57 protein-coding genes and 6 pseudogenes (2 of these 63 cut by a window edge) are annotated in these 57,062 nt (G+C 53.1%); 23 read left to right on the top strand and 40 right to left on the bottom strand.

Translation table 11 applies throughout. The features are described from left to right. Positions 1-1,164: the 5' portion of an NnrS family protein gene (locus HO274_RS11910; RefSeq protein WP_273119904.1), read on the bottom strand. Its footprint begins 36 nt before the window's first position; 1,164 of the gene's 1,200 nt are visible here — the first part of the coding sequence; the start codon lies at positions 1,162-1,164; its stop codon lies beyond the left edge, outside the window. Positions 1,165-1,373: 209 nt separating this feature from the next. Between HO274_RS11910 and HO274_RS11905 the strand changes: the two genes are divergently transcribed. From HO274_RS11905 to HO274_RS11890, 4 genes are all read left to right on the top strand, one after another. After that, positions 1,374-2,096 (top strand): ferredoxin--NADP reductase, encoded by a 723-nt coding sequence (locus tag HO274_RS11905; RefSeq protein ID WP_273119903.1) that lies wholly within the window; start codon positions 1,374-1,376, stop codon positions 2,094-2,096. 20 nt (positions 2,097-2,116) lie between these two features. Beyond that, on the top strand, positions 2,117-2,467 hold the full coding sequence (locus tag HO274_RS11900) for a DUF488 domain-containing protein (RefSeq protein WP_062188351.1): 351 nt from the start codon (positions 2,117-2,119) through the stop codon (positions 2,465-2,467). Positions 2,468-2,667: 200 nt separating this feature from the next. Then, complete coding sequence (locus tag HO274_RS11895) at positions 2,668-3,249, top strand: uracil-DNA glycosylase family protein (protein ID WP_273119901.1); 582 nt, start codon at positions 2,668-2,670, stop codon at positions 3,247-3,249. A 90-nt stretch (positions 3,250-3,339) separates the two neighbouring features. Next, positions 3,340-4,494, top strand: coding sequence for a cytochrome P450 (locus HO274_RS11890; protein ID WP_062188349.1), 1,155 nt, complete (start codon positions 3,340-3,342; stop codon positions 4,492-4,494). A 252-nt stretch (positions 4,495-4,746) separates the two neighbouring features. On the opposite strand, the gene HO274_RS11885 is transcribed toward HO274_RS11890, so the two are convergent. Further along, positions 4,747-4,998: a hypothetical protein gene (locus HO274_RS11885; protein ID WP_273119900.1), complete on the bottom strand. Its 252-nt coding sequence runs from the start codon at positions 4,996-4,998 to the stop codon at positions 4,747-4,749. A gap of 119 nt (positions 4,999-5,117) precedes the next feature. Here HO274_RS11885 and HO274_RS11880 point away from each other — a divergent pair, with 119 nt between their 5' ends. The 3 genes and pseudogenes from HO274_RS11880 (at position 5,118) to HO274_RS11870 (ending at position 8,470) form a co-directional block, all read left to right on the top strand. Continuing rightward, positions 5,118-6,116, top strand: a complete 999-nt coding sequence (locus HO274_RS11880) for a Druantia anti-phage system protein DruA (protein WP_273119899.1) — start codon at positions 5,118-5,120, stop codon at positions 6,114-6,116. Positions 6,117-6,235: 119 nt separating this feature from the next. Next, a pseudogene (locus tag HO274_RS11875) lies at positions 6,236-6,874 on the top strand (ISAs1 family transposase); the annotation flags it as partial. A gap of 531 nt (positions 6,875-7,405) precedes the next feature. Beyond that, positions 7,406-8,470 (top strand): virulence RhuM family protein, encoded by a 1,065-nt coding sequence (locus HO274_RS11870; protein ID WP_273119898.1) that lies wholly within the window; start codon positions 7,406-7,408, stop codon positions 8,468-8,470. 314 nt (positions 8,471-8,784) lie between these two features. Here the strand turns inward: HO274_RS11870 and HO274_RS11865 are convergent, their stop codons facing one another. Beyond that, positions 8,785-9,234, bottom strand: coding sequence for a hypothetical protein (locus tag HO274_RS11865; RefSeq protein ID WP_273119897.1), 450 nt, complete (start codon positions 9,232-9,234; stop codon positions 8,785-8,787). Between the two features lie 452 nt (positions 9,235-9,686). Between HO274_RS11865 and HO274_RS11860 the strand changes: the two genes are divergently transcribed. Next, the gene (locus tag HO274_RS11860) at positions 9,687-10,025 is read left to right on the top strand and encodes a hypothetical protein (RefSeq protein WP_273119896.1); all 339 of its coding nucleotides are present in this window, start codon (positions 9,687-9,689) and stop codon (positions 10,023-10,025) included. 102 nt (positions 10,026-10,127) lie between these two features. Continuing rightward, a pseudogene (locus HO274_RS11855) lies at positions 10,128-11,237 on the top strand (DDE-type integrase/transposase/recombinase); the annotation flags it as partial. A 114-nt stretch (positions 11,238-11,351) separates the two neighbouring features. Here the strand turns inward: HO274_RS11855 and HO274_RS13630 are convergent. The 3 genes and pseudogenes from HO274_RS13630 to HO274_RS13620 all read right to left on the bottom strand — a co-directional run. Next, positions 11,352-11,441: pseudogene (locus HO274_RS13630) on the bottom strand (recombinase family protein); the annotation flags it as partial. Positions 11,442-11,714: 273 nt separating this feature from the next. Beyond that, positions 11,715-11,984, bottom strand: a pseudogene (locus tag HO274_RS13625) (ATP-binding protein); the annotation flags it as partial. 2 nt (positions 11,985-11,986) lie between these two features. Beyond that, a complete protein-coding gene (locus HO274_RS13620) occupies positions 11,987-12,589 on the bottom strand; it encodes a Mu transposase domain-containing protein (RefSeq protein WP_420537410.1) in 603 nt (200 codons plus the stop codon). 198 nt (positions 12,590-12,787) lie between these two features. Here HO274_RS13620 and HO274_RS11845 point away from each other — a divergent pair. After that, positions 12,788-13,840: pseudogene (locus HO274_RS11845) on the top strand (IS1634 family transposase); the annotation flags it as partial. A gap of 283 nt (positions 13,841-14,123) precedes the next feature. On the opposite strand, the gene HO274_RS11840 reads toward HO274_RS11845, so the two are convergent. The 12 genes from HO274_RS11840 to HO274_RS11785 form a co-directional block, all read right to left on the bottom strand. Next, on the bottom strand, positions 14,124-14,336 hold the full coding sequence (locus tag HO274_RS11840) for a helix-turn-helix transcriptional regulator (protein WP_031598911.1): 213 nt from the start codon (positions 14,334-14,336) through the stop codon (positions 14,124-14,126). Between the two features lie 64 nt (positions 14,337-14,400). Then, positions 14,401-15,531: a Fic family protein gene (locus HO274_RS11835; RefSeq protein WP_031598909.1), complete on the bottom strand. Its 1,131-nt coding sequence runs from the start codon at positions 15,529-15,531 to the stop codon at positions 14,401-14,403. A gap of 431 nt (positions 15,532-15,962) precedes the next feature. Beyond that, a complete protein-coding gene (locus tag HO274_RS11830; protein WP_062188499.1) occupies positions 15,963-16,409 on the bottom strand; it encodes a cupin domain-containing protein in 447 nt (148 codons plus the stop codon). A 152-nt stretch (positions 16,410-16,561) separates the two neighbouring features. Then, positions 16,562-16,888: a type II toxin-antitoxin system PemK/MazF family toxin gene (locus HO274_RS11825; protein ID WP_031598903.1), complete on the bottom strand. Its 327-nt coding sequence runs from the start codon at positions 16,886-16,888 to the stop codon at positions 16,562-16,564. Further along, positions 16,885-17,142, bottom strand: coding sequence for an AbrB/MazE/SpoVT family DNA-binding domain-containing protein (locus tag HO274_RS11820; RefSeq protein ID WP_062188497.1), 258 nt, complete (start codon positions 17,140-17,142; stop codon positions 16,885-16,887). The genes HO274_RS11825 and HO274_RS11820 overlap by 4 nt, the downstream gene beginning before the upstream one ends. Before the next feature lie 475 nt (positions 17,143-17,617). Continuing rightward, a complete protein-coding gene (locus tag HO274_RS11815; protein WP_273119891.1) occupies positions 17,618-17,869 on the bottom strand; it encodes a hypothetical protein in 252 nt (83 codons plus the stop codon). Beyond that, positions 17,850-18,284 (bottom strand): saccharopine dehydrogenase NADP-binding domain-containing protein, encoded by a 435-nt coding sequence (locus tag HO274_RS11810; protein WP_273119889.1) that lies wholly within the window; start codon positions 18,282-18,284, stop codon positions 17,850-17,852. The genes HO274_RS11815 and HO274_RS11810 overlap by 20 nt, the downstream gene beginning before the upstream one ends. Further along, positions 18,274-19,191 carry an alpha/beta fold hydrolase gene (locus tag HO274_RS11805; RefSeq protein ID WP_273119888.1) on the bottom strand — a complete coding sequence of 306 codons (918 nt, stop codon included), beginning with the start codon at positions 19,189-19,191 and terminating at the stop codon, positions 18,274-18,276. Before HO274_RS11805 ends, HO274_RS11810 begins: the two co-directional genes overlap by 11 nt. Before the next feature lie 2 nt (positions 19,192-19,193). Next, on the bottom strand, positions 19,194-20,720 hold the full coding sequence (locus HO274_RS11800) for a transposase (RefSeq protein ID WP_273119886.1): 1,527 nt from the start codon (positions 20,718-20,720) through the stop codon (positions 19,194-19,196). After that, complete coding sequence (tnpA, locus tag HO274_RS11795) at positions 20,717-21,124, bottom strand: IS200/IS605 family transposase (RefSeq protein ID WP_031598455.1); 408 nt, start codon at positions 21,122-21,124, stop codon at positions 20,717-20,719. The genes HO274_RS11800 and tnpA overlap by 4 nt, the downstream gene beginning before the upstream one ends. Before the next feature lie 42 nt (positions 21,125-21,166). Beyond that, a complete protein-coding gene (locus tag HO274_RS11790) occupies positions 21,167-21,478 on the bottom strand; it encodes a DUF2269 family protein (protein WP_273119882.1) in 312 nt (103 codons plus the stop codon). A gap of 3 nt (positions 21,479-21,481) precedes the next feature. Then, entirely contained in the window at positions 21,482-21,880 is a 399-nt protein-coding gene (locus HO274_RS11785; RefSeq protein WP_273119880.1) for a DUF4345 family protein, read from the bottom strand. A gap of 67 nt (positions 21,881-21,947) precedes the next feature. Between HO274_RS11785 and HO274_RS11780 the strand changes: the two genes are divergently transcribed. Genes HO274_RS11780 through HO274_RS13615 form a run of 3 tightly spaced genes read left to right on the top strand, consistent with a single transcriptional unit; the run spans position 21,948 to position 23,681 of the window. Beyond that, positions 21,948-22,634, top strand: coding sequence for a TetR/AcrR family transcriptional regulator (locus HO274_RS11780; RefSeq protein WP_273119878.1), 687 nt, complete (start codon positions 21,948-21,950; stop codon positions 22,632-22,634). Between the two features lie 34 nt (positions 22,635-22,668). After that, complete coding sequence (locus tag HO274_RS11775) at positions 22,669-23,205, top strand: DUF2867 domain-containing protein (protein ID WP_273119876.1); 537 nt, start codon at positions 22,669-22,671, stop codon at positions 23,203-23,205. A 56-nt stretch (positions 23,206-23,261) separates the two neighbouring features. After that, entirely contained in the window at positions 23,262-23,681 is a 420-nt protein-coding gene (locus HO274_RS13615; protein ID WP_273180116.1) for a GFA family protein, read from the top strand. A 510-nt stretch (positions 23,682-24,191) separates the two neighbouring features. On the opposite strand, the gene HO274_RS11770 is transcribed toward HO274_RS13615, so the two are convergent. Beyond that, a complete protein-coding gene (locus HO274_RS11770; protein WP_227509515.1) occupies positions 24,192-24,353 on the bottom strand; it encodes a hypothetical protein in 162 nt (53 codons plus the stop codon). Between HO274_RS11770 and HO274_RS13610 the strand changes: the two genes are divergently transcribed. Both HO274_RS13610 and HO274_RS11765 read left to right on the top strand, forming a co-directional pair. Beyond that, on the top strand, positions 24,291-24,536 hold the full coding sequence (locus tag HO274_RS13610; RefSeq protein WP_411463995.1) for a hypothetical protein: 246 nt from the start codon (positions 24,291-24,293) through the stop codon (positions 24,534-24,536). The two genes, HO274_RS11770 and HO274_RS13610, sit on opposite strands and share 63 nt — an antisense overlap. After that, positions 24,478-24,756: an HU family DNA-binding protein gene (locus tag HO274_RS11765; protein WP_031598538.1), complete on the top strand. Its 279-nt coding sequence runs from the start codon at positions 24,478-24,480 to the stop codon at positions 24,754-24,756. The genes HO274_RS13610 and HO274_RS11765 overlap by 59 nt, the downstream gene beginning before the upstream one ends. A 7-nt stretch (positions 24,757-24,763) precedes the next feature. Here the strand turns inward: HO274_RS11765 and HO274_RS11760 are convergent, their stop codons facing one another. Together HO274_RS11760 and HO274_RS11755 are read right to left on the bottom strand one after the other, a co-directional pair. Continuing rightward, the gene (locus HO274_RS11760; RefSeq protein WP_031598539.1) at positions 24,764-25,033 is read right to left on the bottom strand and encodes a type II toxin-antitoxin system RelE/ParE family toxin; all 270 of its coding nucleotides are present in this window, start codon (positions 25,031-25,033) and stop codon (positions 24,764-24,766) included. Further along, a complete protein-coding gene (locus HO274_RS11755) occupies positions 25,033-25,242 on the bottom strand; it encodes a TA system antitoxin ParD family protein (RefSeq protein ID WP_031598540.1) in 210 nt (69 codons plus the stop codon). Before HO274_RS11755 ends, HO274_RS11760 begins: the two co-directional genes overlap by 1 nt. A gap of 371 nt (positions 25,243-25,613) precedes the next feature. Between HO274_RS11755 and HO274_RS11750 the strand changes: the two genes are divergently transcribed. From HO274_RS11750 to HO274_RS11740, 3 genes are all read left to right on the top strand, one after another. Beyond that, positions 25,614-26,192 (top strand): NAD(P)/FAD-dependent oxidoreductase, encoded by a 579-nt coding sequence (locus tag HO274_RS11750; protein ID WP_273119872.1) that lies wholly within the window; start codon positions 25,614-25,616, stop codon positions 26,190-26,192. 220 nt (positions 26,193-26,412) lie between these two features. Beyond that, a complete protein-coding gene (locus HO274_RS11745) occupies positions 26,413-27,210 on the top strand; it encodes a transglutaminase family protein (protein WP_273119870.1) in 798 nt (265 codons plus the stop codon). A gap of 5 nt (positions 27,211-27,215) precedes the next feature. Continuing rightward, positions 27,216-28,070: a transglutaminase family protein gene (locus HO274_RS11740; protein WP_031598549.1), complete on the top strand. Its 855-nt coding sequence runs from the start codon at positions 27,216-27,218 to the stop codon at positions 28,068-28,070. A 69-nt stretch (positions 28,071-28,139) separates the two neighbouring features. Here HO274_RS11740 and HO274_RS11735 read toward each other — a convergent pair whose 3' ends face one another. The 7 genes and pseudogenes from HO274_RS11735 to HO274_RS11705 all read right to left on the bottom strand — a co-directional run. After that, positions 28,140-31,505: a transglutaminase family protein gene (locus HO274_RS11735; protein WP_273119867.1), complete on the bottom strand. Its 3,366-nt coding sequence runs from the start codon at positions 31,503-31,505 to the stop codon at positions 28,140-28,142. Positions 31,506-31,775: 270 nt separating this feature from the next. Then, entirely contained in the window at positions 31,776-32,723 is a 948-nt protein-coding gene (locus tag HO274_RS11730; protein WP_031597433.1) for an alpha-E domain-containing protein, read from the bottom strand. Between the two features lies 1 nt (position 32,724). Further along, a complete protein-coding gene (locus HO274_RS11725; RefSeq protein WP_031597435.1) occupies positions 32,725-34,155 on the bottom strand; it encodes a circularly permuted type 2 ATP-grasp protein in 1,431 nt (476 codons plus the stop codon). A gap of 230 nt (positions 34,156-34,385) precedes the next feature. After that, a complete protein-coding gene (locus HO274_RS11720) occupies positions 34,386-35,171 on the bottom strand; it encodes a proteasome-type protease (protein WP_051862343.1) in 786 nt (261 codons plus the stop codon). A gap of 217 nt (positions 35,172-35,388) precedes the next feature. Continuing rightward, entirely contained in the window at positions 35,389-37,878 is a 2,490-nt protein-coding gene (locus tag HO274_RS11715; RefSeq protein ID WP_273119863.1) for an HAD-IC family P-type ATPase, read from the bottom strand. Between the two features lie 178 nt (positions 37,879-38,056). Beyond that, entirely contained in the window at positions 38,057-38,752 is a 696-nt protein-coding gene (locus HO274_RS11710; RefSeq protein ID WP_273119861.1) for a VIT1/CCC1 transporter family protein, read from the bottom strand. Positions 38,753-38,897: 145 nt separating this feature from the next. Then, a pseudogene (locus HO274_RS11705) lies at positions 38,898-39,344 on the bottom strand (Crp/Fnr family transcriptional regulator); the annotation flags it as partial. Positions 39,345-39,506: 162 nt separating this feature from the next. On the opposite strand from HO274_RS11705, the gene HO274_RS11700 reads away from it, so the two are divergent. Then, positions 39,507-40,589 (top strand): AbrB family transcriptional regulator, encoded by a 1,083-nt coding sequence (locus tag HO274_RS11700; RefSeq protein WP_273119857.1) that lies wholly within the window; start codon positions 39,507-39,509, stop codon positions 40,587-40,589. A 33-nt stretch (positions 40,590-40,622) separates the two neighbouring features. On the opposite strand, the gene HO274_RS11695 is transcribed toward HO274_RS11700, so the two are convergent. The 5 genes from HO274_RS11695 to HO274_RS11675 form a co-directional block, all read right to left on the bottom strand. Further along, complete coding sequence (locus tag HO274_RS11695; RefSeq protein ID WP_273119856.1) at positions 40,623-41,483, bottom strand: slipin family protein; 861 nt, start codon at positions 41,481-41,483, stop codon at positions 40,623-40,625. 77 nt (positions 41,484-41,560) lie between these two features. After that, positions 41,561-42,499 carry a putative bifunctional diguanylate cyclase/phosphodiesterase gene (locus tag HO274_RS11690; RefSeq protein WP_273119854.1) on the bottom strand — a complete coding sequence of 313 codons (939 nt, stop codon included), beginning with the start codon at positions 42,497-42,499 and terminating at the stop codon, positions 41,561-41,563. Then, the gene (locus HO274_RS11685; RefSeq protein ID WP_273119852.1) at positions 42,496-43,248 is read right to left on the bottom strand and encodes a diguanylate cyclase; all 753 of its coding nucleotides are present in this window, start codon (positions 43,246-43,248) and stop codon (positions 42,496-42,498) included. The genes HO274_RS11690 and HO274_RS11685 overlap by 4 nt, the downstream gene beginning before the upstream one ends. A gap of 16 nt (positions 43,249-43,264) precedes the next feature. Continuing rightward, positions 43,265-44,731, bottom strand: coding sequence for an ATPase domain-containing protein (locus HO274_RS11680; RefSeq protein WP_273119851.1), 1,467 nt, complete (start codon positions 44,729-44,731; stop codon positions 43,265-43,267). Beyond that, a complete protein-coding gene (locus tag HO274_RS11675; protein WP_273119850.1) occupies positions 44,724-45,146 on the bottom strand; it encodes a hypothetical protein in 423 nt (140 codons plus the stop codon). Before HO274_RS11675 ends, HO274_RS11680 begins: the two co-directional genes overlap by 8 nt. Positions 45,147-45,572: 426 nt before the next feature. On the opposite strand from HO274_RS11675, the gene HO274_RS11670 reads away from it, so the two are divergent. Genes HO274_RS11670 through HO274_RS11660 form a run of 3 tightly spaced genes read left to right on the top strand, consistent with a single transcriptional unit; the run spans position 45,573 to position 47,711 of the window. After that, positions 45,573-46,052 carry a DUF2844 domain-containing protein gene (locus HO274_RS11670; RefSeq protein WP_273119848.1) on the top strand — a complete coding sequence of 160 codons (480 nt, stop codon included), beginning with the start codon at positions 45,573-45,575 and terminating at the stop codon, positions 46,050-46,052. After that, positions 46,049-47,341 (top strand): DUF3443 family protein, encoded by a 1,293-nt coding sequence (locus HO274_RS11665; protein ID WP_273119846.1) that lies wholly within the window; start codon positions 46,049-46,051, stop codon positions 47,339-47,341. Before HO274_RS11670 ends, HO274_RS11665 begins: the two co-directional genes overlap by 4 nt. A gap of 13 nt (positions 47,342-47,354) precedes the next feature. After that, a complete protein-coding gene (locus HO274_RS11660; RefSeq protein WP_273119844.1) occupies positions 47,355-47,711 on the top strand; it encodes a DUF423 domain-containing protein in 357 nt (118 codons plus the stop codon). Between the two features lie 41 nt (positions 47,712-47,752). Here HO274_RS11660 and HO274_RS11655 read toward each other — a convergent pair whose 3' ends face one another. The 7 genes from HO274_RS11655 to HO274_RS11620 are packed head-to-tail and all read right to left on the bottom strand — an operon-like array spanning position 47,753 to position 56,103. Then, the gene (locus HO274_RS11655) at positions 47,753-48,817 is read right to left on the bottom strand and encodes a protein-glutamate methylesterase/protein-glutamine glutaminase (protein ID WP_273119842.1); all 1,065 of its coding nucleotides are present in this window, start codon (positions 48,815-48,817) and stop codon (positions 47,753-47,755) included. A gap of 18 nt (positions 48,818-48,835) precedes the next feature. Then, positions 48,836-49,447, bottom strand: a complete 612-nt coding sequence (gene cheD / locus HO274_RS11650; RefSeq protein ID WP_031596239.1) for a chemoreceptor glutamine deamidase CheD — start codon at positions 49,445-49,447, stop codon at positions 48,836-48,838. Beyond that, positions 49,444-50,301: a CheR family methyltransferase gene (locus HO274_RS11645; protein ID WP_273122310.1), complete on the bottom strand. Its 858-nt coding sequence runs from the start codon at positions 50,299-50,301 to the stop codon at positions 49,444-49,446. Before HO274_RS11645 ends, cheD begins: the two co-directional genes overlap by 4 nt. A 10-nt stretch (positions 50,302-50,311) precedes the next feature. Further along, the gene (locus HO274_RS13415) at positions 50,312-53,236 is read right to left on the bottom strand and encodes a methyl-accepting chemotaxis protein (RefSeq protein WP_337954664.1); all 2,925 of its coding nucleotides are present in this window, start codon (positions 53,234-53,236) and stop codon (positions 50,312-50,314) included. A 37-nt stretch (positions 53,237-53,273) separates the two neighbouring features. Next, on the bottom strand, positions 53,274-53,762 hold the full coding sequence (locus HO274_RS11630; RefSeq protein ID WP_031596242.1) for a chemotaxis protein CheW: 489 nt from the start codon (positions 53,760-53,762) through the stop codon (positions 53,274-53,276). Positions 53,763-53,783: 21 nt separating this feature from the next. Then, a complete protein-coding gene (locus tag HO274_RS11625; protein ID WP_273119838.1) occupies positions 53,784-55,700 on the bottom strand; it encodes a chemotaxis protein CheA in 1,917 nt (638 codons plus the stop codon). 37 nt (positions 55,701-55,737) lie between these two features. Then, complete coding sequence (locus HO274_RS11620) at positions 55,738-56,103, bottom strand: response regulator (protein ID WP_031596245.1); 366 nt, start codon at positions 56,101-56,103, stop codon at positions 55,738-55,740. A gap of 311 nt (positions 56,104-56,414) precedes the next feature. Between HO274_RS11620 and HO274_RS11615 the strand changes: the two genes are divergently transcribed. Beyond that, positions 56,415-57,062, top strand: the 5' portion of a protein-coding gene (locus HO274_RS11615; RefSeq protein ID WP_273119836.1) for a helix-turn-helix transcriptional regulator. The gene runs 15 nt beyond the window's last position; only the first 648 of its 663 coding nucleotides appear in the window; the start codon lies at positions 56,415-56,417; its stop codon lies beyond the right edge, outside the window.

Below are 57,062 nucleotides of genomic sequence, written 5' to 3'. Positions count from 1 at the left end.
TATGGACCAGTAGCGTACTGCGTAGAGGCTAAATGCTGTAGCCCACAGCAGCGCCGATAACTGGATACTCACCATATACAATCGAGGCGACGCGATGCCACCAAAGACGCGAACAACCGCCGCAACTTGTATCAGCAGAAACATTGTAAGCTCGAAGCCATCCGCTATCAGAGGCCGACCGGTATGACCGCGGGCGGTCCGGGTCATCATACCTAAGGTCAATCCGCCGATCGCGCCTACGGTGAGCGCATGGGTGGCATACGATCCCGCCAGCAGTTCCAAGGCAAACAGACCACGCAGTAAGAGGTGCACGACTATCCATGCATATGCTGCATGAAGGATCCACACCAGCGGCGTAGCAAGCGTGCGCCACGGCTTCCACAGATACAAGCGCATACCATGCGCCAGTCCACTTGTCAGTGCAACCATGGCGATGACGATCTGGGGCAATTGCAGTAGGTCTGCTACGAACAACAGTATTACAGTACCAAGCGCAAATATTTCTACCAGCGCGTGGCGCGTTGCATTAGCGCCCGGCACGCCGTTATTGGTAAACATCGGTATCAAGCGACCACCCATGACCGCCATGATGAACAGCACCACGTCCAGCGCGAGCTGCAGGCCCAAATGTGGCGACAGTTCGAAGCGTCCCTGCACCGCCAAGTGCACCGCAAGGACCAGCACGCCCATCATCACCAGCAGTCCGACAAAGAAATAGTTTCGGACATTGTGCGATCGCAGCAACGGAATACCAATCGCCGATGCGACTGCGATAGGAAAAGCAGCATTTACTACGGCTGCCGTCATGGCGAATGGTGTTAGCACTAAAACCCTGCCACAGACCCAGAGCGCCGCCAACGCCATCAACGGCACGCCGCTCGGTGTCGGCTGATTCGTCCACACGCGCACGGCAGTCAGCAGAAAGCCCGCGATGACCGCAGTCGTGTATCCGAACAGCATTTCATGACCGTGCCATACCGGCCCCTGCAGGTACGAGAAAGGAAGGTAGCCTGAGAACTGCGCCGCCCAGAGCAGTACGCTGAAGGCACTGAAAAGGCTTGCCAGCAGGTAAAATGGGCGGAAACCTAAATTCCATACCACGAAGCCGGCAGTAGCAGGCGGATCCTTGGGTTGTAGTGGTCGAGCAAGCGGCAGTTCGTTCATGTGAGTTCCTGGCAGTCCAACATGTCGGGCGCGTTGCAACGCGCCAGGTTAGCGGTAGCGGCGATCGCCATTTCGAATAATAGTCTCATTCTTTGCGACTCGTGCACAGATATAATCCGTACAGATTTATTTAACCACTACATAATGACACTGTGCACGGCGTTGTTGCGTGCGCTATATTCTCAACAAAAGTTAAGGAGAATTGCGCCATGCCATTCTACAAAGTCAGATTAAAACGCAAGCGGGAGATCGCTGTCGAAACGATGGCGTTCTATTTTGAAAAACCGCAGGGGTTTGCCTACAAAGCGGGGCAATCTGCGGACTGCACACTGATCAACCCCGCCGAAACTGACGCAGAAGGCGACACACGAGCGTTATCTTTGGCGAGCGCCCCATACGAAAGCGATCTTATGCTGGCGACACGGATGCGCGACACTGCGTTCAAGCGGGTATTAAAAACCATGGAGCCTGGCACGGAACTCACTCTGGATGCTCCTCATGGATCGTTCACTCTCCATAATAATGTGAACATTCCAGCCGTTTTTCTCACCGGCGGTATTGGTGTCACGCCTGTCAGAAGTATTGTTCTTCAAGCGATACACGACAGGGTTCCTCACCGAATTCTTGTTTTCTATTCCAATAAAAGGCCGGAAGATGCGGCATTTCTCGGCGAGTTGATGAAATCTCGCGAGACAAATCCAAACTACACCTTTATCGGCACAATGACACAGATGAAAGAGTCCAGCCGCGAGTGGCATGGAGAAACCGGGTTTATCAGCAAGGCCATGCTCCTGAAATTCATTGATGATCTGACGCTCCCCATCTACTACATCGACGGCCCACCTGCAATGGTGAATGCGATGCGAGAAATACTGAGCGCAGCGGGAGTCGATGATGACAATATCCGCACGGAAGAGTTTTCAGGTTACTGATAGCGGCTTAAGAATAAGTCATGAAAATCAGGATTAAAAGGGTATATGAACCGCCGGATAAGCATGATGGCCGGCGTATCCTCGTGGACAGGCTGTGGCCGCGAGGTTTAACAAAGGAAAAAGCAAGCGTTGATCTGTGGCTCAAAGATATCGCCCCCAGCACGGAACTCCGGAAATGGTTTGGTCATGACCAGGGCAGGTGGGAACAATTCAAGGAACGATATCTCGCTGAACTAAGAGGCAATAGCGAGCAAATCCAACTTTTAAAACAAGAGTTGAACAAGGGCATCGTGACGCTCGTCTATGGATCGAGGGATGAAGAACATAACCAAGCGGTAGTGATCCAGGAAAACAGCGGGTTATTCCATTAGTTGGAGGGAGAAAGCAATGTACAATAGACGGGCGATGGTCACTCTTAACTCGACAGAAGATGTCGAAAGAGACCAACAGCACCGAACAAGGTGCCGCGCCCCACGGCCGTCTATAGTCCGCACTTGGTCGCAACCCACTTCGCTCTGCCTTCCAGCCGTGGTTGAACCTGGTTATTCTCCTGTCACGATAAAATCACCTCATGACTTCATTTGCATCTCTACTTGCTGAGGCCCGCGCCTGCAACATATGCGAGACACATTTGCCACATGGAACTCGGCCCGTTCTACAGATTCACCCGCAGGCTCGGGTATTAATTGCAGGTCAGGCACCAGGAAAAAGAGTTCATGAATCCGGTGTGCCTTTTGATGATGCCAGCGGAGATCGTTTGCGTGACTGGATGGGGGTGACGCGCGAAGTCTTTTACAACTCGAAGCAGATAGCCATTTTGCCAATGGGTCTCTGTTTCCCCGGCACCGGTAAATCCGGCGACCTTCCGCCACGGTCTGAATGTGTGCGTACATGGCGAGATCAGCTTCTCGATCACCTGCGCCATCTTGAGGTTACGCTGGTTATTGGACAGTATGCGCAGGCATATCACATGAACGTAAAGCGATCGTCACTTACCGAGACGGTCCGGGATTGGCGATCCTATTGGCCCGAGATTATCCCTCTTCCGCACCCAAGTCCGCGGAATAATATTTGGCTTGACCGAAATCCATGGTTCGAGAAAGAACTGATCCCCATGCTTCGACGGCGAATGTCCGAAGTACTTAAGGTATGATACGAACTAATTTGGTCGTTATGTAACATAAAAAATTCAGCGTCACGAACAGGGTAAGCCAAGACCACAATAGATGAGGCAGGAATGATCATGAACGACATGCCACAGCAGGATTGGGATCCGAAATCCGCTACGGTCCTGTGCGATCAGCATAAAGCCTATGATGAGATGCGCGAACGGTGCCCGGTTGCTTACAGTGACTTTCTGGGATGGTCCTTGTTTGCGCACGAAGATATTGTTCGAGTCCTGAACGACCCCGATACGTTTAGCAACGTCGTATCCAGGCATCTCTCCGTTCCGAACGGAATGGATCCACCGGAGCACACCGAGTTTCGCGGTATTATCGAACCCTATTTTCGTCCGGAACGCATGGAGGCGTTCGAACCGCAATGTCGCAAGATCGCCGCAAACCTTATTCAGTCGCTGCTGGAGCGTGACAAGGTAGAGTTCATCAGCGAGTTTGCTCAGGAGTTCGCCGTGCGAGTTCAGTGCACCTTTCTCGGTTGGCCGGCGGACATGTACGAACCGCTACGTCTCTGGGCCCTGAAGAATCAGCAGGCGACACTTGCTGAGGACCGGGCTGCCATGACAAAGATCGCCGTCGAGTTCGAGAGTTACGTCGACGAAATGCTGGAGGTTCGGCGCGCAGCCGGCACACAGGCAAGCAATGATGTCACCACCAGCCTGCTGCACCAACGGGTATGGGACAGGTTATTGCGAAAGGAAGAGATCGTCAGCGTCCTGCGCAACTGGACCGTCGGTGAGATCGGCACGATTTCGGCAGCGGTCGGAATACTGGTTCACTACATCTCGGAACGCGCTGATCTTCAGCAACGGCTACGCGCTCAACCATCGTTACTGTCCGGTGCAATCGAAGAAATCCTCCGGATCCACGGACCGCTGGTGGCCAACAGACGCATCACGCTCCGACCTGTGGAAATCGGGGGCCAGAAGATCGGTGCCGGCGAACGGATCTCGCTGATCTGGATATCTGCCAACCGTGATGATCGCGTTTTCGCGAACTCGGGGACGTTTCAGCTGGAGCGTGATCAGTCCTCGAATCTTCTGTATGGTGCGGGCATCCACGTCTGCCCGGGCGCTCCCCTGGCTCGTTTGGAGATGCGAGTGGTTATGGAGGAGTTGCTTGCTCGCACCACCCGGATCGAACCGGTCCCGGACAGTCCACCTACCGGCGCAGTGTACCCAGCCAGTGGTTTTGCCACCTTGCCCCTGCGCCTTCGGTAAGTGTTATGAACAAGGTTGACATAGAAATGGTAGTAACCGCTGGCCTGAGCAGCCGCTCCCAGACGTCCGAATTGCACGCAAGACTCTTCTGCAGATGAAGCCACGACAGTGTTTATAAACATTCCAGATTTAGCCACTTGGCATTAATTTTGCAAGTCCGGTCCTTAAATAAAAGCCAGATGAGACCAGGTAACCAACTGATAATAAAGCGCCGGGCGTCAGTTTGTTTAAGGGCTTTCTTAAGAATTTAGCTTATGACGCGTTTTCAGTAACCATCTGCCGTTGAAGTTCCCAGTCCAGCGGCAGACTTTTACGCACCAGGAACTCAAGCGACAAGGTGCGGGGTTGCCTCCCCTCAAAAATTGCGCTGGCTGTTTGAGGGTCGATGATCACGAGCCTCAGAATTTCCCTGACCCGCGTTACATCCATTCGCTCCCGCCGCGCAATCTCGCCAGCATCTGTCACCACGCCGTCATCGATCTGCTTGCCCCAATAGTGCGCCAACGCAAGAGCCTTCAGTAGCGTAGGCAGGGTGAATTTGCCCTCCTGTAAATGGCAACTAAAACCAGCTGGTTACCATGTAGGGCTGGACATTGCCGAAGACTTCCGGTATAAATCACCGAATGGAACCAACGAACCTCGCCAGCAAAGTGCTATCAGAGATCCAGGTACGCCCTGTGGAACGGGGCGAGGAGACGCGCTATCAAGAGCAGATGGTGCGCCACCATTACCTTGGAGGACTACCGAAGATCGGTGAAACGGTGTGGTACGTTGCGACTTGGCGGGAAGAATGGGTAGCGCAACTGAGTATATCGGCGGCGGCGCTGAAATGCGGCGTTCGTGACCGGTGGATCGGCTGGGACTTTCGCTCGCAGTATGGACGGCTCAAACTGATCGCCAACAATAGTCGCTTCTTGATTCTTCCCGACTGGCACCGGCCGAATATTGGCTCACGCGTTCTGTCGCTGACCGAACGGGTCGTCACTGATTGGCAGACGCGCTTTGGTCATCCGTTACTGCTGCTGGAGACCTTTGTCGATCCCCGGCGCTTCCATGGTGGCGTGTATCGCGCAGCCAACTGGATCGAGTTGGGACTGACCCAGGGATATCGACGTACCCGAGAAGGCTACAGCGCGGAAGCCGATGCCCCCAAGCGGGTCTTTGTTCGCCCCCTGTGTCGCAATCCTCAGGGGCAATTGACCCATCCCAACCGAGCACACCTTCAACTCACAGGAGCCCCCAAGATCATGCTCAATGCCGAACAGATGCGCATGCTGCCGCAGTGTTTCACGATGGTTTCCGATCCGCGCCGCGCTCATGGGATACGTCATCGCCTGCCTGTCGTACTGGGCATTGCGGCGGGAGCAACGCTGTGCGGCATGCGCGGCTATAAAGCCATCTCTGATTGGGCCGATGCCTTGGGACAGAAAGCCCGCGAGCGGTTCGGTTGTCGGCGTGAGAAGGGAAGTTATGTCGTCCCTAGTGAATTCGTCATTCGCGACTGCCTGGTTCGCATCGAACCGGACGCGCTGGATCGGGCACTCAATGCCTGGAACGCGGCGTGGGGGGAAGAAAGACGATGCGTTGGCACTCGATGGCAAGACCATGAAGAATGCCATTGACGAGGCGGGACATCAGGCTCATATCATGAGCGTTGTCGGGCATCAATCCAAAAATCTGTCACGCCCAAAAAAAGTCGGTACCTTGCCCGTAAAGCGGCAGTGATGAGCAGAAGCGCACGAACGAAATCGGCATGGCGATTCCGTTGCTCGACACCTGTGACCTCGCAGGTGTCGATATCACGGGCGACGCTCTGCTGACCCAGCGCGCACTGGCAAACTATATCGTTGAGCAGCAGGCGCATTATCACTTCACCGCCAAGGGCAACCAACCCGGGCTGCAACGCGATATCGCGTTGCTGTTCGAGAAGCGCGGGCCCGCCGACTTCGTCGAGATGAGTTCTGCCGATCATGGTCGCATCGAGACGCGGCGTATTTGGTGCAGCACGGCGCTCAATGCCTACCTCGATTTCCCCCATGTTGGTCAGGTTTTTCTGATCGAGCGTGAATCCATCCGGAAAAAAACCGGGGATTATTCGCGTGAAATTGCACTGGGGTTGACGAGCCGCACTCCGCAAGAAGCCTCACCGCAACGGGTGCTGGCCGTCAACCGAGGGCATTGGAGCATCGAAAGCGTTCATTACATCATCGACTGGAACTATGATGAGGATCGCAGCCGTATCCATACCGGTTTTGGCCCGGAAAACATTTCCCGTCTGCGCCGCTTCGCGGTCGGGATACTCAAGTCATTCCAGAAGTGGGGTATCCAGCTTGATGCTGTGATGTTAAAATTATGCAATGGAATCAAATTGATATCATGACGGGTTTGCACAAAGCGGGCAGCGTGTTGCTGCGCTCGTTACGCGTTGATATTTCAGTGTTTTCGCACCCATGGAAAGGATAGTCACAGCATCAAGCTGGATACCCCACTTCCAGAAACCCAATCAATCCATCGCCGAGTTGATGCGCAAACTCAGCTTCCGCACACGCCTCGTCTTCGACTACCTGCGGATGACAAACAATTCGGCAACTGTGTCGCTCAGAAATTGAGAACAAATTTACCGTGGCTGGAACCCATCGGCTACATACCGCCGGCCGAAGCTGAGGTAAACTACTATCGGCAACTCGACCGATGAGGCTACTGCGGTGGCTTGACTTAAACCAATCAGCCTCCACGAAACTCGGGGCGATTCAGTTTTCGAGTTTCCGAAATCCGATGGCTTGAAATTGTGGGTTTTGCCGTTTTGCTTGAGGACCAGGAAGTTGTCGGTTCCGTCTGTCGAAAACTTTTTGACTTACTTCGACGGTCAGATGCATGAGAGCGCAGCAGCATATCAAGAGAGGGTGTCGGCATGAATAAACCCGTTCGTACTGAAAAAAAACAAGGGGCGTCGATTGTTCGTTCGTCTGCGGCCGAATACCTGACCTTCGTCGCTGCCGCAGGCCAAGGTGGTGTGGAGGCTGTCTTCGTGGATGGCAACGTCTGGCTGACCCAGAAGATGATGGGCCAACTGTATGACGTCGACGTTCGTACGGTCAATTACCACCTGAAAAAGGTGTTTTCTGACAGTGAACTGGATCCTGGTTCAGTTATCCAAAATTTTCGGATAACTGCCGCTGACGGGAAAGGCTACAACACCCAGCACTACAACCTGGCCGCCATCATCGCGGTGGGCTACAAGGTCAACTCAGAACGGGCAGTGCAGTTTCGCAAGTGGGCAACGGGCATCCTTGAGGAGTTCACCATCAAGGGGTACACCATGGATGACGAGCGGCTCAAGAGTGGCGGCTCGATCCTGACGGACCAGTACTTCGAAGAGCAGCTTCAGCGCGTCCGTGAGATTCGCATTTCGGAGCGCAAGTTCTACCAGAAGATCACCGACATCTACGCCACCGCGATTGATTACGACGTGACGGCACGGGCCACTAAACGGTTTTTTGCGACGGTACAAAACAAGTTGCACTGGGCCATTCACGGGCAGACGGCGGCGGAAGTGGTTTACCACCGCGCCGATGCTGAAAAGACGAACATGGGGCTGACCACCTGGAAGGATGCGCCGCTGGGCAAGATCCAGAAGTTCGATGTGGTGGTGGCCAAAAACTACCTGACCGAGTCAGAGATGGCGCAGCTCACGCGGTTGGTCAACGCCTACCTGGATGTGGCTGAAGACATGGCCCTGCGGAAAATCCCCATGACCATGCAGGATTGGGAAACCCGCTTGAACCGCTTCATTGAGGCCACCGATCGCGAGGTGTTGCAGGACGCGGGGAGGGTCACCGCCGAAATCGCGAAAGCCCACGCTGAAAGCGAATTCGAGAAATACCGCATCGTGCAGGACCGGCTGTTTGAGAGTGACTTTGATCGGGTGCTCAAACAGATCAAGGTTCCCGGCGACGATTCCGAACCGTTGCAGTGATCCGCAGTAACCCGCACCAGTGCTCATAAACTCGGGATGCCAGTTAGCACATGGTCAACCATCCACCACTAATAATGAAACCTCAACCGTTCTCGGTTGGGGGTTTTTCCTGTCCGACCGCGCCAGTTCCCGCGAGTTCGCGGGGACTGGCGCGGAAGCCTACGGACTTCGCCGTTGACATCAACGGCCGCCACCTTGCCACATTTCTCTCTCCTGGCCCATTCTCTCTCCGACCTGACTCCTTGAACACGGAACGAAGTCCACAAAGGCCACGATACGCACGCATGTGAATCAACGAGTTACGCGTTGACGAATCAAGCGGGTTTTATTGTGGGATTGGTAGGGGAATAATACCGTGCGGCCTCAATGGGGATAAACCACTTTGGTTTTATACGCCAGAAATCTGTGCGTGAGTTTATTTTTAGCGATTTTTTTGGGTCAAAAACAACCGTGCCGTTTGGGCTGCGCCAAAAAACAACCCAATGCCAAAAGGGACGCCCGCCTTCCAGGTGCCACTTGATTGAAAGAAGCGCCAAGTCTGGAAGTTTTTCCCATGATGAAAATGGGAGTTCACCTTCACCGGCTAAAATGCCAAAATACCCGAGAAGGACACGCACATGGCGAGTATCTGACCAAAGGCTGCTTTCTGCGAAGATACCAAGGCTATTTGCAACGGTTTTAGCCTCTTGGTATGAGATACCAGCAAGTGTGGCCACACTTGCTATACCACAACCTGAGATTTCTTCCTGGGTAACAGGCTTCATAAGCACCTGACGTCGGAATTAGAATAACCGTTCATAGGGCAACCTTCAGTTTGCGGCCACCAGTTATGGAAAAACCGAGTATGATCAGTTATTTTGATGGATTTTTGGGGGTTGGTGATCATTTTGGATGAGGGTTGAGGGGGTGACGCCCTCACGGGGGTTGAATTCCAACCCCCGTTTGAGCGAGTCTTTGGTTTGCCAACCAATAAAGACTATCCAAAGTGTCTCACATCCTATTTTCCGATCCAACCCTTTTTTCACGCCTGCAGGAGTTTGATGCCGAATTGGCACAGGAAACCCAGGCAAAGGGCTGTCCCCATTGTGGCGAGACGTTGCATCGGGCGTACTATCCCAGAAAGCCACGTGGGATCCCGGACGATCATTGGCAAGCATTTTCATTCCGCTTCAGTTTCTGTTGTGCCAGGTGCCGACGTCGAAGTACCAGTGAGTCCATGCGGTTTCTCGGACGCAAGGTGTATGTTGATCTGGTGGCGGTTCTTGCCTCCGGTTGCCGGGGGCGCGTCCATGCCTGGTTCTCCAGGGTATCGGCCAGCACAGGAGTATCTGTGCGTACCTTGCATCGCTGGCGTTCCTTCTGGCGCAGGACATTTCCTTCCACTGCGTTCTGGCGGGAGGCGCGTGGGCGTTTCATGCCACTCCCTGATCCGGCGGCATTCCCGTTGTCACTATGCCAGTCTTTTGGCGGATCAGACACGGAACAAATGGTGGCCTGTCTGCGCTTTCTGAAGCCGATCACCATCGGCCCCATGATCATGATCGGTGAGGGTTGAGTCACACCCGCAGAAGATGCGTCTATTAACATCCAAGACTCTTCATTAACCTCATCTCCAACGCTGGGTTGCCACCGGCACCGCGTCATCAGGAGATTGACCTTGAAACCGAACGATCCGAACCGCCGTGATCGCTGGGCGCAGTTGCGCTTTGCCATCATCGGTCCCCTGTTTGCCTCTCCGCCCGCCGAGGGAGAACTCTCCGGCAGACTCAATGAACTGGCCAGCAGAACTTGGACTCATCCCGTGACCGGTCTCCCCGTTCGGTTCGGACTGTCCACCATCGAGCGCTGGTATTACCGTGCTCGTCAGGCAGACGACCCCGTGGGGGTGTTGAAGAATCGTCCGGGCAGTCACTTCGGGACCTTCCCCTGTCTGTCCCTGGAAGTCCGCGAACAACTGGTGGGTCAGTATCAGGAACATCCCGGCTGGACCGTCAAGTTGCACCATGACAACCTGATCAGCCAAAACCGGGAAAACACCCTGGAAGTTCCCTCCTATCCCACCATCCGGCGCTTCCTCAGAGCGCGCGGGTTGTTTCGCGCCCACCGCCCCAAACGCCAGACCCCCGGGGCTCTGGCCGCACAGGAACGGCTCGAACAACGGGAGGTACGCAGTTACGAAGTGGCCCATGTTCACGGACTCTGGCACCTGGATTTCCATCACTGTTCACGCCCGATCCTGCGTCGTTCCGGAGAATGGGACAAGCCTTTGTTGCTGGGCATCATGGATGACCACTCGCGTCTGGTGTGTCATTTGCAGTGGTATTGGGGAGAGGCTGCCGAGCATCTGGTGCATGGTCTGGGTCAAGCCATCATGAAGCGTGGGCTGCCCCGTTGTCTGATGACTGATAATGGAGCCGCCATGATTGCTGCCGAGACGGTTCAAGGACTCGGGGATCTCGGAATCCTTCACCAGAAGACCTTGCCTTATAGTGCCTACCAAAATGGCAAGCAGGAGTTTCTCTGGTCCCGGGTGGAAACGCGTCTGATGGCCATGCTCGAAGGAGAGGAGAACCTTACCTTGAAGTCCCTGAATCTGGCCACTCAGGCCTGAGTAGAACAGGAATACAACCGCACGCTCCACAGTGAGATTCGTTGTACCCTCATGGAACGGTACTTGCAGGCTCCTCAGGTCGGCAGACCCAGCCCCTCTGCTGAAGAACTTGAAGGTGCCTTTCGCCTGAAGGTTTCCAGAAAGCAACGCCGGAGCCTTCAGTAGCGTAGGGTCCTGAATCGGGGAAATCGCAAATGCCGATGGGTTGATAGCCACCGGCTCATCCACCCCCTCCGGCCCGACGATCACTTTCTTGATGTCCCGCTTCTTGGACACCTTGTGGCGCTCAAAAATCTCCACCAGCCGGGCAAAATCAGCCAAACTGCGGGTAAGCCGGTCAATTTTGTAAACCACTGTCACCAGCAGTCTGAATTTCCCATAAAACAGCAGGATGAAATTCCCGAGGGTAAGTTTGGGGTTTTGGATCATTTTTTGATCAGGACGGTGGATTATCGGGAAAGAGTTCGAGTTGGTCTGGATCGTGAAGTGGGGAGTCTGGGGTTTTGGCTCTGTGGTCGCCTTGCGCACAATGTGAGCGGCGAATCTGGGCGAAGCGTGCGCTCTCGAAGAAGAAGGCCAGATCACTGAGGAATTCCCATTGGAAGGTAACTCCCCAGTAAGGAAACCGAAACGGAACAGGGATTGCACTTTCTCCCGATCGATGGTTTTGGGCCAGGACCACTGGAAGTTCTCGAGGGATTTGATGACCGGGAAACGGGCTGCGGCAATACGCCGTTGAATGGAGCGGGTGTTGCGTTCTTCGATTTCACCCTGGATAAGGTTCTCGAGGTAATCGATGCAGGACCAGGAGCGCTCTCCCACCACCTTGGACAAGGCGGTGTAATGTTGGCGTGTATAAGGCAGATGCAAGCTCTCGAGATGGCTATCGAGGGGATCGGTCATGGTCAGTGCTCCTCATAGAGAGAAAGGTCTGGGGGAGAGATATCGATCTCAAGCAGATCCTGATGGCGAGTGAGGTGCAAGGGGCCAGGTTCTGGCAGAGCACGGGCGCGCATTTCCAGGATATTGGTGAGGTAATCGGCACTGAAGGCTTGGAAGGCCAGCCCGTCCTGGATGGCTCGATCCATTTCGGCACTGGGATAGATTTCCGCGAGAGCCAGAATGAGACGCAGGTGGTGACGGGTATTGAGTTGTTTGTGCTGTAATCCTTCGTAGAAGGCAGGGGCATGGGGCGAAAGGGCCAGGAAGTTCATGACCAGGCGCTGTTCACGGGCATGCTGACGCTGGTTCAGCAGGACCTTGGCGTGATCCGGTTGTTCGATGTCCTGATGCCGGTCATAGCAGCGGACATGACGGGCGATGAGTTGTCCGTCGTAATAGGCACACAGGGCCTTGATGGTCAGACGGCGGTGTGCATAATCAGCGGGAACGGAGTAGTGGTTGGTGTCGACGGTAAAGCGGAACTGACTGTTGGCCACCAAACTGAGGGTGCGGGCATAGTCGTAAGGATTGGAATTGAGCGGGCGTAGGTGTGGTTTCTCTTCAATGAACAGATCACAGGGGCGTTGTCGTGTCTCGCCATGACAACGGACATTGGCGATGGTATCGAGCCAGAGTTTGGCGGCCGGGTTGATGAGTTGGAAATCCTTGAGTTCACGGCCATTGAGGAAATTCTTCTTGACATAGCCAACGCCGGACTCGACGCGGCCCTTTTCATTTTTATGTGCTTGAGCCCATAAAAATGAAAAGAGAAACGTAGCGACTGCCCTCTGGTGACACTGGGCCTGGTGCTTGATGGCAGCGGCTTTGTGCGCCGCTCCAAAACCTTTGCAGGTAATGTGGCCGAATGCGGCACATTGGAGGTGATCTTGAAGGGTCTGAATGCACCACAAGGCGCATTGGTCATCATGGATCGGGGAATTGCGACTGAAGCCAATGTCGGCTGGCTGATCGAACACGGTTATCGCTATTTGGTAGTCAGTCGTGACAGGGTGAGGAAATTCGACGAAACCCAGGGCATCAGCATTGAAACTGCGGGGGGTGATCCTTTGCGCATCCAGAAAGAGATCAGCGAGGACGGCAAAGAAGTTCGTTTATATTGTCACTCCCTGGGCCGCGAGAAGAAAGAAAGCGCCATGGTCGAGCGCTTTGCCACGGGCTTTGAGGCCGGGTTGAAAAAGATCGTCGAGGGGCTTGCCAAGCCGCGTGGCGAAAAGCGTTATGGCAAGTTGTTGGAGCGCATTGGTCGCCTCAAGGAGAAGAGCCGGGGAGCCAGCCAGCATTACCAAGTCGAACTTATCGCGGATGAATCTGGCAAGTTGGTCACGGGTCTGGCATGGAAAAAGGTGCCGGTGGATGGCACGATGGCGACGCATCCCGGCATCTATTGCCTGCGCAGCAACGAGACCACTTGGGACGAAGAAAAACTGTGGCGTACCTATACGATGCTGACGGATCTGGAGAGCGTATTCCGCAGCCTGAAGAGCGAGTTGGGTTTGCGTCCGGTCTATCATTCGAAAGAGGATCGCGCAGATGGACATCTCTTCATCACCGTGCTGGCCTATCAGGCCGTACAGGTGCTACGAGCGAAACTGAAGAAAGCAGACATCCGCGAAAACTGGGCCAGCCTACGCGAAACGATGAGCGTGCAGCGGCGCGTCACCGCCTCATTCCAACAACGTGATGGGCGCACATTGAATGTGCGAAAATGCACCGTAGCCGAACCGGATTTGATGAAAATTTACAGGGCACTGGGAGTTTCCCCGGCTCCAGGAGGAACGAAAAAACTGATCAGTTAAACCAAAATTACGAGCATGTAGTGCCACTCCGATTTTTTTGTGGTCGTAACAAACTGATAGTTAAAGAAATTAAATTCTCTGCGTTAAACATGGGCTACGGCGACAATTTTGCGCAGGGCTACCGCTCCGATGCGCACTTGGGAACCGTCTTGAAACGCGAAGGCGTGGAGACGCTCGATCAACTGCTGAAGAAAAAGTAAGCGTCAATCGCCTTTGGGGGGCGAAATGCGAATGCCAGTTCGATTGCGTCAATGAAATCGAACCGACGGCTACGGTACATTTTTCAACCGGCACCGACCTGAGGCGCGGCGGTCTTGGTTGATGTTGCCAAGCACGATTCCTCATAGGCTTCGATGTCGACCTGGCGGTAAAGCACCCGCCCGCAAAGTTTAAGAAATTTTGGGCCGATCCCCTCGCTACGCCAGCGTTCGAGGGTAGCCTCGCTGATGCCCCAGCGGGTGGTCAGTTGTTTCTGATTGAAATGAACGTTATTCATCTTGGTCTCCTTGCGAATGAGTTGGCAGGAGTCCATGAAGGCGTTGTTCTGCCCACGAGTCAAGTCATTCCCGGTCGGCCAAATTGTTCAGCTCGTAGCTGGTACTGCGACCACCCGCATCCGTTTTTCGCAATACGCCGCGAACCAGCAAGTCAGTGATATCGCGCAGGGCTGTGTCCGGTGAGCACTTGGCGATCGCCGCCCACTTGCTGCTGGTGAGTTTGCCTTCGAAGCCGTCGAGCAGTCGGTTGAGCAGCTTCACCTGCCGCTCATTCAACGGCGTTGTCGCCCAGCGTTGCCAGAAGCGCGCTTTGGTCAGCACGGCGTCGAGCGTGTGCTGCGCCTGGTCGACGGCGCGATGCAGCGTGTCCAGAAACCAGGCAAGCCACTCGTTGACATCCATCGACCGCTTCTGGGTCCGCTCCAGAATGTCGTAGTAAGCCTTGCGCTCCCGCTGGATCTGCGCCGACAGGCTGTAAAAGCGCTGCGGGCTGCCATCGGCTCGCGCCAGCAGCAGATCGCCGATGGCTCGGGCGATACGGCCGTTGCCGTCGTCGAACGGGTGCAGGGTTACGAACCACAGATGCCCTAGTCCTGCCTTTATGAGCGGCGGATCGTTCGTGGCATCATTGAGCCAATCGAGGAATCGACTCGTTTCGGCTTCCAGACGATCCGCTGGCGGTGCCTCGAAATGCACACGCTGTCGACCGATGGGACCGGACACGACCTGCATCGGGCCGCTGGCATCATCGCGCCAAGTGCCGACGTTGATCTTGGATAGACCTGAGTAGCCGGTGGGAAACAGAGCTGCGTGCCAGCCGAACAACCGCTCTCGCGACACCGGCGCATGGCAGTTGGCGGTGGCGTCAAGCACCATCTCGACCACGCCTTCGACGTGACGATCGACCGGGGCCAGAGCACCGATATCCACGCCCAGACGACGGGCAATAGACGAGCGCACGGATTCAACATTGAGATGCTCACCCTCGATCTCGCTGGTCTTGACCACGTCCTCGGTAAGCGCGGCCAGGCTGGCCTGATCGCGCAACGCCATGCCGATATCGGCCAGACGCCCCATCAAGACGCCTTGAGCACGACTGACCTCGGCCATGGGTTCAGCCAGCGCTGCCAAGTCGAAGTGCCAGTTCGGCCAGTCTTTGGCCTGCCAGATGTATTTGCAATCACCGCTATTCATGCGGAGATTATGGGACGGATTCTCCGCATGCGCAAGTTATTCGCCGCACAAGATGCGGAGATAGAGACTGACATTCGCCGTAACGAGATCCTGGAGTTCGGCAGCCCGCCCCAGAATGGGTGTAAATGGGTGTTGTTTTGGTCGCCGCGTCGCGCTGGCTCCCCAGCTACCGATGCCATGCCTACGGACGCGGGTTCGATTGCGTAAACGGGAATCGAACTGATGGCTATCTGGAACACATGAGCAGCGCTAAATTGAAGGCGATATTGGCAGTGTTGCCAGTAGTAACATTATGATTCATCAGTGTTCCGCACCAATCCGCACATTTCCGCAATCACATTACAGACACGGTTTGAATCCGGCGGCGACTACACCACCAATTCATAAAGGTCAACGGTTCTCCGTTGGCCCCAATGACAGGGTAATGCATTTCAATAGGGTGTTCCATTCTTATGCAGGAACTGCCATTCCCCGTCATTATCCAATGCGGCTTGTAAGTCGTCGTCGGGGTAGGTCGCAGAATCACCAGCGGTACGGTCGCCCACTTCGAGATAAAGGACATCTTCGTTCGCTCGATTTACGAGTTGATGTCCGTTTCCAGTGCCAGCCTTGAAGCCGGCGCACATTCCTGGAGAAAGCAGTGTCTCGCCTTGATCCGTGATGAGTACCGGGCATCCCACTAAGATGTACACGAATTCATCTTGCTTCGAGTGGGCGTGACGTAGTGCAGAGCATGCACCCGGAATGAGGCGCGTAAGATTAACACCGAAGTTCGACAATTCGAAAATGTCACCAAGCGGGCGCTTTTCTCGGCCAACCATGCGTGATGCGAACGGTTCTGGATAGGTCGTACTCGAAGTCCTTGTATTGAGAGCCACCTTGAAATATGGCCCAAATGGGCATCGGTGACGGCCTTGTAGAAGCGTGCCGTGACGCCAGCGTCCAAGAGTTTTCTCCCGCGAAGGAGCGCCCGGTTTCCTGCTCCACCATCATATCAATAAACACGGGCCTTCACAGCCATTGTTTCTGCTCACGCGAAAATCGTGGCTAGTTTCGCCAGCACTTCTTCCATGATTGATGCTGGCAAAGTATCCACCTTGCGGGCGTTGCGGGCACCAAAATCAAGCACACGGGGCTGATCGCAGCGAACTACGCCGGTCGTTTTGATTCCAGTTACGGGAACGGCGAACCCGATGCGACGGGCGAAGTCGCCGCCGTTCGTGATAGGACAGATCACCGGCAAGTTGGTTGCCTCGTTGAACTCGGCAGGCGACACGACCAAGACGGGACGGCTGCCGCGTTGCTCGCGTCCTTCGGTCGGATCAAGCGAGACTAGGTAAATATCGCCGCGCCTCATACCAACTCATCACCCACTGCGGGCGCATCGACCCATTCGCGCTCTTCTGCCGATTGCGGTTTGGAATAGTCCGAGGCTGCCAGAAGTTCCGCAAGCGTGTAACGCGGCCTGGGTTTGGGATCGACTACTAGGCAGCCATCAGCGACGACCACCCCTACCGTGGCTCCGGCTTGCAGGTGCAGTTGATCAAGGAATGCGGGCGGAACGGCAAGCATAACCGAGCCGCCGACCTTGCGCAGATTGGTTGTGTGCATGATTCACCTCCGTTTGTTAAGTTATATTTAAGTATAACTTTGTTTAATCGGAGCCGCAAGTCTCAGTCTGTCGGAAAACAGGTGTTTGGCGATAGCCCTCACTTACCGTGGGACAACAAGTTTGATGCGGAATATTTTTTAACCATCTAAAAAAAGACGCATTTACTACGATTTACTATCACGACCGCCGTACACGGTTTCGTGGTGTCGCCTCAGCACCACCACTTCACCCAGGCCAGAACGTTCTACGGCCTTTTTAGTGCCCCGCCGGAACGCCAATACTGGCGCGGCTTCCCGGTTTCGTGCGAAGGGCGGCAACTGTCGATACACCCAGAATTTCACCGTTTTCTACCCCCCTGCGCTCTCCGTTCTCTGTTTCTGCGAAGGGCGACCTTCGCACGACCCCCCCTATCCACGGGGGTTTCCGGCTTCCAGTATGAACGGAAACTTGCCCTTCAGAGACGACACAGCATCATCAGCCCCCATTTTCAGCAACCCTCTGGCGTTGTAACTCCCAGTCCAGCGGCAGACTTTTACGCACCAGGAACTCAAGCGACAAGGTGCGGGGTTGCCTCCCCTCAAAAATTGCGCTGGCTGTTTGAGGATCGATGATCACGAGCCTCAGAATTTCCCTGACCCGCGTTACATCCATTTGCTCCCGCCGAGCGATTTCACCCGCGTCTGTCACTACGCCATCATCGATCTGCTTACCCCAGTAGTGTGCCAACGCAAGAGCCTTCAGTAGCGTAGGGTCCTGAGATGGACACATCATTTTCTTTTGCCTTGTGATGGCGCGACTGAGCGGTCTGCAACACGGATATCTCGTTGGAAATGTCCAGATAGTGCGCCCTCCCGGTTAGACATGCGTCCATCATGGGTTCGCAGGTTTCAGTAAATGGGCCAGCGGCATGCAGCATGAGATCGACTGATCCTGTAGCTTCGAACAGAGCACTTTTGTCTTCAAGTGAAAATGTTTCCCATTCCAGTCCCAATCGCTTGGCGAGCACACGCAATTTTTCTGCATTGCGTCCAGCGACGAGTAGAGGTCTGTGTCCTCGTCGAACAGCCTCTTCCGCGATCAGCGTTCCCGTATAACCTGCCGCGCCGTAAAGCATCCAAGAGCCATTCGCTCTATTTTTCATGGCGGGCGCTCAGAAAAATGGAACGCACCACCTCAGGCTGGTCAAAGTGCACCATATAGCCAGCATTGGATATCAATATTACTGTTTTTTCTGGGGAGGTAATAGCTTCAGGCAATTGCTTAACAATTTCGGCAGGGATCAGGGGGTCTTGCTCCCCAAATATATAGTGAACAGGCATCAACAAACGGGGTGGATCGGTAAATAAGTCTAACGATGCCAACTGCGGCAGCAACTTGCGCTGGATCAGATTCATGTTGCGCATGGCTTTGGCCATGCCCAAGAAACCATAAGTACCGATCAGGCCAAGCAGCGTTTCTCTTAACAAGGCATTGAATTTCTTGCCGCGTTCGATACCACCCAGGTCGGCCAATAGACTGGCGCGTAGTTGGAACGCCGCAGGGGTTGTATAAGGGGGATCTCCCAGTTTCATCAACTTTGCGCTTAATCGTCGGTTTTTTGCAATGATACTTTGTGCTCTGAGAAATGAAGATACGGCGGCGGCATCGCTGCTGGCAGTATGGGCATCAGGTGAAATGGCGACTACCGCTCTTACAGAATCGCGTTCGTACTCTGACGCTTGCAACGCAAGCGTTGCGCCCAGAGAAATGCCGAACGCAATGACCGTTTGTCCGGTTTCATTTTTTAACCAGTGCAGGACGGCACGCAGATCATCAAGCTGCTGTTGCAACGAAACGCTTTTTGCGTCTTGCCGTGATGCGATACCACAGCCACGCTGATCCCAGTAACTCACCATGAAATCTTTTTCCAGATTCAAACGCTGCTGAAATTTTTTCACTTCGTGCAACAAGGGAAAGCCCGGTCCGGCCTGTACGACCAAAATTGGCGGCAATCCTTCGCGTTCGGCACACAGGCGGATTCGTTGGGAGGAACCACTAAACCTCCCCATGTCTAAAGACAGGGGGTTCTAAGGGCGAACCCGCTGGGGTCTCCGGGCTCTCGTCTTGCGACTACAGCATCCAGGCCATGACCAGCGGCAAACCCTCTATTACAAACGACCTGCTCTAACGGTGTTACCACCGTGATTTTGCCCGAAGGCTCGATCTTCGCAGGTTCGGAACGCAGCCACCCCGTTTGCAGCAGCACAGGTTTCTGAGCCGCCCACATCGTTTCGATATGGGATGGGTGGTGCGTGTTGCTTATTACGCAGCGTGCGAGGAATGCGGAATACACATCCCGTTGCACTACTCCCGACCCGTCACCCAGCACATGCCACCGCTGACTGAGCGGCTTCTTTGTGCAAACTCCGGTGGTGTGGTCGTACTGCGACATTTTCAGCGACCAGGTGTGCAAATCAATCAACTTGCCGCCAGCACTTTCAGCCTTGCGACGCAATTGTTCGACGAACATTCCGGGTGCTCTGACTTTCACGCTCTTGCCATAATTCTTCTGGAAGGCGAGGTAAGACAGGGTTTCGGACTGGACAACATTACCCAGCCCGAGAATCTGGTTGGCAAGTTCACCATGGGCGCGTTTGCGTTCGGCGGCCAACTTGCGTTCTACTTCCGCATACTCAGTGCGGATTGCTGTATAGCGTTTGCTCGGCGCGAACTTCTGGCCTTTTTTCCATGTGCCGTTCGCGTTAAAACAATGAGGGTTCGTGGCTCGCTTAGACCTGTCCATGGCACGTTGCAAGCGGCGGGTTTCTTTCCATGGCTGAACCACGGTGTCGCAGAATTTCACCAGCGATGCGGAGTTGTCGCCGACCACAGCAACCGTGCTCGGACCGATGTCCAGACCAACGATTTCGCCACAAGCCTGCTCGTGCTTTGCCGGGGCGATGCCTTCCTGCATGAGTTGCACAAACCAGCGGCGTGAGCCGGAAACAACGCGCCACAGCACGCGGCAATACTTTGTCTTATTGGTGAGCGCTTGGTGCAAATACGGGTCTTGTGTTTTGGAGGGTAGCAAGGCCGGTAGCGTGAGGTCGCCAAACTCGATACAGCCCGTTTCAGGCTTCCAGATGATGTTGGCCGCATTGGTGGTTGCCTCAAGCGAATGCAGGGGGCGGGAAGCACCTTTAAAACGTGGGCGACCGCGTTTACCAAAGGCGTATTGCTGCACGGCTGCGAACACCTGCTCCGCGATGCGCTGGGTTACGTTAGAACCAAGCCGGTCTTTCCATCCCGCTTCATTTTTGCAGATACGGGCAAAGGTGATGATGGCCGCAGGCGTGAACCCTGCTTCTTTCGAGAGCCGCTTAAACTCGTCGGAGCGCAATTTCTTGTCGGCGATGGTGCGGGTGTGCTGCCAGTCTTTGGACTGCTTCAGCAAGCCATGGCGGCGTAGTGCTTCGCCTAAAATGGCGTTGTACAAACGCCTACCCGCCTCCATGCGCCCGATCAGTATCCGGTCTTCACCGGGTTTCACAACCAGGGGAATGCTGAGAACAAAGGTGGGCGTGGCGGTGCGTTTCATTTGTGCTTTTGCTGCTCGATATATTGTTTAACCACTTCAAGCGGTGCGCCGCCAATCGTCGATACAAAGTAACTATTCGTCCACAAGGTCGGTAGCCGCGACTTTATCCACTTAAACTCTTCACGTATCAATTTGGATGACCTGCCCTTCATCAACTTAATCAGCCGGTGTATTCCGAACTGGGGGTCAACCTCTACCAGTAAATGTACATGATCCGGCATAACCTCAAGTTCCAATATTTCACATTTATACTCAGTAGCAACGTCTTGTATAATTTCTTTCAGACGAACGTCAACGCCCTTCACTAAAACCGAACGCCGATACTTAGGACACCAAATAACCTGGTACTTACAGGAGTAAACTACGTTCAGGTTGCTCTTGTATTTTATGGTGTAATCGTTCATGTACTAATTATACAGATACTAGATATATAATGCAAGACAAATCTAAGTCAAAACCAACTTCCCGCTTTCCTCCCCATGGCTAAAGCGAGGGGATTCTCGCGGAGATGGGTTGATATGCAGATAATCCATGTGATGAAGCATGGCGTTACCGATCCCTCCAATCGCAACGAGTACTACGCCTCCCGCCGTAAAGACGAAATCGGTCAGCGTAACTTGCCGCTGGGCAAATGCGATGATCCTGTGATTACCCGTGCGGTCTGCCATGAATTTCCACCACCCCGTCACGATGATGTTTCCCAGGAAAACAACCACACCGAGAAGATGAATGAACTTGAGAAAGAGGTAATTTTCCAATGGCTATGCTCCACAAGCATTTTCGTCATCCGACACGATCAGGGCTGTAACGGACAATACCGAAAAAATAATCTCGGCGGTGAGCAACAGAACTATCATCCAAGTCGGTTTTCCATCCAGATAGATGCCGAGTAGTCGTCCCAGTGCGGCACTTGAGAGCATGAGCAAGGACGCCAGCAAACCAGACCGGAATGCGCCCGTTCGTGCGCAGTGACCCAAAAACAGCCCGATGCCCAGCGACAGTCCGCCGTAGGTGGCACGCATGTCGGTTAAACCGCCAGGTGAGGCAGGTGCTGATTCTGTGACCAGCATGGCCATCTGTGCCGGCAGAATCAGAAACCCCGCTCCGAACAGGGCGAATAACAGGCCATTGACCCAAAGCAAGAAAGATGGAAATTTCATACCTACCCCCTCAATGTGATCATTATTCACTTTACATTTGACCATAAAAAATGTCAACATTGCTCACATGGAAAAAAGAAGCCAGTATCATCACGGAAATTTGGGGCAAGCCCTGATCGAGGCAGCAGTTGCTCTAATCGCTCAGCATGGCGTAGCGGGATTCAGCCTACGGGAAGCAGCGGCCCATGTCGGGGTATCGCCCAGTGCCGCTTATCGGCATTTCTCCAGCAAGGAAGATCTGCTGAATGCGGTGGCCATGGACGGATTTCAGCGTCTCGCCCTGCAGATGGAACACGCCACGGCAGAAGCCCGTTCTCTCAATCCAGAGAGCCCTGCCCTAGCGGCATTCCAGGCATTGGGTCTGGCTTATGTCACATTTGCCGTGAACAATCCCCTCCACTTTCAGGTGATGTTCGGCATGCCATTGCAGGCGGAGCCTAGGACAGAAGAGACATCCCCCTACCAACTGCTTCAGGCGGCACTTGACGATCTTGTGGCAGAGAAAGTACTGGCGGTTGAAGACAGGACGGGGGCCGAACTCTATACCTGGTCGGTGGTTCATGGACTGGCGGGACTGTTGACCGGCGGCGCGATTTGCCTATCTGACGGGGGCATTACCGAAATTTTCAATAGCCTCGTCCCCCGGATTCTGGCGGGACTCTGTTCGGCGGGAAATACTATCCTGCGGGGGTCAGTCCCTCCCTTTGTCGTGGAAACCCATTTGGCGGAAGGTTGCCAATCACTGAAATCTTGACGAAAATTTTCTTTCCTTCACCAAGTAGGTCACCATGAAACCACACGCCGCATCCTCCGATGTCCCTTCAGAAAGTGCAATCAACGCACGACTGTCCGGTGCGTATTTCCACGATTGTTATATTATTTCCGTTCCGGACACCACACGCACGGCGCTTGGCTATTTCCTGACTGCCTTGGCAAATACTCCGACCTGGATTCATTCACTCATGGCTTTGCGGAACAAGATCGTTCAGTTTGTCGGCTTGAAAGACCTTGGTGGTCTTGGAAAATTGAACCCATCAAAGCCTGCGTCAACTTACGCGCCTGGAGATCGAGTAGGGATCTTCACACTCTTTTCCAATTCCCCCAATGAGGTGCTCTTGGGAGATCGCGACAAGCATCTGGATGTCGTACTCTCCGTATACAAACACCCTCTTGACCAAAAAGGGATTCAGTCCGTCTCGGTGACAACGGTTGTCCACATTCACAACCTGCTGGGACGAATTTATATGCTTCCGGTGATGCCGTTGCATAGACTCATTGCTCCAACAGTCCTCACTCGGATCATCGACGAGAAAAATGCGAACTAACGGCACTCAATGTCAGGCATACACAAAAAATTTTCCATAAATTATGGGGGGGTATTATGACTAAAATACTGGCTGGTGGTTGCCTCTGCGGGAATGTTCGCTATGAATCCACCGGGGAGGTGGTTTTCTCGGGCAATTGTCATTGTCGTGATTGCCAGAGAACTTCGGGGGGCGCTTTTACACCAGCTCTGTTTGTTCCAGAGAAAACGGTAAAGATCAGTGGCACGGTAAAATACTATGAGTCAACTGCGGATAGCGGAAATAAAATAAGTCGGGGATTTTGCCCCAATTGTGGTTCCCAGTTATTTGCCAAATTAGGGAATTTTACAAATCTATTGGGACTTCGCGCAGGAACCCTTGACGATCCCTCGCTCTTTAAGCCCATGCTCGACATTTATACTTCAAGTGCAGCGCATTGGGATTTCATGAACCCCGATCTGCCAAAATTTCCCAAGGCATTTCAGGCACCTCAGTAACACTTGGAAATCCAACCAAAGTCCGGAAAACCGCCGCTTTCTGGACACATTCTGCGCCAGACTTTAATAAGAGATCAGATTCAGTTTCTCGAATTCCTGGACTTCAAAGTGTGCCATGTTCGTTTGGGCGAAAAATTCATATAACGAATTATCTCATTAATTCAAATTATTGAATATTATTTCCGGATCAAAGAACACGGATCCAAGATTAATGCAAGGCATTTAATTTTCCCATATCCGAACAAATGGCAACATTGTAAAACAGAACGCCGATAGCTTCATTGCTGTCGCAATATAGATCAACCAATCTTGCATGTGTCATTCAAAGGCTGTCTTGTGAATCTACCGCTTCTCACCCCACTGGTTCCAAGCCATTCGCAATAGTGCCGCGTTGAGTGTGATCAGTTATTTTGATGGATTTTCAGGGGGATGCTCTTTGGAAGTAGAATAAAAAACTTAGAAAGTGAAGCGACAAGTATCCTGAAATGCGCCGGGCCAAGTTGCTGAACATCAGTCGTGGTTCCGTTTACTACCCTGCCAAAGCCGACCAGCGCGACGGACCTGGCGATTATGAACGCCATCGACAAGTTGCATCTGGACTTTCCGTTCATGGGCTCGCGCCAACTTTGCCGGGCACTGGTCAAACAGGGACATGAGTTGGGCAGGCTTCATGTGCGCTCTCTGATGCGCAGAATGGGCATTTCCGCGCTTGCACCACAGTCAGGTACCAGCCAGCGTAACCCTCTGAGCCAAGAGCGTCTATACTCCGGGTTTTCAAACCAAGGGAATGCCAGACATGAACAAGACCGAACTGATCGATCACATCGCCAAAAAAGCCGAAATCACCAAGGCTGATGCCGGACGGGCCTTGAATGCCACCCTCGAAACCATCATCGAAACGCTGACCAAGGGTGAAGATGTCGCTCTGCCCGGATTCGGATCATTCAGAACGACCATTCGTGCTGCCCGCGAAGGAAAAAATCCTCGTACCGGTGAGAAACTGGCTATTCCAGAGAGTTCCGTGCCGAAGTTCTCCGCCGGTGCCTCTTTCAAAGCAGCTGTGGCGAAGAAGTAATCAGTTATCAGCGCCTGAGGTCACGGTAGAAATTCTCGTGTGAACCTACCGTGAGCAGTTTCACGCTGTCCTCGTCCAATACCCGATATGCCAGCAGCGTCAACTGATTGACCATGCGAAACTTGTAGACCCGAATTCCAAGGAGATCCCCCACCTTGGCCTCTCCAATGAGAGGATCTGCGGCAATACAGCGGACCGCCTCATCCAGTTCCACTTTCTGCTGACGATGCATTTTCTTGACGACCCGGTCAAAGGTCGCGGTAACGAGAATTTTCATCAGCCAAACTGATATTCGCCAACAGGCGCTTCCTGGTCAGCAATCAGAATTTCCCGGATCAGGGAAAATGGCAAATCAGGATTCTCCTCGGCAATCTTTCCGATTTGTGACCAATATTCGATCTGCTTAGGCAAGGACCGATGCTGGATCACCGCATGACGCCGAGCCTGATCGACCAGGGATTCAGAGAGTTTGACATTGATGGACATGGTGATTCTCCCATAGATAACAATTCATTCTAGCCCATATGGGTCCATAATGGAACCTGTCAAGAATTGCACCGTAGCACAGCAACCCCGGCTTGAGCCAGGGTCAATGCTGCTGCGTGGTAACTGGGATGAGCCAAATGCGGCACATATTTCGCGTCATCCAGCATTTGCCCAATTACCTCTTTGCTTTTTGGGTATTCCCCTCAACCGTCAACCTGGGGCCGATGTCAAAGATCACAGGGTGGACTGCGCCATGTTTCTGGCCCGTGTTATGTGTGTTACTGCACAGAAAAACTGTGATCGTTTAGGCAGCATGAACCCTGAAAGATGCCGATCTCATCCAGACCTCGCTCAGGCTCGACGTTAAAGGGGTGCCTTTATTCGACCCGGAAACCACTCGGACAGAGAGCACAGACGGAGCAAGTCCGATTTTTATCGCGGGCGATGCCAGCAACTTCATCCCGCTTCTTCACGAAGCCATTGACGAGGGGGTTATTGCAGGCAAAAATGCTGCATTGCTTGCGCTGGGCAAGCCTGTGACTCCAAGCTTGCGCCGGGCGCCCATCGGGATCGTATTTACCGATCCCCAGATCGGTATCATAGGTGGAGGATTCCACTCAATGAAAACCGGTACCTTCGCTACCGGTCAAGCGAGTTTCGAGAATCAGGGCCGTGCGCGTATCCTGCTCAAAAACAAGGGCCTGTTGAATGTCTACGGAGATCCGATGACTGACCGCTTTCTGGGCGCGGAAATGCTGACTCCTGCCGCCGAGCATTTGGCGCATCTTCTTTCCTGGGCATTGCAGAGCAAAATGACAATCACGCAGATGCTTGAAATGCCGTTTTACCATCCGGTTATCGAAGAAGGATTGCGCACGGCCTTGCAACATCTCCATACCAAATTTTACTGTCTGCCCCACCCCAACACCGGGAGAAGACCTGTCCATTAACAGGCTGTTGAAAAATAGCATTTATGAAAAATTCCCATACAATATATGGTGTTTCGAGCAATTTCTTATACAACATATAGTGGTATTCGTTTTGAAAATAGGCGTTTTTCAACAGCCTGTTAAGAACCAGTCTGGAATTATTTTGTTTTCATCGCATATTTATCTTATTGATTGATATGAACAACTATTAGACAGTGACATAGTTAAAAGGAAAACAGTGATGTGGCTTCGTACAGGATGTGGTATTACTTTTGATGTGAGCGTGGCTACTCCTTTTATTCTTATGCTGCGTCCGCGCAGCGGGATACAACAATGGGTAGCAAGAGAGTCATATACTTTGAAGCCCAGTGTGCCAGCCATTGAATATACAGATAATTTTGGCAACCTTTGCCAACGCCTGGTGGCTCCGCCAGGCGAGTTCTCTATCCACACAACTGCGGATATTTTGACGGTTGACTGCATCGACGTAAATCCAGGTGTGCCTTTCGAGGATGTGCAAAACTTACCTGATTCAGTGCTCACCTATCTCTTACCCACACGTTACTGCGAGTCAGACAAGTTTATAGATTTGGGTCGGGAAATAGTGGCAGGCGCAACACCAGGTTATGATCAAGTGGCTGCCATAGTAATGTGGATACGTGACAATATTAGTTTTAATCCGTATTCCACGTACTTTCAACTATCTGCGGTCGAGGTCAATGAGCGGCGTGAGGGTGTGTGCCGTGAACTCACGCATCTGGGTATAGCGTTATGCCGTGGCATGTGCATTCCGGCACGTATGGTGGTGGGGTATTTGCATAAACTTGAGCCCATGGACTTTCATGCTTGGTTTGAAGCTTATGTAGGAGGTCGCTGGTATACTTTTGATGCAACCCAACCTACCCTGAAAGGTGGGCGTGTCACTGTGGCTTATGGACGTGATGCCGCTGATGTGGCCATATTCAATCAGTTTGGTCCGGCATTGTACCCGAAGGAGATGAAAGTTAACGTCGAAATGCTGGATGTTGAACCGAAATAAATGTCATGCAGAGATTGCACATTAAACACCTGACGGAATATCTTTTTCCAACTCATGTCATACTCAATCCGCACCGGCTTTTGCTCCGTCCGCGGGAAGGGCACGATGTGCGTATCGAGACATCCAAACTGGTCATTACGCCTGCGCAAAATATAAAATGGCATCGGGATGTGTTCGATAATTCTTTGGCAATTGTAAACTTTCTTGAGCGCTCTGATAAACTGACTATAGCCAGTGAAGTCATCATCCAGCATTATGCGCCGCCACCTTACGACTTCCTGCTCGAAGATTATGCGGTGAATTATCCTTTTTCCTATTCGGTCGGCGAACAAATTGATCTGGCAGTTTTTCAACATCCCATTTTCGTCAACGACAGCCAAATCATCAATGACTGGCTGAAACAACAGAAGATATGCGGCATGCAGACTTTTGGCCTGTTGGTCAAATTGAATCAGGCCATCAATAGCCAATTTCATTATCAAATGAGAGAGGAAGCAGGCGTCCAATCACCGGCGCAAACGCTGGCCCAGCGCAGTGGATCTTGCCGCGATTATGCCACGTTGTTTATCGAGGCTTGTCGTTGCCTGGGTTTTGCCAGTCGTTTTGTCAGCGGATATTTGCACGCTCCCGCAACCGAGGCCGGCTTTGCCACTACTCACGCCTGGGTAGAAATATATTTACCCGGCACAGGTTGGAAGGGCTTCGATCCTACTTCCGGTGAAGTAACTGGTAACCGGCATATCGCAGTTGCGGTTGCTCGCGACCCGGAAACAGTGCCGCCAGTCTCTGGTAGTTTTATTGGATCAGGCACAAGAATGCCTAGGATGCAGGTGAATGTGCAAGTAAGTTTGCTTGCATAAAACCGGCGTCAGGGTTGCAACGCAAGCGATGCAGTGCGCCCTACCCTATCCTGCTGGACTGCGTTTCTCTTATTGCTGCTGCATCAACTTGCCGGGTATACTTTCCATGACCTGTTCAGGTGCGCGGCGCAAATCAAGGGTCAGCGGATAATCCGGACTGCGTCCTTCACGTCGTACGTGCATAGGCCCTGGGGTGTGCCCATGACTCCAGAAACGTGCAACGCGTCGTGCCTCAGCCTCGTTGGCATTGACAGGAAAGGTGTCGTAATTTCGACCACCAGGGTGGATAACGTGGTAGGTACAACCACCGATTGAACGTCCGCTCCAGGTATCCACCAGATCGAACACAAGGGGGGCCTGCACGCCTATGGTCGGATGCAATCCTGAAGGAGGTGCCCAGGCACGGTAGCGCACGGCAGCAACATATTCGCCACGAGTGCCAGTGCATGTTAGCGGTAGTGGACGACCATTGCAGGCCAGGACGTGTCGGTTGTCGTTCATAAAACGCACTTTGACTTGCATACGCTCAAGAGATGAGTCGACGTAGCGCGCTGTACCGCCAGCGGCGACTTCTTCACCTAGCACATGCCAAGGTTCAATGGCCTGACGCAATTCGATTTCAATGTTCTGATGCACGACGGTGCCGAAGCGAGGAAAGCGAAACTCAAGGAAAGGTGCAAACCAGTCGAAATCAAAAGCGTAGCCGGAACACCGCAAATCCAGTACGACATCTTTCATGTCCTCTGCTACAAAATGCGGCATCATGTAGCGATCATGCAATTCTGTTCCCCATCGATTAAGGTTGCCTTTATAGGGCACTTGCCAAAAACGCGCAACTAACGCACGCAGTAATAACATTTGCAGCAGCGACATCTGCGCATGTGGCGGCATTTCGAAACCGCGGAACTCGACGAGGCCCAGGCGACCGGTCGGACTGTCTGGCGAATACAGTTTGTCGATACAGAATTCCGCGCGGTGTGTATTTCCGGACAGATCCACCAACAGATTACGCAGTAAACGGTCCACCAACCACGGCTGTGTGCTCTCTTCTCCAGGTTTGAGGTGTTCTGCCATTTGTTGAAAGGCGATTTCCAACTCGTACAGGCTCTCATGACGAGCTTCATCTACGCGAGGTGCCTGGCTTGTAGGTCCAATGAACAGGCCAGAGAACAAATAGGACAGCGCCGGATGATGCTGCCAATAGGTAATCAGACTCATCAGCACATCCGGTCGCCTAAGACAGGGTGAGTCAACGGGCATTGCCGCACCTAACGTAACATGGTTGCCTCCGCCTGTTCCTGTATGCCGTCCGTCCAGCATGAACTTTTCTGTGCCCAAACGGCATAAACGCGCTTCCTCATAGAGCGTTTCCGTATTCTTCACGAGTTGAGACCAGTTGGCGGATGGATGAATGTTAACCTCAATAACGCCGGGATCAGGGGTGATACGGAACTCTCTGATGCGTGGATCTACAGGCGGGGTATATCCCTCCAGTCGTAGCGGTAACTTTAACGCGGCGGCAGTGTTTTCTATGGCTGTGATCAATACCAAGAAATCTTCTAGCAAAGGCACTGGTGGCAGAAAAACACATAAAACGCCAGTCCGCACTTCGGCACATAAGGCAGTGTGGATAATTTCATGTGGATCGTTGTTGTCCTCTGGCGAAGATGCTTTTGATACCTTTGTTTTTTTTGAGGTAGATTTGACATCAGGTGTTTCACTTGTTGCATCGAATGGATCGCGACCGAATTCCTCTTCCTTTTCTGCTATCCAAGGTAAAGATGCCAACGGCAGACGCAGACCCAGTGGCGAATCCCCCGCCGTCAAATAAAGATGCTCGCGTCGCAATGGCCATGGACTCGAGCGAAAACCTGCTGAAACCAGGGCTTTTGCGGTACGTTGAGCAGTTTTGGCTGGCAATGCCTTGAGCGGCAATACGTAGCCTGCAGGTTCACCCAACCCGCGTTCAATCAACTTTGCTTGTCGCCGCCGTTCATCGGTTTTTGTTAAGTCTGATTTGAGCGGATCCAGATTTTCCGGCCAGCATTGCTCCTGAGTGATAATCTGGATCACATCTTCAAAAGCCGTGATCACAAAGCGTTCATCCAATTCAAGTTCGCGGGCAAGGTGCTGCATGAAATTTTGCGCATCCTTGGTCTGTTGTGCGCCGACACAGTCAGCAGTGACCAGAAGAGTGCGGTCACGCCACAGCGGTTCACCATCAAGACGCCAGTAACAACCAAGCGCCCAGCGAGGCAGTGGTTCTCCGGGATACCACTTGCCCTGGCCGAAATGCAACATTGCACCCGGTGCAAAATGTCCTTGAAGGCGATTGAGCAACTTTCCAGAAAGTTCCCGCTTCTTGTCTGAGAGTGCAGTGTAATTCCATTCCGGCCCCTCCATATCATCGATAGAAACAAAGGTCGGTTCCCCACCCATGGTAAGTCGCACGTCATGTTTGTTCAATTCAATATCGACCTGATGACCCAAGTCCAGTATGGCTTGCCATTGTGCCTCGGTGTATGGCTTGGTTACGCGTGGATCTTCATGGATGCGAATCACGCTCATGGCAAAATCAAAGCGTGATTCGCAAACTTCGGTGACACCAGTTACCGGAGCTGCCGAAGAAGGTATCGCCGTGCAGGCTAGCGGAATATGTCCTTCGCCAGCCAAAAGACCTGAAGTCGGATCGAGACCGATCCAGCCAGCCCCCGGTATATAAACTTCTGTCCAGGCATGCAGATCAGTGAAATCGTGGTCAGTTCCGGATGGACCATCGAGTGCTGCGACATCTGCCTTTAATTGGATCAGATAACCCGATGCAAAGCGTGCAGCCAGTCCCAAATGGCGCAGTGCCTGGACCAGAAGCCAGGCTGAATCGCGGCAGGAACCGAACTTGAATGTCAAAGTTTGTTCCGGTGTTTGCACCCCGGCTTCAAGTCGAACAATATAACCGACTTCTTCTTTGACACGCTGGTTGACTGCCACCAGCATATCGATCGTGCGTAGCGGCTTACTGAGCAACTCAGACCTTGTTTGCGCCAGCCAGTCCGTGAACAAAGGCGGGGCGGAGTCTGCTTCCAGGTAGGGACCAAGTTCACGCTTCAAGCCATCTGAATATTCAAAGGGGTAATTTTCAGCGGTTTCATCCATGAAGAAATCAAATGGGTTGATCACAGTCATGTCAGCGACCAGATCGACCGTAATTTTCAACGATTCGGCTTTTTCTGGAAACACCAGACGAGCGACCCAGTTACCAAATGGATCCTGCTGCCAGTTCAGAAAGTGACCGGCAGGCTCGACGTTGAGCGAATAACTTAAAATTGGCGTGCGGCTATGTACCGCAGGCCGCAGCCGAATTTCATGTGGCCACAAATTCACGGCGCGATCAAAGTTGTAATGGGTCTGGTGATTCAGTGCAATACGGATAGTCATGTGTAATCTTTTTTTGAAGTTGGTTGATCAGCACTCAAATTTAGAAATCGGGAAAAAGTGCGCCTCACGCCTTACCCCAATTTCTGTGTAATCGCCGCATATTGAAATATTATCTATTCCAGCGTTGGTGCAGGAATCTGACACAAAACCGATGCCAGCATCTATCCTGGTCGCAATGCAATAAATCACGGCAGTCAGTGTTCTGTTTGTTGTAGCACAGAGAATTTGGCCTGGTGAGTAAACTGTGTGCTCTACAGATTAAAAATTCGTTTATTCATCGGTTGACCAGAAGTAGGTTGTATTGATCAAATCGCCCAGATTATAAATTTGCTCGAGAAATTCGGAGAGATATTCGTGCAGACCATACTCGAATACCCGGTCTATGGTTTCAGTATGCATTCTGGCGTAGAGTTGGTTGCAACGATTAATCAATTCGTTGGAGCGCGGCCCATTGATTTCGAGCAGCAAGCGGTGTACTTCATTCACGCAAGTGATCAGGGAACGCGCCATGTCAAGTCGCAGTATCAAAAGTTCACCGACACGCTTGGGTGTGATCTGATCACGATATACTTTGCGATAGGACTCAAATGCCGATACCGAGCGTAGTACCGCACTCCACTGGTAATAATCTGTAGCGCCCCCGACGTCCTTCAGACTGGGTAAAAGGATGTGGTATTTTACATCCAGGATGCGGGCCGTATTGTCAGCACGTTCAAGGAAACTTCCCAATCTTATAAAACGAAAAGTATTGTCACGTAACATGGTTCCGTGGGCGATCCCGCGCGAAAGATGCGATCGCTCCTTCACCCATTCAAAGAAGCGTGAAACGCCATCCAAAGCGATGCCTTCTGCATGTATCCGGAGCATTTCCAGCCAAGTGGAATTGAGTGCTTCCCACATCTCCGAAGTGATTGTGCCGCGCACAGCGCGGGCGTTTTCGCGCGCGAGGAAGATGCTGTTGTAAATGCTGCCTGGATTTTTTTTGTCCAACGCCATGAAATGCAATACGTTTTCGGCATTATGGATGTCGTGACGTTCCTCAAAACCCTCATGCAGGCCGCTGATAGACAGCATGGCGCGCCATTCGTTGTTCGGCTCGATCATCGCCTGTTTGAGTAGCGACATGCGATAGGTTACATCCAGCATGCGCGCGGTATTCTCTGCTCGCTCCATACTGCGAGCCATCCAGTAGAGGTGATCAGCGGTTGATGATAGCATGTTAACGCTCCCCTTCCAGAACCCATGTATCTTTGGTGCCGCCACCTTGCGACGAATTGACTACCAGGGAGCCTTCCTTTAGCGCCACCCGGGTAAGTCCACCCGGCACCATGGTAATTTCACGACCGGAGAGTACATAAGGTCGAAGATCAATATGGCGAGGGGCCACGCCGCTCTCGACAAAAGTAGGGCAGGTGGACAAAGCGAGTGTCGGTTGTGCGATGTAGTTGGCCGGATCGGCGCTGATCTTGTCGCGGAACAGCCTGATTTCATCCACTGATGCCGTGGGGCCTATCAGCATGCCATATCCGCCTGAACCATGAACTTCCTTGACGACCAGTTCTGGCAGATGCGCCAGTACATATGCAAGGTCTTCCGGTTTACGCAGTTCCCAGGTTGGCACATTAGACAAAATTGGCTCTTCGCCGCAGTAAAAGCGGATCATTTCTGGTACATGTACGTAGATGGCCTTGTCATCGGCAATTCCGGTACCCACCGCATTGGTCAATGTAACGTTGCCCGCTTTGTAGGCCGAGAACAATCCGGGTACGCCCAGCATGGAGTCTTTGCGAAATGCCTGAGGATCAAGGTAGTCATCGTCAACACGGCGATAAATGACATCCACGCGACGAGGCCCTTCCGTAGTACGCATGAACACAGTTTTGTTCTTAACGAATAAATCGTAGCCATCCACCAGTTCAATCCCCATTTGTTGCGCAAGAAAAGCGTGTTCGAAATAGGCACTATTGTATTGACCGGGTGTCAAAATCACCACTGTCGGGTCGGCGATACCTGCAGGTGCGACCGAACGCAGGTTGCTGAGTAGCAGATCAGGATAATGTTCTACGGGGGCTATCTTCTGGCGTACAAACAGGTCAGGAAATAGTCGCATCACCATTTTGCGATTTTCCAGCATGTAGGAAACGCCGGACGGAGTGCGCAGGTTATCTTCGAGTACAAAGTATTCGCCAGTCTGGTTACCAGTGTCAGCACGCACCAAGTCTATGCCGGCAATGTGTGCATAAATCTGCTCTGGCACGTCTACCCCGACCATTTCCGGACGGAACTGGCTATTTCTCAATACCTGTCCAGCCGGGATAAGACCTGCTTTAAGTATTTCCTGATCATGATAAATGTCATGCAAAAAGGCATTCAACGCCTTGACCCGTTGGCGCAATCCGTCGGACAGGTGTTGCCACTCTCGCGTCGGAATAATACGCGGTATGATGTCGAAAGGGATCAGTCTTTCCTGACTGTTGGCTTCACCATATACGGCGAAAGTAATTCCGGCGCGATGAAACGCCAAATCCGCGGCCTCGCGTTTGCGCGCGATCACATCGTCGGGGATAACCTGTAGCCAATTGGCGTAGTTACGATAACTTTCACGCACTGAACCATCAGCGGCATACATTTCGTCATAGACTGTCTTCATGATTTTTAGTCAATTGTTTGAACTTATGCTATTAATGCATGAATCATGCCAAACAATTTAATACCAAAAGATTCAGGTTATTAGCATTTTATTTTGGCTATTGAATTGCCAAAGTGAGACAGAATTCTGACGCTACGCCTCATTCTGGTGCATGGACCATTGACAAACAAAATAAACAAAACCGAAGAATAAGAAGATTTTTATGTGGATTTACTGCCGTTTCAGAAAAGTCAGGAATTAATCACTTGTGATGATCGGGTCGAATTATTGGCTGCAGGTGAGTTTTCAGACTTTTCCCAAACAAATTTGGGCAGATTTTGCAGTGTTAAGAGAAGACCCCGATTCCAAGATTCTGCAAGTTCTTTGGCAAACGGATCATCTTCACCCAAATAGAGTTGGTGAGTGAAGGACAGGCTATCTTTATCATAAACCAGTAACTCGACAGGATGGGCGACAGTAAGATTGCTGCGAACCGTCGAATTCATCGACACCAGTGCGCAACGACCTGCCTCTGGCAGTGAGATATGACGGTTGATGACTCGATCCAGGATAGGTTTGCCGTATTTAATTTCACCGATTTGCAGGAAAGGATGTTCATTGGACTCGTGAATATAATTGCCCTGTGGATAAATCATGAGCGTTTCATGGCGCGACGTGCCTATTTGTCCTGCCAAAATAAATGTCGCTTCAAAATTGACATTCCCGCTGTCCCTCACCGCGTGGATATTTTGTACGCTACTACTAACTGTGGCCACATAGTCTACCGCTTCATGCATATTTTCGACACTAAACAGATTAGGGACTGCTCTGCTATCCAGATCAGCATGAAGCCGCTTGATCACCAACTGTGTGGTAGCAAGATTTCCCGCTGAAAGCAGCGCGAACACTCTGTTATTCGGCCACACGAAAGTGTGCATCTTCGAGTAGGTCGAAATGTTGTCAAATCCGGCATTGGTTCGTGAATCAGAGCAAAGAACGAAGCCTGTTTCCGTGTTAATAGCAAGACAATAGGTCATTGTGAATCTCAAATAAAAATTATTGGATCATTGTCCAACCTGCTGACCTCCCAGTGCTAAACAGTAACACGGTTTTTGTTATTCGGCAAACTACCCGCAAGGGAAGATAGGTGGAGCACTGCGGCGCAAATTCATGTAGGATAGGTACCGCCCTTGGAAGGCGAAAAACCGGGGGAACTTCATCATGACTTCGTTCAGAAACACGATTCTGAACACTTCAACTGCTTGAACGTCTTTGCGCCCCAAGTCCTCGGATACCCTTGGTTTTGTGAGTCAAGGAGCGATCGGACGGGCGCTCGGCGACCCCGAGACGAGAGAATATTGGAACCTTTGCCAAATCCAGAATGAATGCGAAGGCAGTTGCCGCTGCAAGTGTGCCCGCCACCATCAAGGGCGGCAAGGGTGTCATTGCGATCCCGCTGATAGCCAATATGGAGGCGATACCGATATCGGTAACGGATGACGCCACAAGCCAGAGACTTGGACGAGAACAGGCCCACAAGTGTCGGCGTTCGCGAATGGCATAGATCGTCGCCTGACTGCCGAACACCAAGACGACGAAGGCCAGGGTTCTCAATGTCTCTATACCAAGATTCATGCCAAATTTACCAATAGCCAGGATGCCGATGCAGAAGGCCAGCAGGCAAATGCCCATCGCAGCGCCGGCCATCGTCAATTTGCCGATGTGCCACTCATTCGGCGTCGGGGACGGTCTTACATTATCCGTCGTCAAGGACATGGCGAGAAAGTCACCGGCGACCATCACAATGACCATCAGCAGTGGGGTCAGGATCGCGTGCCCTGTCATGACCAGGCCAGCAATCAGGAAGAGCACCGTCACGATCTTCTTGGCGATAGAATTCAATGTGTAGGTCTGGATGCGCTGAAACGTGATTCGCCCTTCTTTGACCGCGGCGACGATGCCAGCGAGGCCAGGTTCGGTCAGCACCATGCCGGCGGCCGATTTGGCGACATCGGTTGCCGTGGAGACTGCGATGCCGATCTGCGCCTGACGCAGCGCTGGCGCGTCATTGGCACCGTCGCCACACATGCCGACGGTATGACCGCCCTTCTGAAACGCCTTGACAAGCTTGTACTTATCCTCCGGTAGGACGCCGGCATAGACTGCGAATTGCTCGGGATGGACGTTGTCGGGAATTGGACCAGGCGGACAGATGGCGCCATCAAGCCCCACCGCGTGAGCCACGATGGCCGCAGTCGCCGGCGCGTCACCCGTCACCATCACAGTGCGGACACCTAACTCATGCAATTCAGTGACGAGTGCCGCCGAATCTGAACGAGGCGGGTCACTCAGCGCAACAAGTCCCGCCAACTTCATCGCCGTCTGCGGTCCCGCTGCCACTGCCAGAACTCGGAAGCCCTGCCGTTCAAGTTCATTCGCCGCAACTGTTGCGGTCGGTGTCCGTTGTACGAGACCGATGACTACGGAAAAAGCACCCTTCACGATACGTTGCGTACCGCCGGTCGAATCAGTTGCGGTTGCCTCTGACATCTTTTTCGCAGGATCGAAAGACTCAAACTTGACCAACTTTGGCGCATCTGAGATGCCCTTGCTTAAAGCGGCCGCACGAATGGCTGCATCCACTGGATCCTGCCCACCATCCGCGCTCGCCAGCGAGGCAAGTGCCAAAACATGCGCCTCGTCGAAGCCGTTCATGGGATGAATGGTCGTCACTGTCAGCGCATTTTGGGTCAACGTGCCGGTCTTGTCGGAGCACAAGACGTCCGTAGTTCCTGCTTCATCCACTGCGGAGAGGCGTGTCGGAAGGACACCTAACTTTGCCAAGGCTCGCGCGCCGAGTGCCGCCGCCAATGTGAATGTAGCCGGCAGTGCAACCGGTATCGACGCTAAGACTGCCGTCAAAACGAGAGGAATGATCTCCGCCAGCGGCATCTTGAGAAAATAAGCATAAGCCACAAGCGCCACAATGACGATGCTGTTGAATGCGGCAAGATTGCGCACCACGCGCAGAACTGCCTTCTGCTGGGAACTCACGACATGGGCGGTGCGAACTAATTCTGCAGTGCGACCGAACTTGGTGCGCACTCCGGTCGCCGTGACCCCCGCCTCCGCCTCGCCCCGACGCACGAGCGCTCCAGCAAAAGTTTCCACGCCCACACCTGCTTCGATAGGCACCGATTCGCCGGTAAGCATGGATTGGTCGAGCAAAACTTCTCCACCGGTAATATGCACATCTGCGGCAACCACCCCACCAAGTGAGAGTTTCACCACGTCGCCCGGCACAAGTTCGGCCGCAGGTATGATTTTCCATACGCCATCGCGCCGGACGGATGCGTTCAGCGCGAGCCGGGACTTCAGTGCGGTGAGGGTTGCCTGGGCACGGCTCTCCTGAAACAGACCGAGTGCTGCATTGAACACCAAAAGACCCGCAATGATCACGGCCTCAACATACTTGCCGAGCACGAGTTCAAGCACAACCGCAGCCTCGAGCATCCACGGAACCGGGGCCCAGAATTTTTCAAGCGCCATACGCAGCGGGTGCATGTTCGTATCTGGCATTGTGTTGGGACCAAACTGTGTCAGAAGGCGGTGGGCCTCGTCGCTCGTCAGACCACTGAGCAGGTGATCCTCTGCAGCACCCGTCGACTTGGCATCGGATTTCGCGCCACGCTTGGCCCCGTATTTAGATTCTATAACTTTGGACGGATCGTTATTCGGTTCCATGATGACATCCTTTGCAGCTCGGAAATAGAATCAGTCTAACTACAGATACCGACGACTACCGTACGGCAGCGAACTTAACCGGCCGATTACACATCGCGGCCTGTGATCATGTATCAGCAGATAATCGCCAGCAGATACAACCCAAGTCTGCGTGCAAGGTGGCACAGCGCCATTTCGCTTACACAACCGCTCCAAATAAGGCGCCGACGCCCGCAGTTAACGCCATGGCCAGTGCACTCCAGAATGTGACACGCATTGCCCCCGCAGTCAAAGAAGCGCCGCTGGCGTACGCAGCCACCCCACCCAGAAGCGCGAGAAAAACGAGTGACGTACCTGCGACGAATAGGATGAGATTTACCGCGGGTGCCAATAACGTGATCAACAGTGGCATGGCTGCTCCAATTGCGAAACTGGCAGCCGAAGCAAAGGCAGCCTGGATCGGACGCGCACTATGCGCTTTGGTGATTCCAAGTTCGTCGCGGACGTGTGCACCAAGCCCGTCATGCGCCATGAGTTGATCGACGACCTGTTTCGCTAGCGCGGGATCAAGACCTCGACCAACATAGATCGCCGCCAATTCTTTATGCTCCCCGGCTTCGTCCGTCTTGAGTTCCTTGCGTTCAAGCTCGATATCTGCCATTTCGGTATCTGCCTGTGTGTGGACGGACACATACTCGCCGGCGGCCATTGACATGGCTCCGGCGACCAAGCCGGCAACTCCAGCGACCATTATGTTGCTGCGAGTAGCATGCGCAGCCGCAACACCCAGCACCAGACTCGCTGTGGAAACGATGCCATCATTCGCGCCCAATACTGCAGCGCGTAGCCAACCTACGCGTTTAGTGCGGTGCCGTTCTATGTGACGCGGATGCATATTGAATCGTCCCCTGAAATTTTCTGCCGCACTTCGAACACATCACGAAGAAACGGTGCCAACTTCACCTGATAATAATTAGACTTCCGAAGAACCCTGGGTTTCCATGCCTAATTCAGAAACTTGGTAAAGCCTCCTTCAACGACTACTCGGGGAGCAGGCGATCGAACTCTTTCTTGACCACTGCGTAACATTCGCAGACCCGCTTCTCTAGACCTACTCGGTCAAGAATGGTAATGTGGCCCCGACTGTACTTGATCAAGCCCGCTTTCTGCACATTTCCGGCGGCCTCCGTGACGCCTTCGCGACGTACCCCGAGCATGGCGGCGATCAATTCCTGAGTCATGATCAGTTCGTTGGAGGGCAAACGATCGAGGCTCAGCAGGAGCCATCGGCAGAACTGCTGATCTAGGGTGTGATGCCGGTTGCATACCGCGGTTTGTGCCGTTTGTGTCAGCAAGGCCTGAGTGTAGCGCAGCAACAGATGCTGCATCGGACCCGCGCGGAAAAACTCGTTTTTAAGAAACTGACCCTTCAGTCGGTAGGCATTGCCGGCACTTTGCACCACTGCCCGACTGGGGGTGGTTTCACCTCGTCCGTTAAACTTGGTCATTGATGGCAGATCCGAAAAGCGAACTGCTTTTCAGCGTAGCGTGTCTATGGGAAGTTGTCATCAAGTGCTGGCCAAACCGGCCCGATTTTCAGGTCGATGCGCGTCTGCTGCGCTGTGGTCTGATCGACCCTGGAGAAAGCCATGAACCAACCCTCGGCACAAGCCCTGACACTGAGCACTACGCCAACTGCAGCCAAGTGGAGCGTGCTGCTGGCTGTATCCTTCAGCCTCATTATTCCCCTTGAACTCATCCATCTGCCTGCCGCCATCCTGCTGGGTGCCATGGCTGCCGCAATCCTGGTTGCGGTATTCGAAGGCAAACTGGCAGTGCCACGGGGACCCTATGTCCTCGCACAAGGTCTGATTGGTTGCCTCGTGGCACGCAGTATCGGACCAAAAATTCTGGTGACCATGGTCCAGCAATGGCCACTGTTCCTCGCCGTTGTCTGTTCGGTGCTGGTCATCAGCACCTCCCTCGGTGTCCTGCTCACGCGCTGGAAGGTATTGCCGGGAACAACAGCCATATGGGGCTCCACGCCCGGTGCAGCCACCGTGATGGTACTGATGTCCGAGGGCTTCGGGGGCGACCCACGACTGGTGGCCTTCATGCAGTTTCTGCGCGTTATGCTGGTGGCACTCGTAGCCTCAGTCGTTAGCCAACTTTGGGTTACCCCGGGAAGTGCCCCTGTCAGAGTTGCCGTGGACTGGTTCCCTGAAGTTGCCGCTGGCCCTTTGTTGGAAACGATCGCTCTGGCTATAGGTGGCGCCTCCATGGGCGCGTGGTTCGAAATCCCCGCCGGCCCCCTTCTCATTCCGCTTGTCGCGGGAATTGTGCTGTCCTGCACTCACCACCTCACCCTCACTCTACCACCCTGGCTGATGGCCGGGTGCTATGCACTGGTCGGCTGGGCCATCGGGCTGAGGTTCACACGGAAAATCCTGCGTTATGCCGCGCGCGTCGTTTCAAAAATAGCCCTCTCCACCACCCTGCTCATCGCGCTGTGCGGCGGTCTGGCATGGTTGCTGCACCGTATGCTCGATATCGACCCCCTCACCGCCTATCTCGCTACCAGCCCTGGCGGTGCAGATTCGGTGGCCATCATCGCCGCCTCCTCTCCTGTGGACTTACCCTTCGTCATGGCAATGCAAATGGCACGGTTTATTCTTGTATTGCTGATAGGCCCTTTATTAGCAAAAACCGTGACACGATGGACGGCAGGTTGAGCTTCGACTTCAAAACTCTCATCACTGCATAAATCACGAATCTCCACCTACAGGCTCACCTTTGCTTGCGGATGCAAGTGCCTGTGTCGTCGCGGAAGGATTCAGACTATCCACCATCGAACTCGGGATCAGGATCGTGACTCCTCGTTCCTTCGTGGTCTCATAAATAATATTCATCGCCCGAAGTTGAAGCGCGGCAGGATGTCCCGCGTAAATATCTGCGGCCTCGACAAACTTTCCTGCAATTGCGGCTTCGGCCGATCCGAGAATCACTCGCGCCTGCTTCTCACGCTCCGCCTGTGCCTGACGAGACATGGCATCCTGCAAGGCCTCTGGAATGGCCACATCGCGAATCTCCACCGCGCTCACCGATATGCCCCATAAGGCGGTTTTTTTACCAATCGCTTCCTTTAATTGCTCGTCGGCATCCTTGCGATCGGATAATAATGCAGTCAACATCGAAGAACCAATCATTTCACGTAGCGAGGTTTGCGCAACCCGATCGATGGCCTCGCGATAATTGGTGATGGCCAACGCGGCTTTTTCAGCATCATGCACATGCCAGAAAATGATTGCATCGACATTGACTGGAACGGTATCCCTGGTGAGCGCCTGTTCGGCGTTGAAGGCTGTGGTCTGAATACGTTCATCGATTACTGCGACCACATTGTCCAAAATCGGGATAATGACGAACAAACCCGGACCCTTGACGCTCTGTAACTTTCCCATTCTCAGGATCACAAATTTCTGCCAGGCATTGGCCATCTTCAGAGACAGTGCGATGATCACTGCAACGCCGAAAAAAGGCAACGCAAGATAGGGACTCTCCCACCGACCGATGGCCAGACCCGTGAGGACAAGGATGGAAACCAGGAAGGATGCAATTGGATTCATGTTCATTGTTCCTTGTATCAATACAACTATTGAATAGCGAACTTGAACTCTCTCGGACAGTGATTTGAGACATCAAATCAAAATGGTTTTGTGCGTCCCGTTTTAAGCAAATCCAACATCTTTTTTTCAGTTACAGGCCGACTAAAATAATATCCCTGCCCTTCTCTACACCCTTGGCCCAGCAGGAACTCCAACTGTTCGTGGGTTTCCACGCCTTCGGCAATGACGCGAAAATTGAAGCTTTTCCCCAGACCAATAACTGCAATCACGAGTGCGGCATCATCCAAATAGCCCGTGGCCTGCGTGATGTCATGAATGAACGACTGGTCGATCTTCAGGGTGTCGATCGGAAAATGTTTCAAACAACTCAAACTCGAAAAACCTGTACCAAAATCATCAACGGCAAGTTGTATACCTAAGACTTTAAGCGCCTTGAGCATGAAGGCGGTAGTATCCGTATTCTGCATGAGCACACTTTCAGTCAACTCGAATTCGAGATAGCGTGGCTCCAGGCCGGTATCTTCCAGAATATCCGCCAGACTTTCCAGAAAACCTGTAAGTTTGAACTGCGCGGCAGAAATATTGACCGCCACCGGCGTGAAAGAAAGACCAGCATCTTGCCAGGATTTGGCTTGTTTGCAGGCTTCCCTCAGAACCCACTCGCCGATGGATACGATGAGGCCACAGTCCTCGGCGATCCGGACAAACTGCTCGGGCAGGATCAGACCGCGCTGCGGATGTCGCCAGCGGATGAGCGCCTCGACACCAACAATTGCGCCGCTGTGAAGATTTATTTTCGGCTGGTAGTACAGCACGAATTCCTGCCGTTTCAGGGCGAGTTGCAGGTCGGTTTCAATGGATGGTTTCTGAACGACTCGGGCATTCATATGATGCTCGAAAAAGGTATAGTTGTTACCGCCATTTTCCTTGGTATGGTACATCGCCATATCCGCACCCTTGATCAGGGAGGTCGCATCCGAACCATCGTCGGGGTAGATGCTGATACCGATGCTCACACTGATATATAAAGATCGTGCTGGTCAATGCAGTGAGGAAGCACGAGCGCTGTAAGCACCTTTTGTGCAGAAAGCGCCGCATCTTCTGCGTACTCGATTTCGCCCAGCAATATAATGAACTCGTCCCCCCCTTGGCGGCAGACAGTGTCTGAGTGACGCACGCACTCAACCAGACGTTTCGCAACCGATTGCAACAGTTGATCCCCAATCACATGCCCCAAAGAGTCGTTGATATTTTTGAATCGATCCACATCCATGAACATCAGCGCAAGTTTCCCGCCTCGACGATGGGCCGACTCGATCGCCTGACCAAGCCGATCATGCAGCAGCAGTCGATTGGGCAAATTGGTGAGCCCATCGTGATGGGCCAAATGATCCAGTTGGGTTTTAGACACCAGGATTTGTTCGGCCAGTTTGTGCGCTTCAATTGCAGCAATGACCAGGTGTTCGTTCGCTTGTTGCAACACGATCATGTGATCGTCAGAAGTTTGCTGAGTTGTTTCTGCCGTACGAATTTCCTGCCCAAGCAAGTTGACATCATGTTCCCGTACCTGCACGGCATCTTCCCGTACGGTGGCTGAATCTTCGCGACGCAAAAGGGTCAATCGGGATAAATGGCGGTTTTCTTTTCTTTCTCGCCTCCGGTCATTTCCGCGGACAATAAACAGCCTGTCTTTACCTTCGTCAATCATGCCCGGTGAGCCTGAATCGTCGGTATTTGAAACGCCGTCCTCATCATTTCCGTTCATTACAGCCCCCATTCATTTATGCCACAAGGTCTCCGGTCGGGCGACCGGTCATGATTCCAGTGTACGCAGATAAAGCCTCCCCGAATACGATGCCTTCGTCGGTAATGTCGTATAACCGAATGTCCTTGCTGTGCTGACTGCCGCGGACTTTGACAACCGAGATAACGCGTTTGAATTGGCCCGCGATTTCGACATAACGCTGCACGATGATTGCATCAGCGAGAAAAGCGCTTCCGAATGGACTGAAGCGCAAATCGGTGTAGCGGTCTTCCAGTTCCGATATCATCAATATGGTCACGCCCATGCTGGTCAACTCGGCAATCATCCGGTACAGCGATCCCCGGAAATCTTCGTGAAACTCGGGTGCCAGTGCCAGCTCAAATCCAGACAGGGAGTCGATGACAACGCGTTTTGCCCGCATTCGGGTAATCATTTCGATCAGATCATGCAGAATTTGATCAATCGATAAATCCAGGGAAAGCGTGTCGATCACCCCAACCTGCCCATTCTTGACCAACACATTGAGTTTTTTTCTCAGCAGTTGGTTGGGGGTCTTCTCAAACGCTGCAATCACCCCAGGTTCGCCCCTACATGCCCCTTCAGCGAGAAATTCTGTAGCCAATACGGTTTTTCCGGAACCGGAGGGTCCGACCAGAAGCAGCGAATAGCCTGCCGGCAAGCCGCCCCCCAGCATCTCATCCAGCCCCGGTGTTCCCATAGGAACACGCTGCTCTCCGTCAGGAACTGCGATTGATGATGCAACCACCGTGCCCGGTTTGATCATCGCACGGGGAAAAACCTGGACACCTTCATGACTGATGCGGAAGGTATGCAAACCGGGGGCTTGCGCCTGACCGCGCATTTTAACCACTTGCATCTTGCGCACCATTGAATTACGGTACGTGTTTTGCGAAAGCCAGAGGATACCGTCGGCTACGGTAAAAACCGGGCTGGACTCTGCTTCCTGCGTCAAATATTCACCCAATAAAAATGAGGTTGCCTGCCAACTTGTCATTTGCATGCCCAATTGCTGCACGAACTTCTGCAACTCGGATGTGCCTGCTTCCAAGGTCTTCGTCGATTGCACGACCGATCGGAAGGAATCGACAATTACCAGTCCGGGCGTATAGTTTTTCACCTCTTCGGCAATGCGTGATAATACGCGGTCGAAATTCCCCTCCATGAGGTCTGCAGACAGATTGACAAAACGAATCGATTCATTGATTTTATCAATGTCAAAAAACGCAAACTGTTGCTGATACCTGAGCATCTTCAAGGCAGGCTCACCGAGTACCGTGAAGAACAGTCCACGATTGTTCGAGTTTGCCAGCGAGAACATGATCTGGTGAGCGAGCGTCGTTTTTCCACTTCCCGGCGGCCCCGCAATCAGATTGAAGGAGAATTCCGGTAAACCTCCGCCCAGCAGGTTGTCCAAACCAGGGACGCCAGTCGGCAGACGGCGTATGCTTACCTTCTTACTCATCTGAAAACCCCTTATCTGCTCTATCCTGGACGTTAATACCCCAGGAAGAACGTACAATTTTGGTCGTCAATTGCTCACCGATTAACGATGCCAGGATATCGGTAAAAATGATTAGTAGCAGGCTGTTCGCCTCGCTGACTTGCACGGGTGTTTGTCCTTCAAAGGAAATTCTTAATTCCACAAACCTGTCATCAGTCCGTTGTAACGGTGAACTGGCAACAAGCCAGGGAAAGGTTGACTGGGCAAGGAACACGCTTCTTGCATAAAGCGAATTGAAACCACTTTCACCAATGATCGAAACCAGATGAGTCGCCAACTGCTCCCACGAAACGATTGCACCATCCACAACCCCTTCAGGGTGCCGTGCCATGAGGCTTTCAATCATCTGGTGCCGCAGCAAATCATTGGTTGCCATAAATCAGTGATCGATGGATACGACAACGCTCAGGAAATGCATGCCAACGCACCAATGGCAAATCATTTCCCCGACCCGATATTGCCTCCCGAACCGAATCAGGGGCCATCGACTATTTTTTCTCAAAAACATTAAAGATTAGCCAATGTTTTGTACCATAAAAAAGATACCTTCCGTAGTCAGTCTATCACAGCCAAAAAAAATCGAGGTTTTTCAAGGGTCGATAAACACTGACCACCAGAGTGGACAGTCACTGCGGCAGGTCAGGGAAGTTCTACCACTGCGCCCCAACGCAGAGGACCCTGCCTACGGATTACGGGGTTGCTGGGGAGTACCCATCAAAACACCCTGAACTTTTACAGAGAGTCACAATCGAACCCGCGTGTTCTGTTAGTCTGAAGTCTTTCCCCATTGCGAGGTTTGAAGATGGTACGTGTACTCTGGTCATTGGGGGTTCTCGGTTTAATGGTGTCTCTGAAGGGATGGGCGGCATTGGGAGGAAATGATCTGCAAGTGCCACAGGAAGGGTTCCCGTTAACCTCCTATGTCCCTGCCCATGCGGCTTCTGCCAGCCCCCCTGGGGGAATTCGTCAACAATCCGTTGAAACCTTGCAGCATGTGATCGTGACGGAATACTCCAGTCATGGCACCGTGTTTGCTCTGACCTGGTCAGGCCCCACCCTGCCTGACTCCAGTGTTTTTTTGGGTTCCTATTTTCCCCAGTACCAACAGTCTCTCCAGAACCTCCACCTGCGCCCGGGGTCCTACCGGACCCCCATCGCTCTCCATACGCCCGCTCTGGTCGTTCATGCCAGTGGTCACATGGGAGCCTATCAGGGCTCCGCCTACGCCCCGGCTCTGCTGCCTGCGGGTCTGGACCTCTCTCTTCTTGGAGTGGCCCCATGAAGACGCCTTCACTGAAATTTTTCCTTCGGGCACTGATCCCGGGGCTTTTCCTGGCTTTGACGGCTTGTGGTGGAGGGGGTGGCGGCGGGGGCGGAGGGGGGACCATGACAACGGCTCAGACCTGCAATGCCTTGACCGTTCCAGCCACCAGTATTCCCACGCCTTTTACGGCTTCTCCGTCCACCACCGCCAATCAAGTTCCGGTGACTGTAGAACAATATGCCGCCGTAAACTACCCCACCATGAACCTGCCCTATGTCACCGTGCAGGTTTGTCATGGGAGCCAGTGTGTCACCATCGATCACGTCATCGTGGATACGGGTTCCTACGGACTGAGGGTACGCGCCGACTTTCCCGGGATCAGCAACCTGAATCTTCCTGCCGTCACTAACGGGACAGCTCCCGTCATGGAATGTGCCCAGTTTTTGGGGGGCTACATGTGGGGGGGGGTTTACCAGGCCACGGTCAAGGTGGGGGGTGAAGCCACCATCAACCCGATCCCCATCCAGTTGGTTGGCGGTCAAAATTCCTTTACTCCACCGAGCAGTTGCTCCAGTTCCGGCTCCAACATCGGCAACCTGTCCGGGATCGGGGGCAACGGACTGCTGGGCGTGGGGGTATTTCTGCATGATCTCAGCCCCTACTATGCCTGCACTACCAACGCAAACACAGGGTCTGGCAACCTTGCCCTGACCAGCATCGTCTCCAACCCCGTGGTCGCCTTCAGCAGCGACAACAACGGGACGATTCTGACCTTGCCCACCATTGCATCCACAGGACAAACCACAGCAAGCGGCACCCTGACCTTCGGCATCAACACCCAAGCCAACAATTCCCTCACGTCCGGTTATTCCGTGGTCCCTGTCCCCGCCTCGGGGCCGAATATAGGCAATTTTACGGCCAGCCTCTCGGGTCAGAGCGGAACCTATCCTGCCTCCTTCTTCGACAGCGGATCAAACCTGTATTTCATTCCCCTGACCGGCATTCCCACCAATTCCTCTGGGAATTATAACCCTCAGAGTCTGCAAACGATCACGGGCACGGCCACTTCCTTTGTCACCCCGTCCAATACCGCGCCACTCTCCTTCGGATTACTCGATATTACCAACTACCTGAACGGCGGAAATGTCGCCTTCAATGACAGCGGCTCGGACAATGGAGCCACGGCGGGGTCGGCAGATTTTGGCTTGCCCTACTTTTATGGCCATTCCATCATCAATGGGTTGAATGGTGCCCAGGCTACCCAGGGCAGCACCTCTTTTACCGGACCCTTCTATGCCGTCAAATGATTCATCCCCGAGAATGCTGCGCCTGAGCGGTGCCCTGCTGGCTTTCACGGGTATCGTCCTGGGGGCTTTCGGAGCCCATGCCTTGCGTTCGATTCTGGCGCCGCCTTTGCTGGAGGTATGGCATACCGGGGTGGAATATCAGTTGTGGAACGCCGTGGGACTGATCGGTCTGGGGGGGTGGACGGGCGTGGACATGCGCGGCCCCGGTCGACTGATCGGCGGAGGCGTTCTGGTGTTTTCAGGGTCCCTCTACCTATTGGCTTTGACCGGTGCCTCCTGGCTCGGAGCCGTTACGCCCCTAGGCGGATTGGCCATGCTGACAGGGTGGGCCTGGGTAAGCTGGAAAGTGGCTCGCCCCCGCCCCGAATAGAAAACCGAGTTTCGCCAATCCCTGAAAACTCACCGGATCTGTTAACGCAGGTGTTCGAGCACCCGCCGGGCAATGGCGCCAAGGGGCAGCACTTCATCCACCGCCCCCACTTCCACAGCGGCCCGCGGCATACCATACACCACGCTGGTGGCCTCATCCTGGGCGATGGTATAGGCGCCCGCCTGGCGCATCTGGAGCATTCCCTGGGCACCGTCCCGCCCCATGCCGGTCAATAGGACAACCAGCCCATTGGCCCCCACGCTTTGAACTGCGGACTGAAACAGCACATCCACCGAAGGGCGGTGGTGGTTGACCGGGGCATCACCTCCCAGACGAAGCATATATCCGGCTCCATTACGCGTTACACGCAAATGGGAATGTCCCGGCGCCACATAGACGTGACCAGACAAGACCCTTTCACCTTCTTCGGCCTCCTTGACATTCATGCGGCATAACCCATTCAGCCGGGCTGCAAAGGATTTGGTAAAGGCCTCCGGCATATGTTGGGTGATCAGAATGGCGGGGGCATCTGCGGGCATGGGCTCGAGAAAAACCTTCAGGGCCTCGGTACCGCCTGTGGACGAGCCCACCAGAACAATTTTTTCAGGCCCGGAGAATTTTCCGGAGTGGCTGACTGGAGACACCGTGCTCTGACCATGAATGCAACTTGAAGCACGGGCATGAAACGCCATGCGAATCTTGCCGGCAATTTCTTCCGCATACCCCTGCAATCCCGATGCCACATCGAGTTTGGGTTTGGCAATGAAATCCACCGCACCCAATTCAAGGGCATTGAGGGCCACTTCGGACCCTCGCTCGGTCATGGATGAGATCATCAATACAGGCATGGGACGCAGACGCATCAGACGCTCGAGAAAGGTCAACCCGTCCATCTTGGGCATTTCCACGTCGAGGGTCAAGACATCAGGGTTCAATGCCTTGATCATGTCACGAGCCTGCAACGGATGAGCGACTGCCCCCACGGCTTCCAAATCAGGAAAACTGCTCACCACCTCGGTCAAAATAGCCCGGATCAGGGCCGAGTCATCCACGATCAACACCCTGATCTTGCGTAACCCATTCACGATGGCTGTCCTATCTCTCATTCTTTTGGCCATAAGGAACTAGAACAGTTCCACTCCTCCTGAAATGTCCGTTCCGCGGATACGCTCACTGTAGCGTTGCTCACGGGTCACAATGGTATCGTTGTGAACCGAGCGCAGACGTTTGACCAGAATCTTGCCGGTATTGGGAAAGAAATAGACCTTGCGGGGATAAATGTCCATCAGATCCTGAGCCGTCACGGGGATATTTTCAGTCTGAAGATATTCCAGTATAAATTCCGCATTACGTTCCCCAATCCGGGCCGTGGTAAAACCGCGCAACACTTCTGCCCCCCCAAAAACCTTGGCCTCCAGATGATTGCGCCGGGCTCCTGCCTTGATCAGGCGGTTGATCATCAACTCCATGGCATAAGCGCCATAACGACCTGCCACGCTGAGCGGTGTTCCTCCCTCGCGCAGATCATCCGGCAACATAAAGTGATTCATCCCGCCCAATCCAGCCACTCGGTCCCACAGGCAGGCTGCCACACAGGATCCCAACACGGTCACCAGAACCATATCCCGTCCCGTCACATAATATTCCCCAGGCAGAATCTTGATCGCTTCCCGCTGAAACTGGCGATCAAAATAACCGTTCGGGGTAAAGATTTCCTGGCAGGACGTATCTGTCATCGTTGCTCGACTTGATTGACCATTCCCGTTGCCTTGCTTGGAGAAAGTTGATATACGGTTTTACCCCGCAGGTGAAAAAAATCGCGGGCATGGTAAAAAATCTCGGAATGACCGGCATACAACAACCCTTCCGGATCAAGATACTGAGACATTTTTTTCAAGACTTTGTATTGAGTATTTTTATCAAAATAAATCATAACATTACGACAAAATATGGCATTCAGGGAAGAATACAGCGGCCAATGAGTGTCCAGCAAATTCAGTTGAAAAAATGTCACCAAACGACGTACCTCAGGACGAATTCTAACCGACCCTGAATGTTTACCCACCCCTTTATGAAAAAACCGGTGCAGACGGATTTCACTCAAGGTCAGGTTTTCTGCGGCATAGGTCCCTTGTTCAGCCTGAGCCAGGACATGAGTATCGATATCGGTGGCCTGGATCAAAACGGGAGGATTAGGGCCGAGGGTTTCCAATACCGTCATGGCCATGGAATAAGGTTCCTCCCCCGTAGAGCAGGCAGAACACCACAGACGAATGGGGGAACCCCGCGCGGCCAATCCCCGCAACTGTTGGGCCAACAACTCAAAATGATGGTTTTCGCGAAAAAACGAGGTGAGGTTGGTGGTCAGCGCGTTGATAAACCCCTCCCACTCTGAAGTCCCCCCTGTCAGGAAATTCTTCAAATAATCCTCAAAACTTTTTGCGCCCGTGGCGCGCAAACGTCGCGTCAGCCGGCTATAGACCAATTCTCGTTTGTTATCACTCAGAGAAATGCCAGCCCGCTCATGAATCAGATTCCGCACCTGTTCAAAATCACGTTCGGTAAAACAAAATTCACGGGGTCTCACCATCACCTCTATCTCAGAACTCCTGCCAGTCACCATCCTCACTGTCCGCCGGTTTCTGAACTCCCAATACCATGGGACGCCTGGGTTCAGTACGTGCTTCCTGCGCCATCAAACGCGGAAAGTCCCTCATGGTTCGACTCAGATTGTGAATGGTTTTACCTGATGTCACAGGACTCTGATGAATCCTGAAGGTCCCCATCAAACGTTTGAGGCTCTCCGCCTGTTCTTCCAGGGAAGCCGCAGCAGCAGCAGCTTCTTCCACCAACGCAGCATTTTGCTGGGTCGTATCATCCATCTGGGTGATGCTCACATTGACTTGTTCGATACCCCGGCTTTGCTCTGTGGAAGCCGCCGCGATTTCTCCCATGATATCCGTGACCCGGGTCACAGAGATCACCACATCGGTCATGGTACGACCGGCTTTTTCCACCAGGCCGACGCCCACTTCCACCTTGCCCACCGAATCCCCAATCAACCCCTTGATTTCTTTGGCTGCTGCCGCGCTACGCTGGGCCAGATTGCGTACTTCGCTGGCCACCACCGCGAAACCACGTCCCTGTTCCCCAGCCCGCGCAGCTTCCACTGCCGCATTCAAAGCCAGGATGTTGGTCTGAAAGGCAATGCCATCGATCACGCCAATGATATCAACGATCTTCTTGGAACAGGCCCCAATATCACCCATAGTCTGCACGACCTGCGCCACCACTGCTCCCCCCGTCGTCGCCACATCCTGGGCATTGCGTGCCAACTGGTTGGCCTGACGAGCATTTTCTGCATTCTGCTTGACCGTAGAGGTCAATTCTTCCATGCTGGCAGCGGTTTCTTCCAAACTGGCAGCTTGTTCCTCCGTTCGACTGGACAGGTCGGCACTGCCTGAGGCAACTTCCTTGCAGGCCGCATTGATGGTATCGGCGGAGTCATTGACTTGCTGGATGAGGGTTGCCAACTGCTCGACCGCCGCATTCACATCCTGTTTCATGCGTTCAAAGATCCCTTGGTAGTCGCGCGTAATGGACTGGGTCAAATCCCCCTGAGACAAGGATGAAAGAACGCGACTGACCTCTTTGAGGCTGCTGGAGGTACTGTTGATGAACCCATTGATTCCCTCCGACACCCGTAACAGAAACCCTTCCTTTCCCTCCACCGGAATCAATTTCGAGAAATCCCCTTGGACTGCGCTTTCAATCACTGAATTGACGTCCTCTTCCATCGCCAATTCGGCAGTCCGATCCAGCCATTCCACTACATAGCCCAGTCGTTCATTCCGTTCATTGAGCACGACACTGAAGGTAAGTTGAAAGGTATGCCCCCCCAATTCGAGACAAGTTTGTTGTGAATCCCGCAGTTGTTCCAGCAACCGACTCTGGTGAGCGGAATTTTCATAAAAATCATTGATGGAACTGCCAAGCAGGGCATCTGCCTCAAAACGTGGGAGATCACGACGAATATCCCCCTGTACCGCCCTGAGTAACTCATGAGCCGATTTGTTGACGAATATGATACGGTGCTGGAGGTCGGCGATCATGACGCTTGCGCTCACATTATTCAACCCCACCCGGACCCGTGAATTCTCATCCAGGAGACGCCTGCTTTCCATCACCTCAAAACCCATGCGCGTCTGCATGGACTTGATGGCATACATGAGTTGACCGATTTTATCCTTTTGCTCCACCACGATATTATTATCGTAATGACCCTGGGCAATGCGTGCCATCACTTCTGAAGCAGAACGCATGGAACGCGTCAGATACCTCATCAGCAATACCACCAGCAATATGGCCACCACCACGCTCAGGGCTCCAATACCCGCCTGAATCAAACGCAACAGATGCCGGCGATCCTGCTCCCGAGCATAGGCCGTACGCAGTGCATCCACCTCCCGATCATTCATGGTTTCCAGTTGCTGGTACATTTGAGCCTGCAATGTCCTCAGTTCTTGTCCCATGAGCGCTTTTGCACTGGCATGATCGCCCTGATGCAAAAGGTCGAGCAAAGGATCCAGTCCCTGTCGCCCGTAACTTTCCAGAAGAATCTGTAAATCCTTCAATTGGGTTTTCGCTGGTTCATCTGCCGCCACATTCACACTCAGGCTGCTGAACAGAGCCTGGCTAACAACCTTGAAATCAGCGACAGAGTCATCCAGTTGATGAATGGGCAGAGGTTCTGGCGCGGCCCCCCCTTCCCGGTGCAGTATCTCTGGCTTGGTGCCCATGATCGGAGGCGCGGAAACGGCAGAATGATTCAGCAGATCACTCATCTGCAACTGGTTCTGGGCCACCAAAAATTTGAGTTCCACTAGATCATGCACAAAAATGACCCGTCGATTGACGATTTCATCCATGTTCGCTTCACTGACCTTCCCATCCCACCAGGTCAGGGCACCCACCGCCAACAAGGCGATCAGCATCGCCAGAAAAGACCACAGGATGCGCTGATTTTCGCTCAAGCCATGTCGCCAGCGCCGCAAATGGCCGCCCAGCACGCCCACTTTGACGACCCGACCTTCCTCGATACGCAGGCGACCCTGTTTCTTTTCCTTGAAGAGACGATAAATTCGTTCGGTCTCTTCGATTTTCTGACGACTGGGCTTGGTACGTACAGACAGATAGCCCACGCAGTCGCCCATCTCCTGAATGGGAGTGACATTAGCCTGGACCCAGTAAAAGTCTCCATTTTTTCGTCGGTTTTTGATCAATCCCGTCCAGGGCAAACCTTTCTCGAGGGTTTGCCATAGATCCCGAAAGACCTCTTCCGGCATATCCGGATGACGAACCAAATTATGCGGTTGACCAATCAATTCCTGTTCGGAACAACCACTGGCCTCGATAAAACAGGGATTGGCATAGGTCATGTGTCCCTTGAGATCCGTCTTCGATACCATGATGAAATTCTCACCGAATTCATATTCGACGTTGGTCACCGGTAGATTGATTCTCATACCCTATTCCCCTTGATAGATATTATTTATTGTTGGATCATTCATTCGCAGTTTTATCGATCAGCGCCATATCTTCGCTCTTCACCAAACGCTCGATGTCCACCAGAATCAACATGCGTTGGTCCAACGTTCCCAACCCCATCAGGTAATGGGTATCCAGGGTTGCCGTAAAACCAGGAACGGGACGAATCTGCTCGGGGGTCAGGGACAACACGTCGGAAACGCCATCCACCACCATCCCCACCAGCCGTCCGACCAGATACAGAATGATGACGACGGTAAATTCATCGTACCGGATGTCTCCCAAGTGAAAGCGCACCCTGAGATCGACGATGGGCACGATTTCTCCACGCAGGTTGATCACCCCCTTGATGAAATCCGGCGTATTGGCAATGCGGGTGACGGTTTCATAACCCCGAATTTCCTGAACCTTGAGGATATCGATCCCGTATTCCTCGCTACCCAAGGTGAATATCAGAAATTCGTTGGCAGTCACTGCAGGAGTCGGGTTATTCTGATTCATCATGATTCTCGTCATCCTTGTCCATCAAACCACTCCGGCCTGGGGAAACCGGCTTTCGTGCACAAAGGGTGCCGGATCCACGATCAAGGCGACCCGCCCATCGCCCAGAATGGTGGCTCCAGAAATCCCCACCAACCTGCGAAAATGGGTTTCCAGGCTTTTGATCACTACTTGTTGTTGCCCCAGCAGGGCATCCACACACACCGCCACCTTGTGTCCTTCTGCTTCCACGATCACAGCAATGGGCGGATTTTCGGGAAAAAGGGATCGATCCCCAGGCACCGGAAACTTTTCACCCAACACGACCAGCGGAACATATTCTCCTCGTACTTGTAACAGACGTCCATCACCACTGATGGTACGGAGATTTTCCGAGGTCAATGGCACCGACTCCAGAATCGAGATCAAAGGAAGAACATAAACTTGTTCTCCCACTGCCACCAGAAGACCATCGAGAATGGCCAGGGTAAGGGGCAAACGAATGATCGTACGCATGCCCAGACCCACCGTCGAGTCGATCTCGATTCGCCCCCCCATCTGGTGGATATTGCGTTTGACCACATCCATGCCCACGCCCCGTCCCGAGACCTCCGTGATCTGATCGGTGGTGGAAAAACCGGGTTCAAAAATCAGATTCCATACCTCGGCATCTGTCATCGCATCATGACAGGGTAAACCCTGTTCACGTGCCTTGGACAGAATTTTGTCGCGTGGCAACCCCCCCCCATCGTCGCTCACTTCAATGACCACCGCTCCACCCTGATGGTAGGCGTTGAGGGTCACCATCCCGCAGGAAGGCTTGTGCAACCTATGGCGCCGTTCGGGCATTTCAATGCCATGATCCACACTGTTGCGAATCAAATGCATCAAAGGATCTGAAATTTTCTCGATCAATCCTTTATCGAGTTCCGTACCTTCTCCCAGCATTTTCAATTCCACCTGCTTCCCCATTTTACCGGCCAGGTCCCGAACCAGTCGGGGAAAACGGTTGAATACCACGGAAATCGGCAACATCCGTACCGACAGGATAGCTTCCTGCAAGTCGCGCGAATTGCGCTCTAACTGGCCTAGCGCTCTTTTCAGGGATTCATGACGTACTTCCTCCAGAGGCCCACTGGCTTGCATCAACATGGACTGAGTAATGATCAGTTCGCCCACCAGATTGATCAGTTGGTCCACTTTTTCCACCTTGACACGAATCGAGGGATCTGTGCCGACTCGATCGGCAGCTCGACGCCCCCAGGAAACCCGTTCGGGAACAGGATCCGTCTTTACTCCGGAACCAACGGAGTCCTGTCCGGCTCCCACAGGCTCAGAAGGAGGAACCGGGAAAACTTCCGCTGATGAAACAGGATCAACAAAAAAACCATAACTGAGGTCGGGTTCCGGCTTTACTTCACGGATGGATTCAAAAAAATCCTGACCTTCATCAAAAAATCCATATCCCGGATCGTTCTGCACCACCGGTTCTGGAACCTTCTGTTTGATCCCTCCAGAAAAAACAGAAACCGATGCATGTTCCACCGGAAAGATGGGATTGGAATCCGAACCCACTGTACTGGCCAGAGCGGTCAATTTTTCCTGAACGCCCTGCACGACATCCGGGTCCACACTTCCCTGTCCACGGTGAAAAGCCAACTGCATACGCAACACATCCCCAGCCTCCAGGAATGCATTGATCATCTCTTCTGTCAAGATTATTTCGCGTTTGCGCACCCGATCCAGCAAATTCTCCAGGACATGGGCGACTTCGGTCATATCGTTGAAACCAAAGGTGGCGGAGCCCCCCTTGATGGAATGAACCGCGCGAAAAATGGCATTCAGATCTTCGCCCACCGGGGCCATCCGGTCCACACCCAATAGTAGAGTTTCCAAGGCCAGCAGATGCTCCTCCGTTTCATCGAAGAACACCTGAAAAAACTGACTGAGATCAATACTCACAAATAGGGCCCGGATCAGGATTTGAAAACGGTTCGGGTCACCCGATACATTTATTGACCACTTCCAATAATTTTTGGGGATCGAAGGGTTTGACCAACCATCCCGTTGCCCCGGCGGCACGACCTTGAGATTTCATGGAATCACTGGACTCCGTGGTCAACATCAAAATGGGAATATGCTGGTACGCCGGCAGCATACGCAAGGTTTTTATCAAAGTCAGGCCATCCATCTTCGGCATATTCAGATCCGTCAATACCAGATCCACGGTCCTTTGACGGGCTTTGTCCAACCCTTCCTGACCATCTTCCGCCTCGATGACGTCATATCCCGCCCCCCTCAGGGTAAATCCGACCATTTGCCGGATGGAGGAAGAGTCATCCACCGTCAATATACTTTTGGCCACTCTCTTCTCCTTGACCGTCGATTCTAAAACAGTTCAATTTCACCGGATTCCCTGTCGTTCTGGCTCTCCAGATGGAACCTACGCGGGGGACCACTGTAACAGTTCCAAAGTTGTTTTTCTACCCTGATGAATTCATGGGGATCACCACTTCATACACAGAACCCCAAGTTTCTCCCGGTATTTCCCCTGTCTCCGGGTGCCAATAAATCGCGCCGCAACACCGGTTCACAATCATTACATAACGGACAGATTTTTTCGCCTCCCGAGCAAGGAAATCCCTAACATTCCATTTTTTCTCAAGCGCAAGCACCATGACCCCAGATTCATGCATCCGCGTTTTTGCCATTACCTCCCATCAACTGATCCTGGCAGGTTTGAGCGCCCTGTTGACCGATCATCCGGGCAACTTTCTATGGCTGGGCGGACACCCGCCCACAACCAGTCTCTTTCGCGAACTGGAACGACATCATCCCAAAATCGTCATCCTGGACGATGCTTCCCTGAACACCCTCCCCACACTATCCGCGTACCTGGCCGAGCATCATGTCGAACTGATCCTGTTGACCCAGTCTGAGGAACTGAAGGGAATGGAGGCGCAAATCCAACAGGGGGTTTTGGGAATCGTCCATGTTTCCGAACCTCTTGGTTCCATTTTGGGGGCGCTCCACGCCGTATCCCAGCAACATCTCTGGGTACCGGCACGTCTGCGCGAGCGACTTCTCACCAAGGCTTTCTCGTCCATAGCTCAAAAGTCCGATAACAATTCATCCGGGTTTTTTGACTTGAGTACCAAGGAAAAGGAACTGATTCGTTTGATCGTTCATCACCCGGAAGCCAAGGCGTTGGCTCTGGGGGAATGGTTGGGCATTCAGGAATCCACCTTGCGCAACCGACTCTCACGCATCTATCAAAAACTACACCTGCATGGCCGCGCTTCGTTGGTCATGTTTGCCCAGCAA

The organism is Ferrovum myxofaciens (assembly GCF_013181415.1).
GTDB lineage: Bacteria > Pseudomonadota > Gammaproteobacteria > Burkholderiales > Ferrovaceae > Ferrovum > Ferrovum myxofaciens.
The sequence above is the reverse complement of the archived record's forward strand: the minus strand, read 5'-3'. Positions and strand labels throughout refer to the sequence as shown.

Excerpts from the sequence above, each read along its gene's own strand:
- HO274_RS11905 (WP_273119903.1), top strand. The coding sequence starts at position 1,374 with ATGCCATTCTACAAAGTCAGATTAAAACGCAAGCGGGAGATCGCTGTC.
- HO274_RS11900 (WP_062188351.1), top strand. The coding sequence starts at position 2,117 with ATGAAAATCAGGATTAAAAGGGTATATGAACCGCCGGATAAGCATGAT.
- HO274_RS11895 (WP_273119901.1), top strand. The coding sequence starts at position 2,668 with ATGACTTCATTTGCATCTCTACTTGCTGAGGCCCGCGCCTGCAACATA.
- HO274_RS11890 (WP_062188349.1), top strand. The coding sequence starts at position 3,340 with ATGAACGACATGCCACAGCAGGATTGGGATCCGAAATCCGCTACGGTC.
- HO274_RS11880 (WP_273119899.1), top strand. The coding sequence starts at position 5,118 with ATGGAACCAACGAACCTCGCCAGCAAAGTGCTATCAGAGATCCAGGTA.
- HO274_RS11870 (WP_273119898.1), top strand. The coding sequence starts at position 7,406 with ATGAATAAACCCGTTCGTACTGAAAAAAAACAAGGGGCGTCGATTGTT.
- HO274_RS11865 (WP_273119897.1), bottom strand. The coding sequence starts at position 9,234 with ATGAAGCCTGTTACCCAGGAAGAAATCTCAGGTTGTGGTATAGCAAGT.
- HO274_RS11860 (WP_273119896.1), top strand. The coding sequence starts at position 9,687 with ATGCGGTTTCTCGGACGCAAGGTGTATGTTGATCTGGTGGCGGTTCTT.
- HO274_RS11840 (WP_031598911.1), bottom strand. The coding sequence starts at position 14,336 with ATGAATAACGTTCATTTCAATCAGAAACAACTGACCACCCGCTGGGGC.
- HO274_RS11835 (WP_031598909.1), bottom strand. The coding sequence starts at position 15,531 with ATGAATAGCGGTGATTGCAAATACATCTGGCAGGCCAAAGACTGGCCG.
- HO274_RS11825 (WP_031598903.1), bottom strand. The coding sequence starts at position 16,888 with ATGAGGCGCGGCGATATTTACCTAGTCTCGCTTGATCCGACCGAAGGA.
- HO274_RS11820 (WP_062188497.1), bottom strand. The coding sequence starts at position 17,142 with ATGCACACAACCAATCTGCGCAAGGTCGGCGGCTCGGTTATGCTTGCC.
- HO274_RS11810 (WP_273119889.1), bottom strand. The coding sequence starts at position 18,284 with ATGAAAAATAGAGCGAATGGCTCTTGGATGCTTTACGGCGCGGCAGGT.
- HO274_RS11805 (WP_273119888.1), bottom strand. The coding sequence starts at position 19,191 with ATGGGGAGGTTTAGTGGTTCCTCCCAACGAATCCGCCTGTGTGCCGAA.
- HO274_RS11800 (WP_273119886.1), bottom strand. The coding sequence starts at position 20,720 with ATGAAACGCACCGCCACGCCCACCTTTGTTCTCAGCATTCCCCTGGTT.
- tnpA (WP_031598455.1), bottom strand. The coding sequence starts at position 21,124 with ATGAACGATTACACCATAAAATACAAGAGCAACCTGAACGTAGTTTAC.
- HO274_RS11785 (WP_273119880.1), bottom strand. The coding sequence starts at position 21,880 with ATGAAATTTCCATCTTTCTTGCTTTGGGTCAATGGCCTGTTATTCGCC.
- HO274_RS11780 (WP_273119878.1), top strand. The coding sequence starts at position 21,948 with ATGGAAAAAAGAAGCCAGTATCATCACGGAAATTTGGGGCAAGCCCTG.
- HO274_RS11775 (WP_273119876.1), top strand. The coding sequence starts at position 22,669 with ATGAAACCACACGCCGCATCCTCCGATGTCCCTTCAGAAAGTGCAATC.
- HO274_RS13615 (WP_273180116.1), top strand. The coding sequence starts at position 23,262 with ATGACTAAAATACTGGCTGGTGGTTGCCTCTGCGGGAATGTTCGCTAT.
- HO274_RS13610 (WP_411463995.1), top strand. The coding sequence starts at position 24,291 with ATGGGCTCGCGCCAACTTTGCCGGGCACTGGTCAAACAGGGACATGAG.
- HO274_RS11770 (WP_227509515.1), bottom strand. The coding sequence starts at position 24,353 with ATGAAGCCTGCCCAACTCATGTCCCTGTTTGACCAGTGCCCGGCAAAG.
- HO274_RS11765 (WP_031598538.1), top strand. The coding sequence starts at position 24,478 with ATGAACAAGACCGAACTGATCGATCACATCGCCAAAAAAGCCGAAATC.
- HO274_RS11760 (WP_031598539.1), bottom strand. The coding sequence starts at position 25,033 with ATGAAAATTCTCGTTACCGCGACCTTTGACCGGGTCGTCAAGAAAATG.
- HO274_RS11755 (WP_031598540.1), bottom strand. The coding sequence starts at position 25,242 with ATGTCCATCAATGTCAAACTCTCTGAATCCCTGGTCGATCAGGCTCGG.
- HO274_RS11745 (WP_273119870.1), top strand. The coding sequence starts at position 26,413 with ATGTGGCTTCGTACAGGATGTGGTATTACTTTTGATGTGAGCGTGGCT.
- HO274_RS11740 (WP_031598549.1), top strand. The coding sequence starts at position 27,216 with ATGCAGAGATTGCACATTAAACACCTGACGGAATATCTTTTTCCAACT.
- HO274_RS11735 (WP_273119867.1), bottom strand. The coding sequence starts at position 31,505 with ATGACTATCCGTATTGCACTGAATCACCAGACCCATTACAACTTTGAT.
- HO274_RS11730 (WP_031597433.1), bottom strand. The coding sequence starts at position 32,723 with ATGCTATCATCAACCGCTGATCACCTCTACTGGATGGCTCGCAGTATG.
- HO274_RS11725 (WP_031597435.1), bottom strand. The coding sequence starts at position 34,155 with ATGAAGACAGTCTATGACGAAATGTATGCCGCTGATGGTTCAGTGCGT.
- HO274_RS11720 (WP_051862343.1), bottom strand. The coding sequence starts at position 35,171 with ATGACCTATTGTCTTGCTATTAACACGGAAACAGGCTTCGTTCTTTGC.
- HO274_RS11715 (WP_273119863.1), bottom strand. The coding sequence starts at position 37,878 with ATGGAACCGAATAACGATCCGTCCAAAGTTATAGAATCTAAATACGGG.
- HO274_RS11710 (WP_273119861.1), bottom strand. The coding sequence starts at position 38,752 with ATGCATCCGCGTCACATAGAACGGCACCGCACTAAACGCGTAGGTTGG.
- HO274_RS11700 (WP_273119857.1), top strand. The coding sequence starts at position 39,507 with ATGAACCAACCCTCGGCACAAGCCCTGACACTGAGCACTACGCCAACT.
- HO274_RS11695 (WP_273119856.1), bottom strand. The coding sequence starts at position 41,483 with ATGAATCCAATTGCATCCTTCCTGGTTTCCATCCTTGTCCTCACGGGT.
- HO274_RS11685 (WP_273119852.1), bottom strand. The coding sequence starts at position 43,248 with ATGAACGGAAATGATGAGGACGGCGTTTCAAATACCGACGATTCAGGC.
- HO274_RS11680 (WP_273119851.1), bottom strand. The coding sequence starts at position 44,731 with ATGAGTAAGAAGGTAAGCATACGCCGTCTGCCGACTGGCGTCCCTGGT.
- HO274_RS11675 (WP_273119850.1), bottom strand. The coding sequence starts at position 45,146 with ATGGCAACCAATGATTTGCTGCGGCACCAGATGATTGAAAGCCTCATG.
- HO274_RS11670 (WP_273119848.1), top strand. The coding sequence starts at position 45,573 with ATGGTACGTGTACTCTGGTCATTGGGGGTTCTCGGTTTAATGGTGTCT.
- HO274_RS11665 (WP_273119846.1), top strand. The coding sequence starts at position 46,049 with ATGAAGACGCCTTCACTGAAATTTTTCCTTCGGGCACTGATCCCGGGG.
- HO274_RS11660 (WP_273119844.1), top strand. The coding sequence starts at position 47,355 with ATGCTGCGCCTGAGCGGTGCCCTGCTGGCTTTCACGGGTATCGTCCTG.
- HO274_RS11655 (WP_273119842.1), bottom strand. The coding sequence starts at position 48,817 with ATGAGAGATAGGACAGCCATCGTGAATGGGTTACGCAAGATCAGGGTG.
- cheD (WP_031596239.1), bottom strand. The coding sequence starts at position 49,447 with ATGACAGATACGTCCTGCCAGGAAATCTTTACCCCGAACGGTTATTTT.
- HO274_RS11645 (WP_273122310.1), bottom strand. The coding sequence starts at position 50,301 with ATGGTGAGACCCCGTGAATTTTGTTTTACCGAACGTGATTTTGAACAG.
- HO274_RS13415 (WP_337954664.1), bottom strand. The coding sequence starts at position 53,236 with ATGAGAATCAATCTACCGGTGACCAACGTCGAATATGAATTCGGTGAG.
- HO274_RS11630 (WP_031596242.1), bottom strand. The coding sequence starts at position 53,762 with ATGATGAATCAGAATAACCCGACTCCTGCAGTGACTGCCAACGAATTT.